At 66.2% G+C, this 57,671-nt stretch carries 43 protein-coding genes and 1 pseudogene (2 of these 44 running past the window's edge); 20 read left to right on the forward strand and 24 right to left on the reverse strand.

Going from position 1 to position 57,671, the window contains the following annotated elements:
• The 5 genes from LU671_RS09670 to LU671_RS09690 all read right to left on the reverse strand — a co-directional run.
• A protein-coding gene (locus LU671_RS09670; RefSeq protein ID WP_203652377.1) for a DUF4174 domain-containing protein crosses the window boundary here: on the reverse strand, positions 1 to 462 show its 5' portion. Its footprint begins 99 nt before the window's first position; the window shows 462 of its 561 coding nt (coding positions 1-462); the start codon lies at positions 460 to 462; its stop codon lies off the left edge, out of view.
• Between the two features lie 205 nt (positions 463 to 667).
• Entirely contained in the window at positions 668 to 5,137 is a 4,470-nt protein-coding gene (locus LU671_RS09675; RefSeq protein ID WP_232855534.1) for an NEL-type E3 ubiquitin ligase domain-containing protein, read from the reverse strand.
• A 94-nt stretch (positions 5,138 to 5,231) separates the two neighbouring features.
• Positions 5,232 to 9,674 carry an NEL-type E3 ubiquitin ligase domain-containing protein gene (locus LU671_RS09680; protein WP_232855535.1) on the reverse strand — a complete coding sequence of 1,481 codons (4,443 nt, stop codon included), beginning with the start codon at positions 9,672 to 9,674 and terminating at the stop codon, positions 5,232 to 5,234.
• A 77-nt stretch (positions 9,675 to 9,751) separates the two neighbouring features.
• A complete protein-coding gene (locus LU671_RS09685; protein ID WP_232855536.1) occupies positions 9,752 to 12,112 on the reverse strand; it encodes a DNA polymerase II in 2,361 nt (786 codons plus the stop codon).
• Positions 12,113 to 12,378: 266 nt separating this feature from the next.
• Positions 12,379 to 13,584, reverse strand: a complete 1,206-nt coding sequence (locus LU671_RS09690) for an MFS transporter (RefSeq protein ID WP_232855537.1) — start codon at positions 13,582 to 13,584, stop codon at positions 12,379 to 12,381.
• A gap of 114 nt (positions 13,585 to 13,698) precedes the next feature.
• On the opposite strand from LU671_RS09690, the gene LU671_RS09695 reads away from it, so the two are divergent.
• Complete coding sequence (locus tag LU671_RS09695; RefSeq protein WP_232855538.1) at positions 13,699 to 14,610, forward strand: LysR family transcriptional regulator; 912 nt, start codon at positions 13,699 to 13,701, stop codon at positions 14,608 to 14,610.
• Here the strand turns inward: LU671_RS09695 and LU671_RS09700 are convergent.
• Positions 14,591 to 15,511: a LysR substrate-binding domain-containing protein gene (locus LU671_RS09700; RefSeq protein ID WP_232855539.1), complete on the reverse strand. Its 921-nt coding sequence runs from the start codon at positions 15,509 to 15,511 to the stop codon at positions 14,591 to 14,593. The two genes, LU671_RS09695 and LU671_RS09700, sit on opposite strands and share 20 nt — an antisense overlap.
• 189 nt (positions 15,512 to 15,700) lie before the next feature.
• Here LU671_RS09700 and LU671_RS09705 point away from each other — a divergent pair, with 189 nt between their 5' ends.
• The 5 genes from LU671_RS09705 (at position 15,701) to LU671_RS09725 (ending at position 19,683) form a co-directional block, all read left to right on the forward strand.
• Entirely contained in the window at positions 15,701 to 16,477 is a 777-nt protein-coding gene (locus tag LU671_RS09705; RefSeq protein WP_203652370.1) for a YqcI/YcgG family protein, read from the forward strand.
• Between the two features lie 2 nt (positions 16,478 to 16,479).
• Positions 16,480 to 17,112 (forward strand): LysE family translocator, encoded by a 633-nt coding sequence (locus tag LU671_RS09710; RefSeq protein ID WP_232855540.1) that lies wholly within the window; start codon positions 16,480 to 16,482, stop codon positions 17,110 to 17,112.
• 26 nt (positions 17,113 to 17,138) lie between these two features.
• Positions 17,139 to 18,239, forward strand: coding sequence for a hypothetical protein (locus tag LU671_RS09715; protein ID WP_232855541.1), 1,101 nt, complete (start codon positions 17,139 to 17,141; stop codon positions 18,237 to 18,239).
• A gap of 92 nt (positions 18,240 to 18,331) precedes the next feature.
• A complete protein-coding gene (locus tag LU671_RS09720) occupies positions 18,332 to 19,057 on the forward strand; it encodes a sel1 repeat family protein (protein WP_203652369.1) in 726 nt (241 codons plus the stop codon).
• Positions 19,058 to 19,185: 128 nt separating this feature from the next.
• Positions 19,186 to 19,683 (forward strand): HvfX family Cu-binding RiPP maturation protein, encoded by a 498-nt coding sequence (locus tag LU671_RS09725; RefSeq protein WP_203652368.1) that lies wholly within the window; start codon positions 19,186 to 19,188, stop codon positions 19,681 to 19,683.
• A 121-nt stretch (positions 19,684 to 19,804) separates the two neighbouring features.
• Here the strand turns inward: LU671_RS09725 and LU671_RS09730 are convergent, their stop codons facing one another.
• From LU671_RS09730 to LU671_RS09740, 3 genes are all read right to left on the reverse strand, one after another.
• Positions 19,805 to 22,960, reverse strand: a complete 3,156-nt coding sequence (locus LU671_RS09730) for an efflux RND transporter permease subunit (protein ID WP_232855542.1) — start codon at positions 22,958 to 22,960, stop codon at positions 19,805 to 19,807.
• A 15-nt stretch (positions 22,961 to 22,975) separates the two neighbouring features.
• Positions 22,976 to 24,172 (reverse strand): efflux RND transporter periplasmic adaptor subunit, encoded by a 1,197-nt coding sequence (locus tag LU671_RS09735; RefSeq protein WP_232855543.1) that lies wholly within the window; start codon positions 24,170 to 24,172, stop codon positions 22,976 to 22,978.
• A 105-nt stretch (positions 24,173 to 24,277) separates the two neighbouring features.
• Complete coding sequence (locus tag LU671_RS09740; RefSeq protein WP_232855544.1) at positions 24,278 to 25,480, reverse strand: TolC family protein; 1,203 nt, start codon at positions 25,478 to 25,480, stop codon at positions 24,278 to 24,280.
• Positions 25,481 to 26,033: 553 nt separating this feature from the next.
• On the opposite strand from LU671_RS09740, the gene LU671_RS09745 reads away from it, so the two are divergent.
• From LU671_RS09745 to LU671_RS09755, 3 genes are all read left to right on the forward strand, one after another.
• Entirely contained in the window at positions 26,034 to 27,254 is a 1,221-nt protein-coding gene (locus LU671_RS09745) for a putative DNA modification/repair radical SAM protein (protein WP_232855545.1), read from the forward strand.
• The gene (locus tag LU671_RS09750; protein WP_203652363.1) at positions 27,251 to 28,093 is read left to right on the forward strand and encodes a TIGR03915 family putative DNA repair protein; all 843 of its coding nucleotides are present in this window, start codon (positions 27,251 to 27,253) and stop codon (positions 28,091 to 28,093) included. The genes LU671_RS09745 and LU671_RS09750 overlap by 4 nt, the downstream gene beginning before the upstream one ends.
• 316 nt (positions 28,094 to 28,409) lie before the next feature.
• Positions 28,410 to 30,575 carry a TonB-dependent siderophore receptor gene (locus tag LU671_RS09755; protein WP_232855546.1) on the forward strand — a complete coding sequence of 722 codons (2,166 nt, stop codon included), beginning with the start codon at positions 28,410 to 28,412 and terminating at the stop codon, positions 30,573 to 30,575.
• 180 nt (positions 30,576 to 30,755) lie between these two features.
• On the opposite strand, the gene LU671_RS09760 is transcribed toward LU671_RS09755, so the two are convergent.
• Genes LU671_RS09760 through LU671_RS09780 form a run of 5 tightly spaced genes read right to left on the reverse strand, consistent with a single transcriptional unit; the run spans position 30,756 to position 35,193 of the window.
• On the reverse strand, positions 30,756 to 31,511 hold the full coding sequence (locus LU671_RS09760) for an ABC transporter permease (protein ID WP_232855547.1): 756 nt from the start codon (positions 31,509 to 31,511) through the stop codon (positions 30,756 to 30,758).
• Positions 31,511 to 32,716, reverse strand: a complete 1,206-nt coding sequence (locus LU671_RS09765) for an ABC transporter substrate-binding protein (protein WP_232855548.1) — start codon at positions 32,714 to 32,716, stop codon at positions 31,511 to 31,513. Before LU671_RS09765 ends, LU671_RS09760 begins: the two co-directional genes overlap by 1 nt.
• Positions 32,703 to 33,524, reverse strand: coding sequence for an ABC transporter ATP-binding protein (locus LU671_RS09770; RefSeq protein WP_232855549.1), 822 nt, complete (start codon positions 33,522 to 33,524; stop codon positions 32,703 to 32,705). Before LU671_RS09770 ends, LU671_RS09765 begins: the two co-directional genes overlap by 14 nt.
• Positions 33,521 to 34,585, reverse strand: a complete 1,065-nt coding sequence (locus tag LU671_RS09775; RefSeq protein WP_232855550.1) for an acyl-CoA dehydrogenase family protein — start codon at positions 34,583 to 34,585, stop codon at positions 33,521 to 33,523. The genes LU671_RS09770 and LU671_RS09775 overlap by 4 nt, the downstream gene beginning before the upstream one ends.
• A gap of 47 nt (positions 34,586 to 34,632) precedes the next feature.
• The gene (locus tag LU671_RS09780) at positions 34,633 to 35,193 is read right to left on the reverse strand and encodes a carboxymuconolactone decarboxylase family protein (protein ID WP_232855551.1); all 561 of its coding nucleotides are present in this window, start codon (positions 35,191 to 35,193) and stop codon (positions 34,633 to 34,635) included.
• A 102-nt stretch (positions 35,194 to 35,295) separates the two neighbouring features.
• Between LU671_RS09780 and LU671_RS09785 the strand changes: the two genes are divergently transcribed.
• A complete protein-coding gene (locus LU671_RS09785; RefSeq protein WP_232855552.1) occupies positions 35,296 to 36,204 on the forward strand; it encodes an AraC family transcriptional regulator in 909 nt (302 codons plus the stop codon).
• Between the two features lie 12 nt (positions 36,205 to 36,216).
• Here LU671_RS09785 and LU671_RS09790 read toward each other — a convergent pair whose 3' ends face one another.
• The 4 genes from LU671_RS09790 to LU671_RS09805 all read right to left on the reverse strand — a co-directional run bounded on the left by LU671_RS09790 (position 36,217) and on the right by LU671_RS09805 (position 40,740).
• A complete protein-coding gene (locus LU671_RS09790) occupies positions 36,217 to 37,095 on the reverse strand; it encodes a DMT family transporter (protein WP_232855553.1) in 879 nt (292 codons plus the stop codon).
• A 277-nt stretch (positions 37,096 to 37,372) separates the two neighbouring features.
• Positions 37,373 to 39,472, reverse strand: coding sequence for a putative bifunctional diguanylate cyclase/phosphodiesterase (locus tag LU671_RS09795; RefSeq protein WP_232855554.1), 2,100 nt, complete (start codon positions 39,470 to 39,472; stop codon positions 37,373 to 37,375).
• 141 nt (positions 39,473 to 39,613) lie between these two features.
• On the reverse strand, positions 39,614 to 40,114 hold the full coding sequence (locus LU671_RS09800; RefSeq protein WP_232855555.1) for a GNAT family N-acetyltransferase: 501 nt from the start codon (positions 40,112 to 40,114) through the stop codon (positions 39,614 to 39,616).
• Between the two features lie 206 nt (positions 40,115 to 40,320).
• Positions 40,321 to 40,740 (reverse strand): RidA family protein, encoded by a 420-nt coding sequence (locus tag LU671_RS09805; RefSeq protein WP_050706097.1) that lies wholly within the window; start codon positions 40,738 to 40,740, stop codon positions 40,321 to 40,323.
• Positions 40,741 to 40,881: 141 nt separating this feature from the next.
• Between LU671_RS09805 and LU671_RS09810 the strand changes: the two genes are divergently transcribed.
• Complete coding sequence (locus LU671_RS09810; protein WP_232855556.1) at positions 40,882 to 41,631, forward strand: SIR2 family NAD-dependent protein deacylase; 750 nt, start codon at positions 40,882 to 40,884, stop codon at positions 41,629 to 41,631.
• Positions 41,632 to 41,709: 78 nt separating this feature from the next.
• On the opposite strand, the gene LU671_RS09815 is transcribed toward LU671_RS09810, so the two are convergent.
• Positions 41,710 to 42,177 (reverse strand): FAD/FMN-containing dehydrogenase, encoded by a 468-nt coding sequence (locus tag LU671_RS09815; RefSeq protein WP_203652354.1) that lies wholly within the window; start codon positions 42,175 to 42,177, stop codon positions 41,710 to 41,712.
• A 60-nt stretch (positions 42,178 to 42,237) separates the two neighbouring features.
• Positions 42,238 to 42,852: a LysE family translocator gene (locus LU671_RS09820; protein ID WP_186733125.1), complete on the reverse strand. Its 615-nt coding sequence runs from the start codon at positions 42,850 to 42,852 to the stop codon at positions 42,238 to 42,240.
• Between the two features lie 112 nt (positions 42,853 to 42,964).
• On the opposite strand from LU671_RS09820, the gene LU671_RS09825 reads away from it, so the two are divergent.
• The 3 genes and pseudogenes from LU671_RS09825 to LU671_RS09835 all read left to right on the forward strand — a co-directional run bounded on the left by LU671_RS09825 (position 42,965) and on the right by LU671_RS09835 (position 46,763).
• Positions 42,965 to 43,417, forward strand: coding sequence for an Lrp/AsnC family transcriptional regulator (locus LU671_RS09825; protein WP_203652353.1), 453 nt, complete (start codon positions 42,965 to 42,967; stop codon positions 43,415 to 43,417).
• Between the two features lie 411 nt (positions 43,418 to 43,828).
• The gene (locus LU671_RS09830; RefSeq protein WP_232855557.1) at positions 43,829 to 45,241 is read left to right on the forward strand and encodes a purine-cytosine permease family protein; all 1,413 of its coding nucleotides are present in this window, start codon (positions 43,829 to 43,831) and stop codon (positions 45,239 to 45,241) included.
• A gap of 170 nt (positions 45,242 to 45,411) precedes the next feature.
• A pseudogene (locus LU671_RS09835) lies at positions 45,412 to 46,763 on the forward strand (SPFH domain-containing protein).
• 208 nt (positions 46,764 to 46,971) lie between these two features.
• Here the strand turns inward: LU671_RS09835 and LU671_RS09840 are convergent.
• Positions 46,972 to 48,201: an acyl-CoA dehydrogenase gene (locus LU671_RS09840; protein ID WP_110738959.1), complete on the reverse strand. Its 1,230-nt coding sequence runs from the start codon at positions 48,199 to 48,201 to the stop codon at positions 46,972 to 46,974.
• A 139-nt stretch (positions 48,202 to 48,340) separates the two neighbouring features.
• Here LU671_RS09840 and LU671_RS09845 point away from each other — a divergent pair, with 139 nt between their 5' ends.
• Positions 48,341 to 49,282 carry a LysR family transcriptional regulator gene (locus LU671_RS09845; protein WP_050706105.1) on the forward strand — a complete coding sequence of 314 codons (942 nt, stop codon included), beginning with the start codon at positions 48,341 to 48,343 and terminating at the stop codon, positions 49,280 to 49,282.
• A gap of 45 nt (positions 49,283 to 49,327) precedes the next feature.
• The gene (locus LU671_RS09850; RefSeq protein ID WP_050706106.1) at positions 49,328 to 49,546 is read left to right on the forward strand and encodes a DUF2970 domain-containing protein; all 219 of its coding nucleotides are present in this window, start codon (positions 49,328 to 49,330) and stop codon (positions 49,544 to 49,546) included.
• 417 nt (positions 49,547 to 49,963) lie between these two features.
• On the opposite strand, the gene LU671_RS09855 is transcribed toward LU671_RS09850, so the two are convergent.
• A complete protein-coding gene (locus LU671_RS09855; RefSeq protein ID WP_232855558.1) occupies positions 49,964 to 51,040 on the reverse strand; it encodes an ABC transporter substrate-binding protein in 1,077 nt (358 codons plus the stop codon).
• 217 nt (positions 51,041 to 51,257) lie between these two features.
• Between LU671_RS09855 and LU671_RS09860 the strand changes: the two genes are divergently transcribed.
• The 3 genes from LU671_RS09860 to LU671_RS09870 all read left to right on the forward strand — a co-directional run bounded on the left by LU671_RS09860 (position 51,258) and on the right by LU671_RS09870 (position 55,122).
• Positions 51,258 to 52,910 carry a nitrite/sulfite reductase gene (locus LU671_RS09860; protein WP_232855559.1) on the forward strand — a complete coding sequence of 551 codons (1,653 nt, stop codon included), beginning with the start codon at positions 51,258 to 51,260 and terminating at the stop codon, positions 52,908 to 52,910.
• Positions 52,894 to 53,388: a DUF934 domain-containing protein gene (locus LU671_RS09865; protein WP_028691443.1), complete on the forward strand. Its 495-nt coding sequence runs from the start codon at positions 52,894 to 52,896 to the stop codon at positions 53,386 to 53,388. The genes LU671_RS09860 and LU671_RS09865 overlap by 17 nt, the downstream gene beginning before the upstream one ends.
• 168 nt (positions 53,389 to 53,556) lie before the next feature.
• Positions 53,557 to 55,122, forward strand: a complete 1,566-nt coding sequence (locus LU671_RS09870; RefSeq protein WP_232855560.1) for a hypothetical protein — start codon at positions 53,557 to 53,559, stop codon at positions 55,120 to 55,122.
• Between the two features lie 64 nt (positions 55,123 to 55,186).
• Here the strand turns inward: LU671_RS09870 and LU671_RS09875 are convergent, their stop codons facing one another.
• Both LU671_RS09875 and LU671_RS09880 read right to left on the reverse strand, forming a co-directional pair.
• Positions 55,187 to 56,047: an AraC family transcriptional regulator gene (locus LU671_RS09875; protein WP_232855561.1), complete on the reverse strand. Its 861-nt coding sequence runs from the start codon at positions 56,045 to 56,047 to the stop codon at positions 55,187 to 55,189.
• 131 nt (positions 56,048 to 56,178) lie between these two features.
• Complete coding sequence (locus tag LU671_RS09880) at positions 56,179 to 57,225, reverse strand: class I SAM-dependent methyltransferase (protein WP_232855562.1); 1,047 nt, start codon at positions 57,223 to 57,225, stop codon at positions 56,179 to 56,181.
• A 195-nt stretch (positions 57,226 to 57,420) separates the two neighbouring features.
• Between LU671_RS09880 and LU671_RS09885 the strand changes: the two genes are divergently transcribed.
• Positions 57,421 to 57,671, forward strand: partial view of a signal peptidase II gene (locus LU671_RS09885; RefSeq protein ID WP_232855563.1) — the 5' portion only. It continues 238 nt past the right edge of the window; the window shows 251 of its 489 coding nt (coding positions 1-251); the start codon lies at positions 57,421 to 57,423; its stop codon lies beyond the right edge, outside the window.

Raw genomic sequence — 57,671 nt, forward strand, 5'->3', positions numbered from 1 at the left:
GGGCTCGGGAGCGATGACCGCCTTCTCGCTGGCCGGCAGTTCGTCGACCGCCTTGAAGATCACCTGCGGGTCGAGCTTCGCGCCGCTGTCGTCGTCCTTGAGCATATGGCGCTCGCCGTCCCTGCCCACCAGGATCACCTTGGTGCCCTTGCTCGCGCCCAGCTTGAGCTCGCGGATCAGGGCCATGGTGGTCTGCTGCTCGAGGTTCTTGTCCTCACGCTTACCCATCATCTGGGCCACGCTGTACAACACCAGGCCACGCTCCTTGAATCCGGCCTGGGTGGCGGGATCTTTCAGCGCCTCTTCCAGGCCGCGTAGGGTCGGGTCGGCCGAACTCGGGGCAATGACCACCAGTGGCCTGGCCTTGCCCAGTTCCTTGGCCAGGGGCGCGTCGCTGTCGGCGGCATACAAGGGGCCTGCTACGGCGAGCAAGGTGGCGAGGGTCAGTAACCGGACGAGCATGGGCATCTCCTTATTCTCTCGATAAAACCAAAGACTGCGGATCAGGGAGAAAGATCCGACGCGGGAGCCTAAACCACCCGGATAGACCGGTGCTTGGGCTAAAGGTAACTTGCCATTACCGGATCCATCCTGACTGGCCGTTGCCTCCCGGAAACCGTCTACGGCTGAGCTGAGCATAGTTCAATGCCCGCGCCCGTGAGGCCCGTCAATGCAGCGGCACCTGCCAGCTAAGCGCGTTCCTGGCCAGCGCCTCGCGGGTCAGCGCCACCAGGGTGTCGTGCTCGCGCCGCAGGAACCGTGCATGCAGGCGGTCAATTGCCTCCTCCGGGGCATCCAGGGCCAGCAGGTCGTCCAGGGTGTCGTGGTCGGCCTGGGGAACCCGCAGGCGTTCGGCAAAGGTCGTTTCCAGGTATTGCCGCCAGAAACGCAGGCCCACCATCCACTCGCTGATCGCATTCTCGGTCTGCGCCGCCCGGATCCAGTTGCGCGCCCAGGCGAGGTCTGCCGGTTTGAGGTTGGCCACGCCACGGTAGAGCATGTTGCTGAGCTCGACCGGCAGGTCCAGCTCGTCGCGCAGGTCGATCCGATAGGCCAGCGCCACCTCCAGTGACTCCACGCCCGCGGTGGGCATGAGTTCGGCGTGGGTCCAGGCCAGTTCGTCGAGTCGCTGCAGGCGCCAGAGCTGGCCGCCCAGGTGCAGCAGGGCCTGTTCGCGCTGGCCCGGCAGCGTGCCCTGCTCGGCCTGCCAGACCTTCAGGCGTACCTCCAGGTCGCTGAAGCGGAACGTCGCGCTGTCTTCGCAGCGGGTCACCGCCGAATTGGCGAACAGTTCCTCGCGCAACGCCGGGCTCTCCTGCATCGCTTGCAGCATGCGCAACAGCCGGGCGCCCAGGTAGCGGGCGCCAAACTCGCTGTGAAAGTCAGCGGAGTCGGTGAGTTCGGCCAGCAGGTTGAAGAATTCCGCGGAATTCACCTCACTCTCCAGCTGAACCCAGGCCGCGGCCATGTCATCGCGCACGTCCCCGTCTACCAGGTCGAGCCAGCGCAACTGATAGGGCACCCGGGTCTGCGAGACAGGGTGCCAGGTGTTCACCGCGTCCGCATTCGCGGCCAGCAGATTGCCGAACAACCTTACCCTGCCCTCGCGCCACAGGGGTGACTGATGCAAGCCCTCGGGCAGTACCTCGATGCCGTTGTCACTGAGGTCCAGGGTATGCAGGCGCGGGGCCTGCAGTGCGCCGTCGGGCAAGGCGGTCGCCTCGGTGCGGCTGAGCAACAAGGCATTCAGGCGCGGCATGCCACGGACGGAAAACGACCTGCGCAGCGGGTTGTGCGACAGGTTCAGGTAGATCAGCGCCCTGCAGTTGGCCAGGATCCGTTCTTGCTCGGCATCCAGGGTGATGCGGTTGCCGGACAGGTCGAGCACTTCAAGCTGCTCGTTGAGCGCTGACGGCAACTGCTGCAGCTTGCAGTGGGTAATCTCCAGTGTGCGCAAGTTGGGGAAGGCCCGCAGGAACGCGTCCGGGACCTCACGCAGCCGCATGGCCCTCAGCGCCAGGCTCGACACATGGGGAAAACTGACCTGGGCAGGTAGGCTCGGCAGTTGCCGCAGGCGGCTGCGGGTCTGAGTCAGCAGGTAGCCTCCGGTCGGCAGCGCACCATTGGCCTGCTCGGGAACCAGGAACCGCCAGCAGTCCATCAACCCGCGCCCCAGGTCGCGTCGCGCCTCCCATTCGCTCGTAGCGAACGCTTTGCGCTTCCAGGTGGTCAGTGTCTCCTGCAGCAGGGCATGCTGCTGTTCCAGTTCACCCAGCGTGGTATCGGCATCCCGGCCGCTCTGCTGCAATTGTTCGAGCCATTGCTGGAGCTGGGTATCGCTGTACGCCGGATACAGATCGCGCAGTCTGGCCGTCAATGCGCGCGGCCGGTTGTTGCTGATGCCCAACCAGCGGCGCCAGCCGCTGAGTGGATAACCGAGGCGACCGTCCTCGAGCCGTTGCGGGGCCATGAACGAAACCGGTGCGCGATCCAGGCCCAGTACGCTCGCGACGGACTGACGTTGCTGCAACGCCTGCCGGGCCAGCGCCGCCTGCAGGGACTCGGCGAACGGCTCAGCAATACCCATCGCCGCCCGCTGACCGGCGTCGTAACCCTGTGCCAGCACCGCGAACAGCTCACCCGGCTGGCCGATGGCCGCGCCGTCGTGGTCGGCAAGCTGGAAGACACCGGTGCGATGCACCAGTTGCAGCTCTCGCCCCGTGCCCGAGGTGCTGAGCAATGGCTCGCTGGCGGCGCCATCGTAAAGCCGCCAGGCCGGTGCGGTGGCCGCGCCAGGCATCTTTTCGAGCAGCGCCAGGACCACCCTGGCCAGATCGAGGTTCTGCGGGGTATCGAAGGTCAACGCCTCCAGCACCCTGGCCAGGCGAATGCGCCGAACCCGGGTGCTGGCCGCCAGGGCCATTGCCACTGGTACCCGGCGCTCATCGAGCAGCCGTTGCCGGTCGCTGTCGCTGGCCTCGCGCAGCAAGGTCTGCGCGGCCGGCCGATGCAGGCTGGCGAAGTCCCGTCGCAAAAGCTGGGTGGACTCGGTATCGACATTCTGCTCATCGTACAGCTGTCGGAACACGATCCGGCGGTCGTGCCACAGTTGCCCGGCCAACGCCTGGTCGCTCATCTCCCCGGCTCCCGGCAGGCCTCTGGCCTTTTCCAGCACCGCCAGGTCAACCACCTGGGCGCCTGCACGCAGTTGAGTTGTCACCTCCCGGATCCGCTCGGCCAGCTCCATGCGCGCCACCGTATCGGTCAACTCCGCCTGCGCTGCCCTGCCATACACGTGCAAACCTCGCAGTTGTCCGGCATCCATCCCATGGATCGCCATGGCCTGGTCTACCTGCGCATCGTCCAGGCGCTCGAACGCACCGCCCAACCGGCGAAACATCCTGTGTCGGTTATCCCACTCGCTCGGCGACTCGCTCCACAGCCGCCAGGCGCCAGCGTCGTTATGGCGCAGCAATGGCCCGTGGCCCTGGTGCGGGCACAACTGCCATTGCTCGTCACTCGCCCGCAGACGCACCGGGTAGTAGTGCCCCTCCATGCGGATCCAGCGCTGGTTGCCCAACTGATAGACTCCCTGCTCGTCCACTTGCGCGGCGGCAGGCGGCGCGTCACTGCGAAAGGGCGTGAGGTCGCCGCTCCACAGTTTCTCGCTGCCATCCTCCAGCCGTGCCGGCAGCAGTTCGTCCACCAGGCTCCAGGCTCGACGCAGCACCACCACCCCGGCCACCGTCGCCCCAACCAGCGCGGTACTCTTGCCTACCGTCAACAGGTGATCCAGGGCGGCATTGGTGTCGCCTTCGCGCCAGTCCTCGACGGCCTGGAAGGTCTCCTTCAACAGATCCCAGGCCATCACCGCCAGCAACGCGATACCGACCTGGGGTATGAACAAACCGGCCAGGCCAAGCAAGGTCCAGCCTTCGGCCGCCAGGCGCTTGTCGTGCTCGGCCTGCAACGCCCGATCAAGCCGGGCCACGGGTGGCGCGATCATCGCGGTGTCGTCCTTGATCTGGGCGATACGGGCGCTGGCCAGATGCTCGAACAATGGGCCTGGGTAGGCATGCATGTGCTCGTCCAGGTCTCGGGTCGCCCAGTCGGCCAGATCACCCAGCCGCTGCTGGACACTTGAGAAGAACACCTGGCAGTCACGCCTGCGCACAAAGCGTGCGAAGAAGCGCTGGTATTCGACCTTGCGCAGGCGCTTGCCCAGCACTCGCCGGGCAAAGTCCTCCAGGTCGTCACGGGCACTCCAGGGGCCGTGGGGGTCGTCTGGGATGTACACCAGCACGCGCTTGCTGGTATCGCGCAACCAGCCCTTGTCGATCACATCCAGCACGACGATCTGCTGCAGCTCGCAACCGAATGCTTTCATCTGTTTGGCGATCACCGGGGCACCGGCAAGCGTGCCCGGTTTCCCATCGTGATAGAGGCCAATGATCAAGGCCAGTTCGGCATCACTCAGCACGCCTTCGACCCTGGCCTTGCAGGCATCGATCAGCAGGTTGGCCTGCTGTGATTGCCTGAGCAGCACCTTGACGTTCTGCCCGGCGACATCCGACCCCAGCACTTCGTCGAGATGGCGTTGATACTGTGCGCCCAGGTCGAGCGTCCGACACAAGCTGGCAAAGCCCTTGGCGTCCACGCCAGACAGGACCTGCCCCGCTTCGTCGACCACCGCACTGTGCCGCGGCTGTCCGTTGGCGCCAGCTTCTTGCGCCGTGAAGTTGCACAGGGCCGCTTCGAGCAAAGGGATCTCGTAGTTACTCGACCCCTGAAGTGGATAGCGGCCGGCAATCAGGCCAGGTTCGTTGGCAAAGTGGAAATACTGTCGGCGAAAAGACAAGTCATCGACGGGCTGGACGACACCATGGCGGTCGCCCAGCGCTTGCTGCAACAGCGGCCTGGCAAACTGGTCGATAGCCTGGATCCGCGTCAGCGCCATGCTCAATCCCTGACGACAGCGCAGGCTGGTCTTGAGCGCCTCGCCCAGCACGGCGAACTGTGCCGGGTTCAGGCCACTCAGCCACGGCGGCAGGCGCCGGGCGATCAGTTGGTCCTGGTAGGCCTGCTCCATGGCCAGCGTATCAATGCTTCCTGCTGACCTTTTGACTGCGCTGTTCATGTCGTTGCTCCGGCTCGCAAAGGTATAGGAGCCTATCCGACGCATCGGCTTGCCTGGCGCTAGCTAATTACCACCTTCACGCATTCCAGTTTGCTCATGAAGCGCCCAGCGATATTGTCCTGGCCCGGCCCATGGCTTCGCGGGTCAACTGCAGCATCACCTCATGCTCCCGTTGCTGGTTGTCGATATGCAGGCGCGCGATCTCCTGGTCCCTGTCGCCAAGTTCCATGAGCCGCTGAAGCTCTTCATGCATACCTGATGGCACCCTGAGCCTGCGGGCGTAGTTGGCCCGCAAGTAGTCCTGCCAGTATGGTTGCCTGGCCAGGTACTGGGCCAGGTTGTTCGCCGATTGCTCGGCGATGACCGCATGCGTGGCATTGTGCAGGTCCCAGGGAGTGAGGTTGGGAATGCCAAAATAGAGCATGTCATCCTGCTGGATCGGCAGGTCGAGCTTGCTGCGCAACGCAATGCGATAGGCCAGCGCGAACTCGATCGACTCGCTGCTCGCGCCCGCCCTGAGCGCATGCTCAGCCGCGAACTGATCCAGCACGTTCATCCGCCAGAGCTGCCCACCCAGGTGCAGCAGCGCCTGTTCCGGCTGACGTGCCAGTTCGCTGTGTCGCGCCCGCCACACCCGTACACGCAGTTCGAGGTCTGTGAAGCGAATCGTTGCGTTGTCCTGGCAATCAGTCACGGCTGCGTTGTCGAACAACTCCCGCTTGAGCACAGGGTCTCGGCTCATGAATTCGAACATGTCCAACAGGCGCACCGCGAAGTTCCTGGCCAATGGCGCCGACTTGAAGTTACCCGATGAAGTCAGCGCGGCCAGCGTATTGAAAAAGTCGGCAGAACCCTGTTCCGTTTCCAGTTGCGTCCACAGGGCAGACATCTCGTCACGCCTTTCGACCGGCACGACATCCAGCCAACGCAGGCGGTAAGGCACGCGACTGGCTTCCAGCCAATGCCATCGACTCAAAGACTCCGGCGCTGCGGCGAACAGGTTGCCACGCAGGTTCACCCTGCCCACCCGCCACAGATTCGACTGGTGAAAATCCTCAGGCAAGTCGTAAAGCGCGTTGTCCCTGAGGTCCAGTGTGTGCAGCTCCGGGCTGTCCATGACGCCGTAGGGAAAGGTGTCCAACTGGCTGGCTTGAAGGTGCAAGGCATTGAGCCTGGGCATGCCGAAGACCGAAAAACTCCTGCCCAGTGGATTGAACGAGAGGTTGAGATACACCAGCGACTGGCAACTGGCCAGGACCAGGGCTTGCCCCTCATCCAGGGCGATCTGGTTGCCCGACAGGTCGAGCACCTCCAGCTGCCCAGTGAGGGTTTCCGGCAGGGGCAGGCGCCTGAGCCGACAGTGGGTGATCTCCAGGCTGCGCAAATTGGGAAATGCCCGCAGAAAGTCATCCGGAATCGACTCCAGGCGCATGTCATGCAGCCCGAGAATCGAGATATGGGGGAAGCTGACGGACGACGGGATGCTCGGCAAGCGCTGCAGCCGACTGCGGACCTGGAACAACATGTAACGTTGCGACTCCGCCAGGCCGCCTTCCAGTTCCGGTACCAACCAGCGCCAGCAGTCGATCAGACCCTTGCGAAAGGCACGCCGGGCCAACAGTTCGAATGTGGGAAATGCACCTCGAACCCACTGGTTCAGGTGGTTGTTCAGTACGGTGTATTGTTGCTCCAACGCGGCCAGGCGCGCCTGTGCGTCCTCTCCTTGAAGCCATCGCCCGATCTGCTCGTCGCTGAACGCCGGATAGAGGTCTCGCAGCCGTGCCTGAAGGGCCCGCGGCGGGCGCTGACCCATGGTCGCCCAGAATCTGCCACCGCTCAACGGATAGCCTACCCTGCCGTCACCAAGCGGCAACGGGGCCAGAAACGCACCGTTTGGCTGATCCGCGCCCAGCCAGGTCGCGATCAGGGTCCGCAGGCTGCCGGCATCCGCCGCCAGTCGTGCGCGCAATGCGGGCGCATGGGGTTCGTCAAGACCCAGCGAGGCCCACTGCTCATTACCGTAGGCTTTGCCCAGGATGTCGAACAGCTCGCCCTCGGTCGCCAAGGGCTCAGCGCCTGCCACACGACAGCTGAACACGCCATTGCGGTGGATCAGATCGAAAGGTGTTCCACGCCCCGCGATGCTCACCAACGGCTGGTCTGCATCGCCATCGTACAGCCGCCAGCCGGGCCTGGTCGCAGCCCCCTGCAATCGGCCGAGCAGATTCAGGACGACCCGTCCGAGGTCCAGTGTCTGCGGCGTATCGAATAGCAGCGCCTCGTACACGCGCGCCATACGGATGCCCATGACCTGGCGCCTGGCCGACTGGGCCATGGACAACGGCACCCGCCGCGTATCCAACAATGCAGCCTGGTCATCGGCACTGGCCGTACGCCAGACTTCATCTGCCGCCAGACGGTGCAGACTGGCGAAACTGCCGCGCAGGATCGAACTGGCTTCGGTATCGGGAAAATCCGAGTCATACCATTGCTGCAGCAGGACACGGCGCTGACGCCATACCACATCGGCCAGGGACTGACCGTCCTGCCCCTTTGCCCCAGGCAGACCGCGTGCGCGCCGAAGCAACGTGGCGTCGGTGACGGCCGCGCCACTGCGCAACTGCTGAGCCAGTTCCCCGATGCGGCTGGCCAGCAGGATGCGGCTGGCCGTATCGGTCACTGCCGCATCCGGGCGCCGGCCATAGACATGCAAGGCCCGCAGGTGATCTTCCTGCAAATCGTGAATGGCCATGACCTGGTCGATCTGCTGTTCATCGAGCGAACTGAACGGCCTGCCCAGCCGGCGAAACATCATGTGCGAACCGCTCCACTCGGCCGGTTGCTCGTGCCAGAGCCGCCAAGCCCCGGCATCGTTGTGACGCAGCTGCGGGCGGTGTCCGCGATAAGGCAATAGTCGCCAAGGCTGGCCAGCACGGTCCTGGCCGACCCGATACCAGTGCCCCTGCATCTCGACCCAGCGGCTCGCTCGATGCCGGTGGATACCCTGCTCGTCGATGACCGCGTCGCTCGGCGGCCCTTCGTCGCGGTAGGGCTGCAGGTCACCGTTCCACAGCTTTTCACTGCCATCGTCCAGCCGCGCCAAGACCAAACGGTCCACTTTGCTCCAGCCGCGGCGAACCACGGTGACGGTTGCGGCAGTCGCCGCCAGCGTCACCACGCCCTTGCCAACGTTCAGCCAGTGTTCGAGGGCGGCATCACGCTCGTCGTTGCGCCAGTCGTCGATGGCTTGAAAGGACTCGCGCAGCAACTCGTAGACCATCAGCGCCGCCACCGCCGCGCCAAGCAATGGCACAAACAGGCCGGCCACGGTCAGCAACATCCAGCCTTCGGAGCGCAGGCGCCTGTCGTGTTCGGCCTGCACCTGACGGTCCAGTTGCGCCACGGGCGGGGCGATCATTGCGGCATCGTCCTTGATCTGTGCAATCCAGGCGTCTGCCAGATGATCAAACAGCGGCAGCCGGTAGCCTGTGGTCTGCTCATCGAGATCCCGGGTCGCCCAGCCCGCCACGTCATCCAGGCGCTCGCTGACCGCCGTAAAGACCCGGTGGCTGTCACGACGGCGCACGAAACGGCTGAAGAAACGACGGTAGTCATCCTTGCGCAGTCGCTGCCCCAGCACGCGACGCGCATACTCCTCAAGATCGTCACTGACGCTCCAGGCGCCCAGTGGGTCGCCCGGCACGTACACCAGCACTCGCTTGCTGGTATTGAAGACCCACCCCTCATCGATGACATCCAGCACAACGACACGCTGCACCGGGCAACCGAAGATCTTCAGTTGCCGGGCATGGACCGGCGCACCCTCCAGACTGCCAAGCTTGTCATCCCGACACAGCCCGATCACCAATTGCAGCTCGGCCTCGCTCAGCCCTCCCTGCGCCTTGGCCTGCAAGGCGTCGGCAAGCATGCTGCTGCGCAGGAACTGCGCCAGCAGTGTCTTGACACTGTATGCGTCGGTGCCTGCAAGCAGAACCGAATCCAGGTGATCCTGATACTGCTGCCCCATGTCTAGCGCTCGACACAGTCTGGCCAGGGTCAACGCGGACAGCCCCGGCTGACGAACGCCTTTGCCATCAACCACGGCATTGCGCCGAGGCTGTTGCCAACACTCGGATTCAGTGAAGTTGTAGAACGCGGACTCCAGCACCGGCATATCGTAGTAGTCGCTGTCCGGAACGAGCACACGACCTGCCAGGTAGCTGACCGTGTTTGCCTCATAGACATACCAGCGCCGAAAGTACATAGCCGCGGGGTCAAGATTGCCGTGAGCTTGGAGCGCCTGTTGCAGCAATGGCTTGCTGAAGACATCGATATGCCTGATCCGGGCAAACGCGGCCGAAAGCTTTTGCTCGCAGTCCAGGAGCCTGCGCAGGGCATCACCGAGCAGCGTGAACTCGGACTCGCTCAACCGCGTGACCCAGGCTGGCAGCCGTTTGGCGATCAGTTGGTCCTGGTAGGCCTGGGCCACGGCCAGGCTATCGACTGCAACCGATGGCTGCTGGTTACTGCTCTGCATGCTGACCTCCATAGTGCGTGGAGGCCCGAGGCTAGGCAAAGCGAGGCGCTAGCAATGATTAGATAGCTACCACCCGCTCAGAACAGCAGCAGTTGCCGATCAGTCAGACGGGTGAAGTCATCGTTGACGAACGGCAGGATGGCATCCGCCACCGGCTGCAGCTGGCGGCTGAGGTAGTGCTGGTAGTCGATCGGCGCCTGCAGGTTCTCCAGCGGCTGCGGGCCGGCGGTGGTGATCAGGTAGCTGATCCAGCCGCCGCGCTGGTACTGCAGGGGCCGCCCGAGACGGCTGTTGTACTCGTCCGCCAACCTTGCTGCGCGCACATGCGGCGGGACGTTTCGCTGGTAGTCGGCCAACGGCCTGCGCAAGCGCTTGCGGTAGATCAGCAGTTCATCCTGCTCACCGGCCAGCGTGCGTTCGACGTAGCCGCGCACGTAGTCCCGGTACGGCTGGCCCCGGAACACCCGGCCATAGAGTTCCTGCTGAAACTGGCGAGCCAGCGGCGACCAGTCGGTGCGCACCGACTCCAGGCCCTTGTAGACCATCTCCTCGCTGCCATCGGCGCGGCGCACCAGACCGGCGTAGCGTTTCTTGCTGCCCTCGTCGGTACCACGGATGGTCGGCATGAGAAAACGCCGGTAGTGGATTTCGTACTGCAGCTCCAGGGCGCTTTCCAGGCCCAGGGTGTCGGCCAGGTGCCGCTGCCACCACTGGTTGACCTCGGCCACCAGTTCGCGGCCAATGCGCGCTGCGGCGTCCTCGTCGTGGGCGTCCTTGAGCCAGACGAAGGTGGAGTCGGTGTCGCCATAGATCACATCAAAGCCCCGCGCCTCGATCAGCGCCCGGGTCTGGCGCATGATCTGGTGCCCGCGCAGGGTGATCGACGAGGCCAGGCGCGGGTCGAAGAAGCGGCAGCCACTGGAGCCGAGCACGCCGTAGAAGGCGTTCATGATGATCTTCAGTGCCTGCGAAAGCGCCGCGTTGCCTGCGCGCTTGGCCGCCTCGCGCCCCTGCCAGACACGCTCGACGATGGCCGGCAGGCAATGCTGGCTGCGCGAGAAACGGCCACCGCGAAAGCCCTCCACCGAGTGCGCGTCATCCGGCTGGCGCAGGCCCTCGACCAGGCCCACCGGGTCGATCAGGAAGGTGCGGATGATCGAGGGGTACAGGCTCTTGTAGTCAAGCACCAGCACCGAGTCGTACAGCCCGGGCCGTGAGTCCATGACGAAACCGCCCGGGCTGGCCTCGCCCTCGCCGCCGACGAGGTTCGGCGCGACATAGCCCAGGCGGTGCATGTACGGGATGTACAGGTGGCAGAACGCGGCCACCGACCCGCCGCTGCGGTCCACGGCCAGGCCGGTGACCGAGGCGCGTTCGAGGAGGAAGTCCAGCATGCGGGTATGGGCGAAGATCCGCGTCACCAGTTCGCAGTCCTTGAGGTTGTAGCGGGCCAGGGCCGGCTTGTCCTCGGCGAAGCGGCGGTTGATCTCGTCCATGCGCTGGTACGGTGTATCGATGGCCTTGCCCTCGCCCAGCAACTGCTGCGCGACGCTCTCCAGGCTGAACGAGGGGAAGCTCCAGGTCGCCGAGCGCAAGGCCTCGATGCCGTCGATCAGCAATCGGCCGGGGGCCTCGGCGAAGAAGTGGCTGCGGCTGCCGTGCTCGCGCAGGTGCATCGGCGCGCCGTCGCGGCCCAGGCACAGCGGCACATTGAGGCGTTGGGCGTGCTCGTGCAGCAGGCGCAGGTCGAACTGCACCAGGTTCCAGCCGATGATCGCATCGGGGTCGTGGCGGGCCAGCCACTGGTTGAGGCAGACAATCAGCTCGGCGCGATCGGCGCAGTAATGCAGGTCGAAGTCCAGCTCGCCCGCCTCGCCGTTGGCCGGGCCAAGCATGTAGACCTGGCGCTGGCCGCAGCCTTCCAGGGCGATGCTGTAGAGCTCGCCGCGTTCGCTGGTCTCGATGTCCAGCGACACCAGGCGCAACGGCGGGCGGTAGTCCGGGTCGGGCTTGAGCTGGGCATCGTGCAGGACGCCCTGGTTGTCGGGGCGGCCATCGAAGCGCACCGGGGCGGTGATGAAGCGCTCCATCAGGTAGCGCTCCGGGGGGCGGATGTCGGCTTCGAACACCTCGACACCGGCGGCGCGCAGGCGCTTTTCCAAGGCGATCAGCTGGCGGTGCTGGCGGCAGTACAGGCCCATCACCGGGCGCAGATCGAAGTCGCGCAGTTGCAGCGGCTTGAGTTCGACGCCCTGTTCGTCGGCCAGCAGCGCCCGGGCGTGGGCAGCCTGGGCCGCGGGAATGAACGCCACCGAGGGCTGCGCGGCCAGGCGCAGGCGCCGTGGGCCCTGGTCGGTGGCCAGCCAGAACTCCACGCAGGTGCCTTCGGGCGTGTCATGCCAGTGGCGGGTCAGGACGAAGCCTTGTTGCAACGGCACTGCGGGGACCTCGGATCGCTGCTTTTCTCATATAGGCGGATTGTACCGTTCCTCCTGGCATAAAGGGGTGTTTGCAGGCCTGGCCCTATCGCGGGGCAAGCCCGCTCCCACGCCCAGCCATGCCCTGCCCCTTGTAGGAGCGGCCTTGTGCCGCGAAAGGGCTGCGTAGCAGCCCCAGGATCTCAGTGTTGATGGAAGATCGCCGGGGCCGCTTCGCGGCCCTTTCGCGGCACAAGGCCGCTCCTACACGCTTGCGTTCCCCCGGGCTAACGTGCGCCCGCGACGAACCCGGTCCGCCGCCCGCTCAACACCAGCAGCCACGCCAGCGCCACCAGCCCCAGCACCACCGCGCCAAACGACCCGACCCCGGCACCGACCAGCAGCAGCCCGCCAATGATCCCGCCCAGGGCGATCGCGCTGTTCCACACCGTCACCAGCATCGACTGCGCCACATCGCCGCCCTCGCCCGCCGCATCGGCGCAGGCGGTCTGCAACAGCGTCGGCGCACCGCCGTAGGTCATCCCCCACAGCGCCACGCTGACATGCACCAGCCACGCAGCGCCCTGCGCCTGCCCCAAGGCCAGGGTCGCCAGGGCGAACCCGGCCAGGCACAGCAACACCAGCCCGCGCAGATGACGGTCGACACCCAGGCCCACCAGCACGATGCCGGCCAGCGAGGCCAGGCCGAAGGTCATCAGCACCTGGCCCACCTCGGCCGCCATGCCCGCCGTCGCCAGCAGCGGCACGATGTAGGTGTAGAGGATGTTGTGGCCGAGGATCCACGCCAGGATCACCAGCAACACCCGCGCCACGCCCGGCGTGCGCAGCACCGCCAGCGCCGCGGGGCGCTTGCCGGCGGCCTGGCCGGGGAAATCCGGCACCGCCCGCACCACCCAGACGGTCAGCAGCAACGCCGCGACCGTGACCACCACGAAGGCTGCGCGCCAACCCAACCAGGCGCCGAGCCAGGTGCCGATAGGCAGGCCCAGCGACAGCGCGATGGGTTGCCCGAGCATCGCCACCGCCATGGCCTTGCCCTGCTGGGCCGGCTCCACCATGCGCCGCGCATGGCCGGCGATCAGGCCCCAGGCCAGGCCGGCGGCGGCGCCCGTGAGAAAGCGCAGGCACAATGTCAGGGTGTTGTCAGAGGACAGTGCGGTGAGGCCGTTGAACAGAATGAAGCCAGCGATGGCCAGCAACAGCGCGCGGCGCCGCCACCAGCCCTGGGTCAGGGTCACCAGTGGAATGGCGGTGAGCAGCGAGCCCAGGGCATAGGCCGTGACCCACTGCCCGGCCATGGCCTGGCTGATCTGCATGCCGTCGGCGATCTGGTCGAGCAGGCCGGCCGGCAAGGTTTCGCTGAGGATGGCGATGAAGCCGGTCAGGGCCAGGGCCAGCAGGCCGCTCAGGGGCAGGCGTGCGGCGCTGGCGGGGGATGCGGCGACGCTCGCCGTCGGGGAAGGTGAATGCATGGTTGTCTCCGGCTTTCGATCAAGGCAGGCATGGTGCGCCGCTGGGGTATTGCGGAAAAAGCCGGGTACAATTCCGATCAGTCAGGACATCGATGTCCGCAATCGGAGTGCAACATGGACAGCCTCAGCGGTTTCATGGTCTTCAACCGGGTCGCCGAAACCCGCAGTTTCGTCGCCGCCGGCCAGTCGCTGGGGATCAGTGCGTCCGCCGTGGGCAAGCGCGTGGCACGGCTGGAGGAACGCCTGGGCGTGCGCCTGTTCCACCGCAGCACGCGGAGCATCACCCTGACCGCCGAGGGCACACTGTTCCTCGAACGCAGCCGGAGAATCCTCGCCGAGATCGAAGCCACCGAGCAGGAACTCTCCCAGGCCAGCGGCGCGCCCCGCGGGCGCCTGCGGGTCAGCCTGCCGCAGGTGACCGGGCTGGTGATGCCGGCGCTGGCCGAGTTCATGGCGCGCTACCCCGAGATCGAACTGGACCTGGACTTCAGCGACCGCATGGTGGATATCGTCGGCGAGGGCTTCGACGTGGTGATGCGCGGTGGCCAGCCGCTGGACTCGCGGCTCAACGCCAAGTTCCTCGGGCACTTCCAGCATCGCCTGGTGGCGTCCCCCGAATACCTGCGCGAGCGCGGCACGCCGCAGCATCCCCGCGAACTGGCCGGGCACAGCTGCCTGCACTACCGCTTCCCCAGCAGCGGCAAGCTGGAAACCTGGCCGCTGCGCCGGGAGCACCCCGAGCAGGACTACACGATCCCCATCTCGATGGTCTGCAACCATGTCGAGACGCGCATCTGTTTTGCCCTCAACCACCGCGGCATCACCTGCCTGCCGGACTTCAGCGTGCGCAAGGAACTGGCGGCCGGCAGCCTGGTGAGCGTGCTCGAAAGTTTCATGGAGCGGCGCGGCAGCTTCTACCTGCTGTGGCCATCTGGGCGGCAGATGCCGCCCAAGCTGCGGGTGTTCATCGACTTCATGCTCGAACGGGTGCTGCCGGCCACCGACCTCAGCCGTACAGGTAGCTGATGTCCTTGTGCGACAACCCCGGCACCTGCGACACCAGGTAGTCGCGCAGCTTGTGCATCTGGTGGGCCTTGGGGCTGGCCTTGAGCCAGGTCATGTAGTAGCCATCGCCAGTGGCCACCGCGTGGGGGAACGGCGTGACCAGGTTGCCCGCGGCCAGGTCGGCGCTGGCCAGCACCAGGTCGACCACCGAGATGCCCAGCCCCTGCTGGGCGGCCGAGATACCTTGGTCGAGGGTATCGAACACCTGGCCCTGGTCGATGCTGATGTCCAGCGCGTCCATGCGCGCCAGCCAGCGCCGCCAGTCACGCCGGTCCGGCGAGGGGTGGAGGAATTCACAGCTGGAGAGCACCGACAGCTCCGGCCGGGCCTGCTCGAGGTAGCTCGGGTGGCACACCGGGATCAGCCATTCATCGAACAGCTTCAGGCTCTCCACGTCTGCCGCAAAGCGCCCGTTGCCGAGCAGGATGGCGCAGTCATAGGGTTCGGAATAGAAGTCCACCGCGTCGATGTCCATCCACACGCTCGACAACTGCACCGAGCAGCTGTTGTCGACCCGCTTGAAGCCGTCCAGGGCCCGAAGCAGCCAGCGCACGGTAAGCGTGGAAGGTGCCTTGAGGCGCACGCCATAGCGGTCCTGGCGCAGCAGCGCGCAGGCGTTTTCGATGATCTTGAAACCGACCTTGAGCTCCTGGGCCAGCAGCCGGCCGTGCTCGGTCAGGCGCAGCTTGGGGCCGCGGCGTTCGAACAGGTCGCAGCCGAACAGGGCTTCGAGGGTCTTGATGTGGTGGCTGACCGCACCCTGGGTCAGGGCCAGCTCCTGGGCCGCGCGGGTAAAGGAGCCGTAACGCGAGGCCACTTCGAAGGCGCGCAAGGCGTGCAAGGCTTGAATCCGTTCCGACATGGCGCCTTCCAGAGCATGAGTGAAGCTAATAGTAGGTCATAGATCCAGGCGTTTTACAACGCGGGAACCATCTCGGAAAATGCCGGTAAATAACAATTAAATATAGCAAACCTGCCGAGTTGTAATGAAAACGATCTATTGAACGAGAAGTCCTACTAAACACTGCATACGGATATGCCTGGGGAAATCATGTTTACGGGTTATGGAAACTGCTACCGCCTGGATGCGCTGGAGCTCGCCGATGAACATGTCCAGAACCGCCACCACTGGACGCACAAGACCATAGAACACTTCAAGGAAACCCTCGCCAACCCCGACTTCCCGTGCCTGTTCGGACGCAAGGCGGTCAACGCGCGCACCTGCCACATCGTCTTCGCCCGTGCCGAACGGCTGGCCGACGATATTGCCCGGGGCCTGGGTGACTACATCCGCACCATCGAGCCGATTCCGCTCAAGCAGCGCATCGGCAACCCGCTGCTGGTGTTCCTCGAGACGGCGCCCGACACAACGCTGCAGGCGCAACAGACACTGGCCTGGGATGTGCTGAACCAGGTCCATGCACGCGACCCGCAGCCCTGGCCCGAAGAGGTCCCGCAGGACCCGCACGACACGCGCTGGTCGTTCTGCTTCGCCGGCATGCCGCTGTTCATCAACATGAGCTTCCCCGCCCACCGCTTGATGAAAAGCCGCAACCTGGGCCGGCACATCGCCTTCGTCATCAACCCGCGGGAAAGCTTCGACGAGGTCGCCAGCGCCAGCACCGAAAGCGGCCAGCGCATCCGCGCACGCATCCGCGAACGGGTGCGCCACTACAACGACGGGGTGATGCCCGACACCCTGGGCTTCTTTGGCCAGGACGACAACTTCGAATGGAAGCAGTACCAACTGCAGGAGCCCGGCTCGCCGAGCCCGGCGCGCTGCCCGTTCCATGCCCATGCAACCGCTGCAACCCTCACCGAGAACTGATCGTGAATACCGCACTGACCGCCACCTACGCCCTCACCGTCCTGCTGCTGATCGCCACGCCCGGCCCGGTGGTGGCCCTGATCGTCAACACCGCCGCCGCCTCGGGCTCGCGCAAGGCCCTGTTCACCGCGGTTGGCACCAACTGGGCGTCACTGGTGCTGATCGGCGCGGCCGCCTGGATCATCCTGACCAGCGCGGCCATCGACAAGGCCTGGCTCAGCGGCATGAGCCTGCTGGGCTGCCTGTTCATCGGCTACATCGCCCTTGGCACCCTGCGCGAGGCGCTGCAAGCACCGGTCGACAGTGCCCCGCAGCCATCGGCCAGCGCGCAGCCGGGTCGTGGCGGCCTGTTGCAGGGCTTCATGGTCGGCATCTCCAACCCCAAGGACATCATCTTCTTCATCGCCTTCTTCCCACAGTTCATCCAGATCACCGAGTCGTTCGGCAAGAGCATGGTGGTGCTGTCGCTGCTGTGGATCGCCATCGATTTCGCCGTGCTCAGCCTGTACATCTTCGCCATCGGCAAGATCGCCTCGCCGCGCAGCAACCGTGTGATCAGCCTGGCCTCGGGGGTCGCCCTGCTGCTGATCGCCGGCGTCGGCCTGGCCTACAACCTCAAGGAGCTGGCCGCCTGAGCCAACCCCCAAAAGAAGGAGCGCCCATGACCCCGATCGACCCCGCCGCCACCGGCAGCATGGGCACGCCCGACCCCCTGGCGCAGGACTACCAGCGCTTCCTGCAGTTGGGCAGCCGCCGCGCGCCGCACACGCTGTACGTGCACGAGCGCGGCTATCGCTCCGGCACCATCAACACCGATGCCCTGGGCATGCGCTACAGCCATTGCGCCGGCAAGCGCTTCTCGGTGGCCGAGCGCGGTGGCGCGGCGCGGGTCAACCTGCTGGTGGGCGGCTCCACCGCCATGGGCATCGGTGCCAGTTCCGACGAGCACACCGTGGCCTCGTACCTGTCGGTGCTGACCGGCGAGATCTGGCTGAGCCTTGCCGGTTGCGGCCTGAACGCCACCCAGGAATTGCTGATGTTCCTCACCCACCAGCACCGTTTCGGCCAGATCGGTCACGTGGTGGTGCTCAGCGGCCTGAACACGCTGGCCCAGGAGGCCCTCGCCGAGGTGTTGTCCGGCGCGCAGGACCCGCACCGGGCGCAGGCCTACCAGGATTTCCTCAACCGCTTCAACGAAGGCGTGCAAACGCCAGGCGAAGCGCGCCGCGAATCATTCTGGCAACGCCTGGGCCAGCTCCTGGCGCCGGCCCGGGAAGCACACTGGCCGCAGGTGGAACCGCTATCGAGTCCGGACAAGCGCCTGATCCGCGCCGCCGATGCCGTGGGCCGCACCCTGCGCCAATGGGACCGCCTGCTGGCAGACGGCCACACCACCCTCACCTTCATCCTGCAGCCGCTGCTGCCCTGGTGCCGCGAGGCATTGCCCAAGGCGGAACAGGCCATGCTCGGCAAGCTTGAGCGTCAGCCGTCGAATTTCGACCGTTTGCTCGGCGACACCTTCGACAGCCAGTTGCACATGGCCTTCTTCCGTCGCATCAAGAGCCAGGCCGACCCGGTCCCCTGCTACGACATGAACAGCATGCTCAGCAGTTCGCCGGTGTTCGCCGAGCACCTGTTCGTCGACCGCCTGCACTTCAATGATTTGGGTAACAACACGCTGGCCAAGGTGATCACCGCCAAGCTGGGGCTGGCCCAGGAAAGACAGGCCCTGCGCAAGGTCGCGCCGATCAAGCTGGTCTGATGGCCGCACGCCGGGCTTTCGGGGAACGCACGCGGATGGATAGAATAGGCCGTCGTCGCTCCTGATTTGCCCGAGGCAACCGCGTAACCGCCATGACCATTCCTGCCGTCCCCTCGCTTCTGGCCCGTCCCCGCGCCTGTCTGGTCGCGTCGTTGCCGTTGCTGCTGGCCGCCACAGGCGCCCAGGCCCTGGACGTGAACATCGACCCCCATGCCGACCTGCTCTATCGCCAGGCGTTGCCGCTGCTCGAGCAGGCTGACAGCCAGGACGACGGCGCCAGCCCGCTGCGCACCGCCGGCGGCGACCCCGAGCTCAGCCGCCAAGGCCAGGCGATGGCTCACACGCTGCCAACGGCGGTGGCCCTGCTGAAGAGGTCGGTGGCCCTCGGCCACCCGGTGGCGCAGTACCGCCTGGCGCTGTACTACACCACCTATCTGCCGGCAGGACAGATCGCCGAAGCCGCCTGCCCGTTGCTGGAGGCCAGCCTCAAGCAAGGCTTCGCCCCGCCCGCGCTGGCCATCGCCCACTGGTGTTCGCCCTACAATGCCAGCCCCGCCTACCGCGAGGCCCTGGAGGCGGTGCCCAGCATGGCCACCCTGTACGCCGCCTACTACCCACAGCCGGCCACCCGCCTGGCGTGCAGCCGCACCCGCCCGCAGGGCCTGCAAATGCAGTGGGGGCGCCAGCGCGACTACCAGGCCGAGATCTACCGGCTGCTCGGTGAGCTCGACCCCCGCCAGCGCCAGGCCTTCCTGCAGAAGGCGGTGGACATCAACGGCTGCGCGGCGGCGCAACAGCGCCTGACCAGCAATCGCTGAGCCTCGCTACACAGCGATACATAACCCCATCGCCCCCGACACACTGCCGATACCCCCGCCCTGCACACTCCCGGCCACAACAGCGCGACGGCACCCCGCCGTTGCCGCCTACACCGGGAAGCCTGCCCATGAAAGCCCTGCCACTGTTTGCTGAATGGAAGCTGTTCAACGCCCTTGATCACACCGGCAACTGGAGCGCCGACCTGCCGCTACGCCTGTTCCTGGCCTGGGAGTTCTTCGAATCGGGCCTGGAGAAGTTCAACGGCGCCAACTGGTTCGCCGACCTGCAAGGCAGTTTTCCGTTCCCGTTCGACCTGCTGCCGGCGGACCTCAACTGGCAGCTGTCGATGTGGGCCGAATTGATCTGCCCGCTGCTCCTGCTGCTGGGGCTCGGTACCCGGCTGGCCTCGGCGGTGCTGATGGTGGTGACGGTGGTGGCGATAGCCGCGGTGCACTGGCCGAGCCAGTGGTCGAGCCTGGCGGAACTGGGGCGGGGGTATGCGATCACCGACCAGGGCTTCGGCAACTTCAAACTGCCGCTGATCTACCTGGTGGCGTTGCTGCCGTTGCTGTTGAAGGGGGCTGGCAGGTTGAGTCTGGATCACTGGCTGCGCAGATACCTGTAGGAGCGGCCTTGTGCCGCGAAAGGGCCGCAAAGCGGCCCCGGCGATTGTTACATAAATGCTGAAATCTGGGGCCGCTGCGCGGCCCTTTCGCGGCACAAGGCCGCTCCTACAGGAGATAGCGTTACATACCTTCTGCCAGGTTGTCCTCATCCCGCCGATGCGCCCACTGATACAACGCCGGCAACACCAGCAAGGTCAGCGCCGTCGACGACAGGATTCCGCCGATCACCACCGTCGCCAGCGGCCGCTGCACCTCGGCGCCGGTGCCCGTGGCCAGGGCCATGGGAATGAACCCCAGCGACGCCACCAGCGCGGTCATCAGCACCGGCCGCAGGCGGGTCAGCGCGCCCTCCTCCACCGCGGCGCGCAGGCCCCGGCCTTCCTCACGCAGGTTGCGAATGAAGGCAATCATCACCAGGCCGTTGAGCACCGCCACGCCCGACAACGCGATAAAGCCCACCCCCGCCGAGATCGACAGCGGGATATCCCGCAGCCACAGCGCCAGCACCCCACCGGTCAGTGCGAAGGGGATGCCGGTGAACACCAGCAGGCCATCCTTGAGGTTGTTGAACATCATCAGCAGCAAGGCCATGACCAGCAGCAGCGAAACCGGCACCACCACCCGCAGGCGCTCGGCCGCTGACTGCAGCTGCTCGAACTGGCCACCCCAGCGGGTCCAGTAGCCCGGCGGTATCTGCACCTGGTCGATCAGCGTCTGCGAGGCCTGTTCGACGAACGAACCGAGGTCACGCCCGCGCACGTTGGCGCTGACCACCACCACGCGCTTGCCATCCTCGCGGCTGACCTGGTTGGGGCCCAGTTGCAGGTTCAGGGTGGCCACTTGCGACAGCGGGATGAAACCAATCTGCGAAGCACCGGCGGCGGCGCTGGCCGGTACCGGGATCAGCAGGCTGGACAAACCGTCGACATCGGTTCGCAGCGCCTCCGACAGGCGCACCACCATGTCGAAACGGCGATCGCCTTCATAGAGGGTGCCGGCAGTGCGACCGCCCACGGCGATGGCGATGGCGTCCTGCACGTCGCCCACATTCAGGCCGTAACGGGCCGCCTTGTCACGGTCGATATCGATGGTCAGCACCGGTAGGCCGGTGGTCTGCTCGACCTTCACCTCGGAGGCGCCCGGCACCTGCTGCAGGCTGGCGGCGATCTGCGCGGCGGTGCGGTTGAGCACCTCCATGTCGTCGCCGAACACCTTCACCGCGACATCGCTGCGCACCCCGGAGATCAGCTCGTTGAAGCGCAGCTGGATCGGCTGCGACAGCTCGTAGTTGCTGCCCGGCACGCTGGCGGCGGCGCGCTGCACCTCGGCGATCAGCTCATCGCGCGGCTTGCCCGGGTCCTGCCATTGCTCACGGGGCTTGAGCATCACGTAGGCATCGGAGATGTTCGGTGGCATCGGGTCGGAGGCGATCTCGGCGGTGCCGGTACGGGCGAACACCCGCTCGACTTCCGGCACCTGGGCGATGATGGTCTTCTCCAGGCGCTGCTGCATGTCCACCGATTGCGACAGGCTGGTGCCCGGCACGCGCAGGGCCTGCAGGGCGAAATCACCCTCGCTGAGGCTGGGGATGAACTCGCTGCCCATGCGGCTGGCCAGCACGCCGGACAACAGCACAAGGGTGGCGGCGCCGGCGAAGGCCAGGTTGCGTCGGCCCAGCACCCAGTCCAGCACCGGGGCATAGCGACGGCGGGCGGTGCGCATGACCACGCCCTCCTCTTCTTTCACCTTGCCGGTGACGAACAGCGCCAGGGCCGCCGGCACGAAGGTCACCGAGAGGATCATCGCCCCCAGCAGTGCCATCACCACGGTGAAGGCCATGGGGTGGAACATCTTGCCCTCGACCCCGGTCAGGGCAAAGATCGGCAGGTACACCACCATGATGATCAACTGCCCGTAGATCAGCGGGCGGCGTGCCTCGCGGGCGGCGGCGAACACTTCGTGGAAGCGCTCGGAGCGGGTCAGCATGCGGCCATGATGCTGTTGGGCGTGGGCCAGGCGGCGGATGGCGTTCTCGACGATCACCACCGCGCCGTCGACGATGATGCCGAAGTCGAGCGCACCCAGGCTCATCAGGTTGGCGCTGACCTTGTTGCTGAACATGCCGGTGAAGGTGAACAGCATCGACAGCGGGATGACCATGGCGGTGATCAGTGCCGCGCGAATGTTGCCCAGGAACAGGAACAATACGGCGATGACCAGGATCGCGCCTTCGATGAGGTTCTTCTTCACCGTGGCGATGGCTTTTTCCACCAGGTTGGTGCGGTCATAGACGGTGATCGCCACCACACCCTTGGGCAGGCTGCGGTTGATCTCCTCGAGCTTGGCCGCCACCGCCTGGGACACCGTGCGGCTGTTCTCGCCGATCAGCATGAACACCGTGCCCAGCACCACCTCGCGGCCATTCTCGGTGGCCGCGCCCGAGCGCAGTTCCTGGCCCAGGCCGACCTGGGCCACATGACTGACGCGAATCGGCGTGCCATCGACGCTGGAGATGACGATGTTGGCGATGTCCTCGGCCGAGGCCACCTGGCCCGGGGCGCGGATCAGCAACTGCTCGCCGTTGCGTTCGATGTAGCCGGCACCGACGTTGGCGTTGTTGCGCTCGAGCGCCGCGACCAGGTCGTTGAGGGTCAGCTTGTAGGCCGCCAGGCGCTTGGGTTCGGGAGCGATCAGGTACTGCTTGGCATGGCCGCCGATGCTGTTCACCTCGGCCACGCCCGGTACGTTGCGCAGCTGCGGCTTGATGATCCAGTCCTGGATCACCCGCAGGTCGGTGGCGGTATAGGGCGTGCCGTCATCCTTTAGCGCGCCCTCCTTGGCCTCGACCGTCCACAGGAAGATCTCGCCAAGGCCGGTGGAGATCGGCCCCATGGCCGCCTCGATACCCTCGGGCAACTGCTCGCGAGCCACCTGCAGGCGCTCGTTGACCAGCTGGCGGGCAAAGAAGATGTCGGTACCGTCATCGAAGATCACCGTCACCTGCGACAGCCCCGAGCGCGACAGCGAACGGGTCTGCTTGAGGCCCGGCAGGCCGGCCATGGCGGTCTCGATGGCGAAGGTGATGCGTTGCTCGGTTTCCAGCGGTGAATAGCCGGGCGCGGCGGTGTTGATCTGCACCTGCACGTTGGTGATGTCGGGCACGGCGTCGATGGGCAGTTTCTGGTAGCTGTGGATGCCCACGGCGGCCATCAGCACCACGGCGAGCATCACCACCAGGCGTTGCTCGATGGCGAACTGGATAAGGCGTTCGAACATGAATGGCGTCCCCGGTCAGTGGCTGTGTTCGGCCGAGCCTTTGCCCAGCTCGGACTTGAGGACGAAGCTGCCGGCGGCGGCGACCACGGTGCCGGCGGCCAGCCCTTCGCGCACTTCCACCTGGCCGGCGTCACGACGCCCGGTCTTCACCGGGCGGGCCTCGAAGCCCTCGTCGGTACGGGCGAACACCACGGTCTGCTCTTCCCAGGTCTGCAGGGCGCTTTCCGGCACCACCACGGCGGCGTCGAAACGCTCGACGGTGACCGCGATGTTGACGAACAGCCCGGGACGCCAGGCGCCATTGGGGTTGGCCAGGGTGGCGCGCACGGTGGCGGCGCGGTTCTGCTCGCCGAGCAGGCTGCCGACGTAGTTGACCTTGCCTTCCACCTGGGCACCGAGGTCCGGCGCGCTGACGCTGACGCCACGGCCGCTGACTACCTTGTCCAGGTCGCGCGGGGCCACGGCGAAGGTGGCCCAGACCCGACTCAGGTCAGACAGCGTGAAGGCATTGCTGGTCTCGTCCACCACCTCGCCCACGGTCAGGTGCTTTTCCACCACCACCGCGTCGAACGGTGCGCGCAACTCGTAACGATTGCCCTTGCCGGCCGGCGCCACGGCGGCGACCTTCTGCCCGGCGTTGGCGGCGGCGATCTCGGCCTCCTGCAGCGCCTGGCGGGCCTGCAGGTAGTCCTGCTCGGCGCTGATGCGCTCCTGCCACAGCTGCTTCTCGCGCTCGAAGGTCAGGCGCGCCAGCTCCAGGCGGCGCTGGGCGGCCTGCTGCTCGCTGCGCAGTTCGGAGATCTGCTGGCTGGCGATCACCGCCAGCACCTGGCCGCGCTTGACCGCCTGGCCCAGCTCGGCCTGCACCGACTCGACCACGCCGGGGACGCGGGGCACCACGTGGGCGGTGCGGTCCTCGTCGAAGCGGATCTCGCCGGGGAAGCTGATGGCGGTACCCAGGCTTTGTGGGCCGGCAGTGGCCAGTTGCACGCCGGCGGCCTGGATCTGCTCGGCGGAGAGGTGCAGCTGGCCCTCTTCGTCGGCATGCTCCTCTGCCTTTCCTTCTTCATGGCCATGGCCTTCCTCGCCATGGTCGTCGTGCTGGGCCTGGCCGCTGCCGGCCTTGCCAAGGGTACCGGTCCAGGCCGCGCCACCGAGGCCGAGAACGGCCAGGGCAGCGGCGAGGATGGCGAGCTTGCGTGGGTTGGTCATTGTTGCTCCTGCTGGAAAAGTCGTTGCAGTTCAGGGCCCATCGCGGGGCAAGCCCGCTCCCACGCATTCCCGTGGGAGCGGGCTTGCCCCGCGATGGGACGAGGCTCAAAGCTCGCCGTAGATCCGCTCCACCTGCGCCCGGGCATCGGTCGCCTGGGCCAGCGCCTCGAGGTACAGCCCGCGCGCCTCGATCAGCGTGCGCTGGGCATCAAGCACATCGAGGAAAGCGAACTTGCCCATCTCGAAGCCGCGGGTGGCGGTGTCCACCGCCTGCTGGGCGGCGGGCAGGATGGTGCGGTCGTAGGCCTGGACCTCGCCCATGGCCGTGCCCCACTGCTCCAGGGCGCTGCGGGTTTCGCTGCGCAGGCGCAGATCCACGGCGTTGCGCAGGTCGCGGGCCTGGTCGGCGCGGCGGGCGGCGGCCAGCACGTTGCCCTGGTTGCGGTCGAACAGCGGCAGCGGCATCGACAGCCCGACCACGTTGACCCGCTCACGGTCCTCGCGGCTGTACTGGCTGCCGAGGCTGACGGTCAGGTTGGGGATGCGCTGGGCCTTCTCGGAGCCGAGGCTGGCATCGCCACGCTCGATCTGCGCCGCGGCCAGGCGCCACTCGGCAGTCTGCTCGACCTTGGCCAGCAGGCGCTCGGTCTGCGGCGCCGGGCCAGGCGAGAGGTTGCTCGCGTCGAGCCGGTCGAAGCGGGCCTCGGCACTGCCGGTCAGGCGCGCCAGGGCCTGGTTGGCCACGCCACGTTCGGTGCGCGCCCGACGCACCGCCGCCTCGGCCTGGGCCAGCTGGACCTGGGCGCGGGTGGCCTCCACCGGCGAGGACTGCCCGGCCCGCACCCGCCCTTCCACCACCCGCAGGCCGCGTTCGGTCAGCGCCTGCGACTGTTGCGCCAGCTCCAGCGCGGTCTGTGCCCGCAAGGCGGCATGGAAGGCCTGGATCACATCGGCGCGCAGGCTGTTGCGCTGGCGCTCGAGCTCCAACCGGGCGATCGCCTGGCCGGCCTCGGCGACTTCGATCCGCGCGCCGCGCTTGCCGCCCAGCTCCAGGGCCTGGCTGAGAGTCACGGTGGTGGTGCTGGTGTCGCGGCGGGTGTCCTCGACTTCCCAGGACAGCTCGGGGTTGGGAATCAGCCCGGCCTGGCGGCGCTCGCCCTCGGCGATGCCGATCTCGCGGCCGATGGCGGCGAAGTCCGGGTTCTGGGCAAAGGCGGCGTCGAGCGCCTGCTCCAGGCTCAGGCCCTGGGCACCGGCAGGGCCGGCCAGCAACAGGCAGAGCAAGGCTATCTTGCGGGGGATGGGCACGGCGGAAGTCCTCGTCGACAAGCGGCGGAATGCTTTGGCGAGGGACTTTAGGCAGCGGTGGTTATCGGGGGGGTGGCGGGAAGATTACAATTTTGTAATCAAGGGGTGCCGAGGGTGGATCGCCTTGAGATGAGGGTCTTTCAGGGTGTTCGACGTTAAAGTTGCAGCGCCTGTCAGATCGAGCGCCGCCCGCGCGGCGCATCGCGGGACAAGCCCGCTCCTACATCTGTTTCGGGCCAGTCAATCCTGTGCCATTACCTGGTCCGCCTTGTTGGTCCGACACGGTTTCAGCGTGTGCACCACTGCCGCTTCATCTGTCTCAAGACAGGCACCAAGGCGGGCAACCATGGCCTGACAGGTTCGGTACGTTGCAACAAATGTAGGAGCGGATTCATCCGCGATGCGCCGCGCGGGCGGCGCTCGATCTGATAGGCGCTACAGGACTCTCGCCAGGCACCTCTGCGCCATCACGCCATCAAAACCACCTGCAAACACTTGCTATCAGCCCAACGCCGAAATACTGTATGCATGAACAGTAAAATCGGATTACCCCATGCAGCTCATCGCCAAGCTCGGCATCCTCGCCGATGCCGCCAAGTACGACGCGTCCTGCGCCAGCAGCGGCGCCCCCAAGCGCAGCTCCCGTGGTCGCGACGGCCTCGGCGCCACCAACGGCATGGGCATCTGCCACAGCTACACCCCCGACGGGCGCTGCGTGTCGCTGCTCAAGGTGCTGCTGACCAACTTCTGCCTGTACGACTGCCAATACTGCGTCAACCGCCGCTCGAGCAACGTGCCGCGGGCGCGCTTCAGCCCCGAGGAAGTGGTGCGCCTGACCTTGGACTTCTACCGGCGCAACTGCATCAGCGGCCTGTTTCTCAGCTCCGGCATCATCCGCTCGGCCGACTACACCATGGAGCAGCTGATCCGGGTGGCGCGCCTGCTGCGCGAGGAGCATGGCTTTCGCGGCTACATCCACCTCAAGACCATTCCCGACGCCGACCCGCTGCTGATCGAGGAAGCCGGGCGCCTGGCCGACCGCCTGAGCGTGAACATCGAGCTGCCCACCGACGCCAGCCTCGAACGCCTGGCCCCGGAAAAACGCGCCAGCACCATCCGCCAGGCCATGGGCGTGATCCACCACGGCCAGCAGGCCGTCGCCGGTGAACCACGGGCACCACGCTTCACCCCCGCCGGGCAAAGCACCCAGGTCATCGTCGGCGCCGACGCCACCGACGACAGCGCCCTGCTGCGCAACGCCGAGTCGCTGTACCAGGGCTACGGCCTCAGGCGCGTCTACTACTCCGCCTTCAGCCCGATCCCCGACAGCCCGTCCAGCGTGCCCCTGGCGGCCCCGCCGCTGCTGCGCGAACACCGCCTGTACCAGGCCGACTTCCTCCTGCGCGGCTACGGCTACAAGGCCGGCGAACTGCTGGGCGAAACCGGCAACCTGGCCCTGGACATCGACCCCAAGCTGGCCTGGGCGCTGGCCAACCGCGAGGTGTTCCCGCTCGACGTCAACCGCGCCGAGCCGGCCCTGCTGGCGCGCATCCCCGGTATCGGTCTGCGCAGCGTGCAGCGCCTGGTGGCCCTGCGCCGTGAGCGGCGTATCCGCTACGACGACCTGATTCAGTTGCGCTGCGTGCTGGACAAGGCCCGCCCGTTCATCGTCACCAGCGACTACCGCCCGGCCCAGGCCGAGCTGCGCAGTGGCCTGCTGCGCGCCCGCCTGCGTGAACCCCAGGCACCGGTGCAGATGGGCCTGTGGGGATGATTGCGCTGGATTGCGGCGACGACTTCGCCACCTGGCGCGACCAGGCGCGGCAACTGCTCGGCCATGGCATCGACCCGGCCACGGTGACCTGGGGCCAGGCACGTATGGACGACCTGCTGGCCGTGCCCACGCCCCTGCCCGTCGGCCCCGGCCCGTTCCGCGCCCGCGTGCCGGCGGCGCTGCTGGCCCAGCTGGAACAGGCCGGTCGCTACCGCGGCGAGCAGCGCTGGAACCTGCTGTACGAAGTACTCTGGCGCGTCGCCCACGGCGATCGCACCGCCATGCTCGCCGGCGACCGCCTGGGCAGCGAGATGCAGCGGCGCATCCGTCAGGTCGGCCGCGAAGCCCATCACCTGCATGCCTTCGTGCGCTTCGTGCCGCTGCCCGAGGCACTGGCCGAACAACTGCAACTGGACCTGGTCGCCTACCACGAACCTGCCCACGACATCCTCGACAGCGCTTGCGGGCATTTCGCCGATCGCCTGGGGCGCCAGCGCTGGTTGATCGCCACGCCCCTCGATGGCGTGCGCTTCGACGGCCAGCACCTGGACTACCAGCGCCAGTGCCCGCAGGCGTGGCAGCAATGGGCGCGCAACGCCGAAGACCCCGGCGCCGAGCTGTGGCTGGCCTACTACCGGCACACCTTCAACCCCGCCCGGCTCAACCCCGGTGCGTTGCGCCAGCACCTGCCCGGGCGCTTCTGGCGCCACCTGCCGGAGGGCCCGCTGATCCCCGAGCTGGTCGGCCAGGCGCGACATGGCAAGCAGCGCGACGGGCAGGCACTGGAGGTCGGGCGTCAGCGTGGCAAACGGATTACGGTGGCTGATCCACTGCCATAACCGTCACCTGCAGGAGATCGCCCAGCCCTTCGTGCTGCGATATCCCACAGGGAACAGGGTTGCCAGCATCACCATCGTGGGAGCGGGCTTGCCCCGCGAAGCGGTGTATGGCACCGGCATAGCCGGTGATCCGGGCGGTGCGGCGTTCCGACAAGCCCGCTCCCACGGGTATGACTCCACAAGAAATAACTCAATCGAATTGAATTTTTGAAAAATTCATCAATTCAGATTCGGATGCATTGTTACGAGCCTGATAATCCGACACACTTATTGCTAATTATTCTCATAAGCACTAGCAATAAGGATAAAGCCCGGCATGTCACCGCACCTCTCCCCTCACCGTTTCACGCCCAGCCGCAACCTGCTGGCCATGGCCATCTGCATGGCGACCCTCACCCCGGCGCTGGCCGAGGAGCAAGCGCCGGCCGTGATCGAGCTGGGCGCCACGGCCATCAACGACAGCAGCCTGGGCAGCACCACCGAGGGGTCGAAGTCGTACACCACCGGCTCCATGTCCACCGCCACCAAGCTGCCGTTGACCATGCGCGAAACGCCCCAGGCGGTGACCGTGATCACCCGCCAGCGCATGGACGACCAGGGCATGACCAGCATCAATGACGTGGCCAGGTACACCCCGGGGCTGTTCCTCAACCAGTCCAACGGCCCGGGCCGGCAGACCTACAAGGCCCGCGGCTTCGACGTCGACAACATCATGTACGACGGCATCCCCAGCGCCTACACCGGCTGGGTGGTCGGCGCCCAGCCCAACCTGGCGATGTTCGACCGGGTCGAGGTGGTGCGCGGCGCCACCGGGTTGGTCACCGGTTCCGGTACGCCTTCGGCGGCCATCAACCTGGTGCGCAAGCGTCCGCTGGCGGAACAGAAGGTCACTCTCACCGGTGCCGCCGGCAGCTGGGACAACTACCGCGGCGAACTCGACGCCTCCAGCCCGCTCAACGACAGTGGCACCCTGCGCGGTCGCGTGGTGGCCTCGTACCGCGACGCCAACGGCTTCCGTGACGGACAGCAGGAAGACCACGGGCTGTTCTACGCGATCACCGAGGCCGACCTGGGCGAGGACACCACCCTGACCCTTGGCCTGTCCCACCAGAAGGACAAGACCAACGTGTTCTGGGGCGCGATCCCCACCGACCTGAACGGCCATCACCAGGACCTGCCCCGTTCGTACAACCCGGCCACCGACTGGGAGGTCAAGGACCAGGAGATCAACACCCTGTTCGCCGAGCTGCGCCAGCGCCTGGCCAATGACTGGAAGCTGCAGGTCAACGCCATCTACAGCGAACAGAACGCGCTGTTCCGCGGCTCCTACCAGTCGCGCTGGGACCTGGCCAAGCCGCTGAGCCGTACGGTCTACCAGTCGGCCCACGACGAGAACCAGCTGGGCCTGGATACCTTCGCCAGCGGCCCGTTCGAGGCCTTCGGCCGCACCCACGAGCTGGTGGTGGGTGCCAGCAAGCGCATCTACGACATGACCGAGCGCAACTACAGCCCCTACGACCTGGACTACCCCATCGACGGCGGCAAACCGGACTTCCTGCACACCAGCAGCAGCCGCTACCTGATCAACCAGGAAGGCGTGTACACCACCACCCGCCTGAGCCTGGCCGACCCGCTCAAGCTGATCCTAGGCGGGCGCCTTGACTGGTACGACTACGACCAGCGCGGCAGCAACGAGGGCGACTACAAGGTGACCCGTAACGTCACCCGCTACGCCGGCCTGATCTACGAGCTGGACGAGCACCACTCGCTGTACACCAGCTACACCGACATCTTCCAGCCCCAGGACAACAAGGACCCCAGCGGCACGCCGGTGCGGCCGATCGAAGGCAAGAACTACGAGGTGGGCATCAAGGGCGAGTACTTCGACGGCGCGCTCAACGCCAGCCTCGCGGTGTTCCGCATTGATCAGGAGAACCGCGCGGTCGAGGTGGACAAGAGCCTGTGCCGGGCCGGTCAGTTCGCCTGCTACGAGGCCTCCGGCGAAGTGCGCAGCCAGGGGATCGACTTCGAGGTGCAGGGCGCGCTGACCGAGCAGTGGCAGATCGGCGCAGGCTATACCTATGCCCGCGTACACACGGTCAAGGACGCCAAGAATCCAGAGAAGGTCAACAAGCCGTTCGAGTCCGACACGCCGCAGCACCAGTTGAAGCTGTTCACCACCTACCACTTCCAGGGCCCGCTGGAGAAACTGCGGGTCGGTGGCGGCGTCACCTGGCAGAGCCGCATGTACAACGACTTCACCGTGGCCGACGGCGGCAGCTACCGCCTCGAGCAGGGCGCCTACGCCGTCACCGACCTGATGGCCGGCTACGCGGTCAACCAGCACCTGGACCTGCAGCTCAATGCCAACAACGTGTTCGACCGCAAGTACTACTCGTCGATCTCCAAGTCGGTGAACTATGGCAGCGACACCTTCGGCGATCCGCGCAACCTGATGCTGACGGCCAAGTACAGCTTCTGAATCCCAGGGCGCAGGGACGCGCCTCCAGGCCTCACGCGCTCCCCCTGTAGGTGCGGCCTTGCCGAGGCGTCGGACCGGCCGGAAAGGGCCGCGTAGCGGCCCCAGGATTTCAGCGTTGATACAAAGATCGCCGGGGCCGCTTTGCGGCCCATTCGCGGCACAAGGCCGCTCCTACAGACATCAGGCATGTACCCAACGCCGATGCAGCCCGCGCGCCAGGGCATCGAGCATGAACCCCAGCACCCCGATCAGCAGCACCATCGCCATCAGCTCCGAGTAAGCCAACCGGTCACGGGTATCGAGGATGAAATAGCCCAACCCGGCGCTGACACCGAGCATCTCGCACGGCACCAGCACGATCCACAGGATGCCGATGGCCAGGCGCACGCCGGTCAGCACATGGCCGATCACCCCGGGGATGATCACCTTGCACAAGGTCTCCCAGCGCGTGGCGCTGAGGCTGCGGCTCAACTGCAGCCAGCGCGGGTCGAGCTGGCGTACCCCGGCAGCGGTGTTCAGCAGGATCGGCCACAGCGCGGCGAAGGCCAGCAGGAAGTAGATCGGCTGGTCGCCCACGCCCATCAGCATAACCACCACCGGCATCCACGACAGCGGCGAGATCATGCGCAGGAACTGGAACGCCGGCGTGGTCGCCGCCTCCAGGTGACGGTAGCTGCCCACCAGCAGACCCAGCGGTACGCCGATCAGCAGCGCCAGCAGCAGGCCGACGAGGATGCGCTTGAGGCTTACCCAGATATGCCCGTAGACCTCGCCCTGCCCCAGCAGCTCTACCAGGCTTTGCAATGTGGCCTGGGGCGAGAAACGCGCCGACAGGCCATCGGCGGCGCCGAACAGGCGCACGCCCGCCCACCACAACAACAGCAGCGCCGCCAGGCCCGCCAGGCCCAGGGCGCCATGCACGACATGCCTGCGCATCAGACCGCGAACTCCTCGCTACGCTGGAAGTTCTCGGCGATGCCGAACGCTGTCGGGCCACCCACGGCGGCGATGGCGTTGCGCACGAAACGCTCGTCCACCAGGTCACGGGCGGTCTGCGCCGGGTCCAGGGCGGCGAGGAAATCGCTCTCGCCGACGATCAGGGTGTTCTTCAGGCGCTTGACCAGTTCCTCGGTGTAGCTGGGGAACGGGTAAGGCTGGAAGTCGATGCGCTTCTCGTCCCATTGCTGGTGCTGGATCGCGCCGCTGGCGATGTAGCCGGCGCGGTCTTCGGCGGAAGGCGCCAGCACCTTGGTCAGCACCGCCGGCTCGTGCGGGGTGTACTTGTTGGGGCCGGCCTTGGACAGCAGGGCTGCGGCCTCGGCGCGGTGTTCGCGGGTCCACTGCTGGGCCTTGACGATGGCGTTGACCACCTTCTGCGACCACTCAGGACGGTTGTTCAGGTCGTGCTCGTGCATGAACACCACGCAGCAGGCATGGTTGCGCCAGACATCCCCGGTGAAGCGCTGCACGCGGCCGACCTTGAGGTTCTCGGCCAGGGCGTTGAACGGCTCGGCAACGATGTAGCCGGCGATGCGCTTGCTGGCCAGGGCCGGTGGCATGTCCGACGGCGGCAGCACCAGCAGGTTGACCTCGTTGTCCGCCAGTTGCGCATCGGCCGGCTTGGACACGGGCTTGAGGCCATTGTCGGTGAGCATCTGTTGCAGCACCACGTTATGGATCGAGTACCAAAACGGAATCGCCACGGTCTTGCCGCCGAGCTGCTTCATCTCGGTGATGTCCGGGGCCACGGTCAGGCCCGAGCCGCCGACGTGGTTCCAGGCCACGACCTTGGCCGGCACCTTGCTGCCGTAGCGCGCCCACACGGTCATTGGCGACAGCAGGTGGATGACGTTGACCTGGCCAGAGATGAATGCCTCGATCACCTGCGCCCAGCTGCGCAGCAACACCGGGCGCTCGGCCTTGATGCCCTCGGCCTCGAACAGGCCGTTGTTGTGCGCCACCAGCAAGGGCGTGGCGTCGGTGATCGGCAGGTAGCCGATGCGCACCGGCGCGTCCGGCTCGGCGGCGGCGCGGGCCTGCAGGCTCGACAGTAGCGGCACGGCGCCGGCGGCGGTGAGCATGGCGCTCAGCTTGAGAAAGTCGCGACGGGACGTCGTGGAACAGCAGTCATCCATGCACATGGACAGCCTCCGAGGGCAAGGGGAATGGAGTGGGTTCGGCTGTGCGGCTTGCCCGCCGAAGGGTTTTCAGTATCTCGATGCGCAGCGCGCCCAGTTCCTCGACCCGCTGCGCGCGGGGCTGCGGCAGATCGATGTGCCACTGGCCGAGGGTGCGCGCCGGGTGGTTGCCCAGTAGCAGCACGCGATCGGACAGCAGCAGGGCTTCGTCGATGTCGTGGGTGATCAACACGGCGGCGGTGTTGTGGGTGGCGATCAGCTGCAGCAGCAGTTGCTGCATGTCGGCCCGGGTCACCTCGTCCAGCGCGCCGAAGGGTTCGTCCAGCAACAACACCTCGGGCTGGCGCGCCAGGCAGCGGGCCAGCGCGGTGCGCTGGGCCATGCCGCCGGACAGCTGCGCCGGGTACTGGCCACGGGCGTGGGCCAGGCCCACCGCGTCGATGGCGTGGTCGATCCGTGCGCGCCGCTCGGCCGCCGGCAGCCTGGGCTGGCGGGCGAAGTCGAGGCCGAAGGCGACGTTCTTCTCAAGGCTCAGCCAAGGCAGCAGGCTGGGGTCCTGGAATGCCACCGCCAGGCGCGGATGCGGCCCCTGCAGCGGCTCGCCGCGCAACTGCACGCTGCCGCCACGGGCCTGCTGCAGGCCGGCCAGCACGCGCAGCAGGCTGGACTTGCCGACCCCGCTGGGGCCGAGGATGCTGACCACCTCCCCCGGCGCCAGCGCCAGGTCGAACTGCTCCAGCACCGCCTGCCAGCCACCCTCGCGCGGGTAGCCCAGGCTGATGTCGCGGGCTTCGAGTAGCACGTCGGTCATGCAGAGGCCGCCTGGCGTTGCAGCTCGGCGCGCAGTTGCACCAGGCTCGGGGTGACGATCGGCACGAACGCCGACTCGCGCCAGCGGCGGGCGAAGCCCTCGCCGTAGGCGGTCAGGTAGGCCTTGCCACCGCTGGCCTGCAACTCCAGCTGCACGGCGTCGGCGGCGCATTCGGCGAGGGTGATGCGCAGTTTGAACAAGGCGGCCGGCTGGCTCTGGAAGCGGCCGTCGAGCAGCCCCTGCTTGAGCTCGGCGACGGTGTTCTCCAGACGCTCGGCGAGCACCTGACGCGCCTCATCGAGGAACGCGCCACGCCCCTGCAGGTGTGCCTGTGCCTCCTCCAGGGCGCGGCGAGCCAGGCCGATGGCCATGCCGCACTGCAGCGCCAGGAACGCCGGACGCACCCTGGGCAGGAACTCGCGGGCGTTGTCGTGCAGCAGCCAGTCGCGGGCCAAGGGTACCTGGTGGAAGGCCAGCGCCGCGGTGTTGCTCGATTGCAGGCCCATCAGTTGCAGGTCGTCGGAGCGTTCCAGGCCCGGCGCGTTCGACGGGATGGCGACCACGAACGGCGCGCCACCGGCGTCATCCTCGATAGCCGCGGCCACCACGAAGCCGCGCTTGCGCAGGTTGGTCACCCAGTGCAGGCGCCCTTCCAGGTTCCAACCGTCGCTCGCGGCGCGGCCACGCACCTGCAAGGCCTCGATGCCGGAAAGGAACTTCATGGCGTTGGACAGGCCGGTGGCCCCGGCCAGTTCGCCCTTCAGCAGGTCGGGCAGCAGCCGTTCGCACAGCGCCCGGTTAGGGCTTTGCAGCAGGTATTCGATGAAGGCGCGCTGGCCCCAGCAGACAAAGGCCGCGGCCAGCGAACGGCTGGCGATGGCGGCGATGGCCTCGACCGCCGCGCTGACGTCGCCACCCGAGCCGCCCAGGGCCGGGGCGACGCCGATGCGCAGCAATTGCGATTCGGCGATATGCGCCAGCACCAGGTGTGGATCGCACTGGCCCTGGTCGATGGCCTCGGCATTGGCATCCAGCCATTGTCGAAATGCATGATCAAGCATGTCCCTACTCCTGTTGAAACGCCGGACGCGCCGGCATCAGGCCTTGATCAGGCCGAAGGCTGCCAGCGATACTTGCCGAGCTCGTCGTTGAGCGGCGTCTGGGCGAACACATTAGCAAAGTTGCACAGGGTTGCGAGGCTCACGCCGAGAATCACTTCCAGGGCGTTGCCTTCGCTGAAACCGGCGTCACGGAATGCCTGATAGGTGGCATCGCCGACGTTGCCGCGGGTGGCGATCACTTCACGGGCGAATTCGGCGAGGGTCTCGTAGCGGGCGTCAGGCAGCTCGCCGCGGGCACGCAGGGCATCGACTACTTCCTGGGGCAGCTTGGCCTTGTTCAGCGCCACGGCGGTGTGGCCGGCGACGCAGAAATCGCAACCGTGCTGGGTGGCGGCGATCAACTGCACCACCTCGCGCTCGGCCAGGGTCAGCTCGGACTTGCCGTTGAGCGCCGAGACGGTAACGTAGGTTTCCAGCGCCGCCGGGGCGTTGGCCAGGATGCCCAGCAGGTTGGGGATGAAGCCGGAGTTCTTCTGCGCGTTCTCGAGGAATGGGCGGGCGCCTTCCGGGGCGGTCTGCAGGCTGTGTAGAGTGATGCGTGCGGACATGGAGTGGTCTCCTTTGATGTAGGTCGCTACAGTCTGTTGGTTATAAGAAGTAGCATCCATATTCATCAGTCGCCTTTCCTTGCTCCAGAGTCCTTGCATTAGATGATTTCTTCCAGCCCCCTCGTCGATTGGTTATTAGAGAGTCTGGAGCTCGACGCCAGCCTGTTCCATGTCGGCCGCTACTGCGGGGGCTGGCACGCCAGCACCCAGGGCATGGGCCGGGCCAGTTTCCACCTGGTGGTGCAGGGCCATTGCTGGCTGCATATCGATGGCCAGGCGCAGCCGCTGCGCCTGGAGAGCGGCGATGCGGTATTCCTTTTGCGGGACCTGGCCTATCGACTTTCCAACGACGAGGATGCCGCCGACGCCTGTGCCCAGCCGCGCCGGAGCATGCAGGCGCTGGACCTCGAAGCGGGCGACGGCGTGGGGCTGGTGTGCGGGTTCTTCCACTTCCAGTCGGGGTTGTCGTCACTGATCGTCGACGGGCTGGCGGACTGGATCCTGCTGCGCGCCAGCGAGCCGGCCGGCAGCGCGGCGCGGGCGCTATTCGGGCTGATCCTCGAGGAATGCCGTCGCCCGCAGCCCTCCCAGGCGCTGCTGGAACGCCTCACCCACCTGCTGTTCCTGTATGTGCTGCGCCAGCAGGTGCACGCCGGCCACTCGCTGGGCGGGCTGGTCGCCCTCGCCCGCCAGCCGGCCTTCGCCGGCTTGCTGGAACGCTTGATCGAGGAGCCGGGGCAGGCCTGGACGCTGGAGAACATGGCGGCCTGCACGGGGCTTTCGCGCTCGGCCTTCTTCAAGCGCTTCAACGAGTTGGCCGGGCAATCGCCCGGGCAGGTACTGCTGGCGCTGCGCATGCGCCATGCCTGCCAGTTGCTCAAGGCGGGCAATACCGTCGAACAGGTGGGCGCGCAGGCGGGGTATCAATCGGTGGCGGCCTTTACCCGGGCGTTCGCCAAGGCGGTCGGCGTGCAACCCGGGGCCTATCGCAAACAGCAGGGTGCTGGCTGAGGAACATGCCCCTCACGCCCTTCGCTGCATCCAGGCCGCCCCCAGCCCGCTGAGGCAGATCACCGCAATGCCGACCAGGCTCGTGCCATCCGGGACCTGGCCGAACACCACCAGCCCCAGCAGCCCGGCGAACACGATCTGGCAATAGCTGAACGGCGCCAGCAATGCCGGTGCGGCATGGCGGAACGCCTGGGTCAGCAACAGGTGCGCGGTCATCCCGCAGCCGCCCAGCGCCAGCATCAGCGGCACATGGGGCCATTGCGGCACCTGCCAGAAGAACGGCACCAGCGCCGTCAGGATCAGGGTGTTGCACAACCCCGCATAGAAGTTGCTGGTGGTTGGAGTGTCGTGGGCGGCCAGCTTGCGCGTCAGCAACTGGTAGAAGCAGAACCCCAGCGCCGAGCCGAAGGGGAACAGGATGGCCGGAGTGAACATCGCCCCGCCCGGGTGCACCACCACCAGCACACCGATGAAGCCCATCACCACCGCCAACCACTGCCCCGGCGTCACCCGCTCCTTGAGCAGCGGCACCGACAGCGCGGTGACCAGCACCGGCGCGAGGAAGTTGACCGCGGTCGCCTCCGCCAACGGCAAGTACTGCAAGCCGGCGGTAAACAGCAGGCTGGTGCTGAGCAGGCTCAGCGCGCGTAGCGTCTGCAACAATGGCCGGCGGGTACGCAGCACCGCGAGGCCCGCCTTGGGCAGGAAGATCCCGGCCATCAGCAGGGTGTGCACCAGGTAACGCACCCAGACCACCATGATGATCGGGTAGATCCCACCGAGGAGTTTCGACAGTGCATCGTGGCTGGCGAACAGGAAGGTGGCCACCACCACCAGGGCGATGCCACGCAGCGGCTGGTTGACTCCGGACAGCGGCGAACTGGAACTCATGAGGCTCTCGGGCGATGGCCCCGGCATGGTGCCGGGGCATGGGCGGATTCTAGAAGAGAACCCGGGGACGCGACAAAGCCTTGTGGTCCAACCGGTACATTTTGTTCGCTGATCGACCACTTTTGCCGAATGCCTTGCGGATTCTGTAGGAGCGGCCTTGTGCCGCGAAAGGGCTGCGCAGCAGCCCCAGGATTCAGCATTGCTGCAAAGATCGCATGGGCCGCTTTGCGGCCCTTTCGCGGCACAAGGCCGCTCCTACAAGGGCGTGCAGAACCCGTCAGGACCGCGGCATCACCTGCGTCAAGCGCTCGCTCGCCGGTGCCGGTCGGCCGTACAGGTAGCCCTGGAAATGCGAGCACCCCTCGGCCAGCAGACGCTCCATCTGCTCGGCCGACTCCACCCCTTCGGCCGTGGTCTTGATCATCAGGCTGTTGGACAGCTCGGTGATGGCGCGGATGATCGACATCGCCTCGCGGCTTTCGCACATGTCGTGGACGAACGACTTGTCGATCTTGATCCGGTCGAAGGGGAACGAGCGCAGGTAGCCGAGCGAGGAATACCCCGTGCCGAAATCGTCGAGGGAAATCGACACACCCAGATCCTTCAATGCCCGCAGGGTGCGCACGTTCTCCTCGCTGTTGCCCAGCAGCACCGACTCGGTGATCTCCAGCTCCAGGCGCGTGGCCGGTAGTCCCGAGTCAGCCAGGGCCAGGGCCACGGTGTGCACCAGGTTGGCGTTCTTGAACTGCACCGCCGACAGGTTGACCGACACCGTCTGCGCGGTGCCCCAGCTGGCCGCCTCCTGGCATGCCAGGTTCAGCGCCCGGGCGCCAATCTCGTGGATCAGCCCGGTCTCCTCGGCGATGGGGATGAAATCCATGGGCATGATCATGCCGCGGCTCGGGTGCTCCCAGCGCAGCAGGGCCTCGTAGCCGGTGACGCTGGCGCTCTGCTGGTCCACCACCGGCTGGTAGTGCAGCTGCAGCTGGCCCAGGTGCAGCGCGGTGCGCAGGTCGGTCTCGACCAGGCGGCGCTGGCGGGCGGCGACATCCAGTTCGACATGGAAGCACTCGTAGCGGTTGCGGCCATTGCGCTTGGCCTCGTACAGGGCCATGTCGGCGTAGCCCAGCAACTGCTCGGCCTGGTCGTGGTCGTCGGGCGCGACCGCCACGCCGATGCTCACCCCCACGCTGAACTGGTGCCCTTCGATATGGAACGGCGGGCAGATCGCCTCGATCAGGCGCTGGGCAGTGTTACGCGCCGCGTCGCCGGTCTCCAGGCCCGACAGCACCACGGCGAACTCGTCGCCACCGAGCCTGGCCAGGGTGTCGTGCTCGCGCAGCTCGCGGCGCAGGCGCTTGCCCAGGGCGCGCAGCAGCTTGTCGCCGAAAGCGTGGCCAAGGGTGTCGTTGATGTTCTTGAAGTTGTCCAGGTCCAGGCACAGGGCGGCGGTCAGCTTGTCGCTGTCCTCGCCGCGCAGCAGCGCCTGCTTGAGACGCTCGTGGAACAGGGTACGGTTAGGCAGCCCGGTCAGCGCGTCGTGGTGGGCCATGTGATGGATCTGGGCATGGGCGGCCAGTTCCTCGGTGGCGTCCTCGGCGACGAACAGCACGTAGTCCCCCTGCCCTTCGCGGTTGTCGCAAAGCGTGGCCCGGCTGCGCAGGGTGCGCGGCCCCGTGGCGGTGTCGACCCGGGTTTCGGCGGCATAGCCCTTGGTACTGCGCGCCCCGCGCGCCAACTGCTGTTCGAGGTAGTCGACGGCCGCTGGCACCAGGCACTGGCCGGGCAGCTGGCCGACCATGCGCGTGCCCTGGCGGCCAAACAGGTGCTCGGCCTGCTGGTTGGCCAGGAGGATCTGCTGACTCTGCAGGTCCTGGACGATGACGCTGGCAGGAATGTTGGCGATCACCGAGTCGAGGAACTGCGACAGGGTGGTCATCTCCTGGCTGTACTGTTCGGCCAGCTCCTTGGCCTTAAGCAGCTCCAGCTCATGTTGGCGGCGCTCGGAGATGTCGCGGGTGATCTTGGCATAGCCGATCAACTGGCCGCTGTGTTCGTCCTTGATCGGTTCGATCACCACGCTGGTCCAGAAGTGCGAACCGTCCTTGCGCTGGCGTAGTCCTTCGGCCTGGAAGCGCCCCTCGTTACGCGCGGTGTCCAGGCTGAGCGCCGGCAGGCCGGCATGGCGGTCCTCGTCGGTATAGAACACCGAGAAGTGCTGGCCGATGATCTCCTCGGCCTGGTAGCCCTTGGCCCGCTGCGCGCCCGGGTTCCAGTTGGCGACGATGCCCTCGGGGGTGAGCTGGTAGATGGCGTAGTCCGCCACACTCTGGATCAACAACCGGTACATCATGTCAGGATTGGCGGCGAGCGGCATGGGAATGACCTGACTCCTTCACAGCAGGAATAGGAAACCTCCGGACCGTACGTCGGAACAGTCCGAAATAACGAAGTGCTGGCATTATGCCGCTCGACGCAGGTCTTTTGTGAAGTGCGTCACAAAAAATCTGCGGGGTGGTCAGTGCCGCCGTCGGGTCACCAGGAAATTGCGCAGTTGCGGCTCGTCATCCAGCGCGATCTCCCGCACCGGACGCGGCAGGTCCGCCAGCACTGCCTGGCAGAACGCCAGGGCCGGGGCATCCTCGCGATAGCAGCGCACCAGCCAGTCGCTGTCGCCTTCGCACAGCGTCTGGCGCGCCACCGCCAGGCCCACGCCCTGGCGGCGGTACTTCTTGAGGATGAACAGGTCGGCCAACTCGCAGGCCTCGATGCCGGGCAGTTCGCTGCGCTCGATAAGCATGAAGCCGGCGATGAAGCCGTCCACCAGGATCAGGTTGGCGCTCCAGCCGGGGGTTTGCCAGTAGCGGGCGAAGTGCGGCTCGTGGATGTAGAAGCGCCCGTCCACCTCGACGTCCTCCTGCTCCCAGTCGGAGGACTCGTAGGCGTAGAACTGGTAGAGGTTGCGCATCAGTTCGACGTGCTCGGGGCCGGTCTGGTGCAGTTCGACAGGGGCGGTCATGGCGCAGGCTCGATCAATTCGCAAATCGCGAGTCTACCAGTCCATCGTGGGCAGGGCTTGCACGCCCCCCTGCAGGAGCGGCCTTGTGCCGCGAAGGGCCGCAAAGCGGCCCCGGCGATTTCTGCTTTAAATTGGAAACCTGGGGCCGCTACGCGCCCCTTCGCGGCACAAGGCCGCTCCTACAGGGATTGTGCCGGGCCGATCGATCACGCCTCGGGCAGCGCCGCCACCGCATCCACTTCCACCAGCATCCCGTCCAGCGCCAGGCGCGGGACCGGAATCAGCGTGCAGGTCGGCGTCATCCTGCCACCCCAGGCGCGCTCGGCCTCGGCCACCCACTGGCTCAGGCGCGCCTCGGAATGATCGACCACCAGCAAGGTGAGCTTGAACACGTGCTCGAGAGTGGCCCCACGGGAGGCCAGGGCAATCTTCAGGTTCACCAGGGCCTGGCGCGCCTGCTCGTCGAATCGCGCCGAGAGATTGCCCTGCAGGTCCTCGCCGCCCTGCCCGGCGATGTACAGCAGGCGGCTGCCGGCACGCACTTCGGCGACATGGGAATAGGCATTGCCACTGGGGTCGTAGAGGCCTTCGGGGTTGCTCAGGGCGAAGGCGGCTGGCTGGGTCATGGTATCGCTCCGTCGATGGAATGAGCGGCCGAGTATCAGACCTCAGGTTAGGTCGAGGTCAAGCCCCCGACTCCCCGGTGCTTGTCGCCTTCCGGCCCCACTGGCACAGTGGCGCCCTCGCACCGTCGTCCTGGAGCCCCCATGCCGTTCGATCCAACCTTGCTCACCCAAGCCCGCCACGTGGTGGTGTTCACCGGTGCCGGGGTATCCGCCGAAAGCGGCATCGCCACCTTCCGCGACAAGCTGACCGGGTTGTGGGAGCGTTTCGACCCGGCGCAACTGGCCAGCGCCGAAGGCTTTCGCGCCGACCCGGCGCTGGTCTGGGGCTGGTACCAGATGCGCCGAGCGGGAATCGCCCAGGCCACGCCCAACCCCGCTCACCAGGCCATCGCGGCGCTGGCGGCGCGGGTACCGAAGCTGACCCTGGTGACGCAGAACGTTGACGACCTGCACGAGCGCGCCGGCAGCCAGGACGTGCTGCATTTGCATGGGCGGCTGGACGCGTTCCGCTGCCTGGACTGCGCACGGCCGGTGGACGCGCCTGTGGCCCTGCCCGAGGACGCCCTGCAAGGCCGGCGCATCGAGCCACCGCGCTGCAGTCGCTGCGCCGGGCCGCTGCGACCTGGTGTGGTGTGGTTCGGCGAGATGTTGCCGGAGCAGACGCTGGAGCGGGCGTTCGACGCCGCGCAGCAATGCGACCTGCTGTTGTCGGTGGGAACGTCCGGCGTGGTGCAGCCGGCGGCCTCGATTCCACGGCTGGCGCTGGCGGCGGGGGCGACGGTGGTGCATGTCAATCCGCAGCCTGAGAGCGAGGGGCATCCGCGAGAGTTCGCACTGGCCGGCAAGGCGGGCGAAGTGCTGCCTGAGTTGATGCGCCAGGCGTTTTCCTGAATCTGCCGCGCTGTCGCTGGTGGCCCTTTCGCGGGGCAAGCCCGCTCCCACGAGGCTCGCCTGCACAGGGCCATCGGTTCAGTGGCCGGCCTGCTCCAGCGCCGCTTTCAGGTCATCGGCAGCGGTATAGGTCTTCTGCCCGACCAGTACGCCCTTGTCCAGCGAGAGCCACAGCACCTTGCCCTCCTCCCCGGCATAACGACTGGCGACCTGGCCTTCCCGGTCCAGCAGCACCCGGTAGCTGTAGTCGCGCATGGCCGGGATGGCGAACAGCTTGCTGATCAGCGCCGGCATGCGCTGGATATCCGCGACGAACACCGCATTGCGCGCCTCCAGGTAGCCCTTGGGCTGCTCGGCCAGGGCCGCCTTCATCAGCTTGGCACCGTCCATGTCGCGGGCGACCAGCAGGATGCGGGTGTCGCTGCCCAGGCTGTAGGGCTGGTCGTACTGGTCAAGCAGGGTCCAGGGTGCGAGGGTTTCCCCGGTCTGCGCAGCGTGAGCCAGGAACGGAAGCAGGCTGAGCAGGAGTGCGGCGGCGTATTTCATGGTTGTCGGTCCGGTTCGTAAGGGCCGTCAGCATAGCCCAAGCCGCCGCCGTTGACAGGTTCAGCGCAATTGCCCGGCAATCAGCCCCACGGCGATCAGGATCATCACGCCGCCGGACAACCGTCCCACCACCCGCGCCGCCGCGGGCCGGGTGCGTAGCACGGCCTTGGCGCCGTAGCCGACCATCAGGTAGATCACCAGCGAGCTGCCCAGGTGCACCAGCCCCAGCAGCAGGATCTGCAACGGCAGCGGCCAGCTCGACTGCGGGTCGGTGAACTGTGGCAGCAACGCCAGGAACAGCAGGAAGACCTTGGGGTTGAGCCCGCTGACGCACAGGCCCTTGAACGCCCAGCGCGACCCCGAATCACGCTCGCCGCCCTCGCCCGCCTCGGGCACCGACGGGCTCAACAGCAGGTTGCCGCCCAGCCACAGCAGGTAGAGGCAGCCGGCCAGGGTGAGCAGGGTCAGCGCCAGCGGATGCCCGGCGAGCAGGCTGCCGACCCCGGCCGCCACCACCAGGGTGACAAGGAAATGCCCGGACAACATACCGGCCACCGCCGGTACCACCCAGCGCCCGCGCATGCCGGCCGAGATGGCATAGGCCCAGTCGGCACCGGGGGTGATCACGAACAGCAGGGAAACGGCCCAGAACGCCGCCAATACACTCATGGTCATTTCGACCCTTCCTTTCACGCAGGTTTCGGTGAAAGAAAGACTACGGATATCGCCCGGGGATTTTCTTTCGTATATTTCCTCTACCAAGCCAATCGATGGAAGATTCTCCCCCATGGATCGAACTGATCGAAAGATCCTTGCCGAGCTGCAAAAAGACGGGCGCCTGTCGGTCACCGAGCTGGCCGAGCGCGTGGGCCTGAGCCTGTCGCCCTGCCACCGCCGCCTCAAGGCGCTGGAGGAATCCGGCGCCATCCTCGGCTACCACGCCCGCCTGGCCCCGGCGGCCCTGGGCCTGAACTTCGCCGCGCTGGTGTTCGTGACCTTGCGCGAAGTGACCCGCCAGCCGGTGGCGGATTTCGAGGCGGCGCTCGCGGACATTCCACAGATCGTCGAGGCCCAGCGCCTGTTCGGCGATCCGGACTACCTGCTGCACGTGGTGACCAGGGACCTGCCGGCGTTCCAGAAACTGTACGACGAACAGCTGACCAGCATTCCCAATGTCAAACGCCTGAGCTCGACGCTGGTGATGAAGGAGGTGATCCAGGATCGGTTGTTGCCGATGTAGGTAGCCTGATCGATAGGTATTGCCTGCACCGGCCCATTCGCGGGTAAACCCACAGGTTCCGCAGGCTATTGATGAACCTGTGGGAGCGGGTTTACCCGCGAATGGGCCGGTCTGGTCAACCTGTACCCGTGCACCAGCAATGCCCATTCTGCACCACCACCGCGCACCCGAAGCCACCCGCAGCCCCGGCAACCCACCTACCTCAGGCGCTCCCGCCACCTGGCACCTTCCTTGCTCCCGTCCCCCGCTTAACCTTTTGCCAGCCTTAGGTTTTTTAAGGTTCATGAGCACAAATTTACTAATTTCTCGATACCCGCCCGCCCCGCATCATCGCTCCAACAAGAACGCGTCGCCCCTTGCCGGCACGCACCCGGGCCTCCCTCGATGCCCCACCTTGCCTTGGAGTCAGTCATGACCAGTGCAGCCAATTCGGCACCCCTCATCGAGAAACACACGATCGGCTACGTGCCGCCGCAAGACCGCCATGGAAAGGTAAGGGATCTGTTCACACTGTGGTTCGGCGGCAACATCGCGCCGCTGCCCATCGTCACCGGCGCCCTCGGCGTGCAGCTGTTCCACCTCAACCTGGTCTGGGGCATCGTCGCGATCCTCGTCGGCCACCTGGTCGGCGGCGTGCTCATGGCCCTGCACTCGGCCCAGGGCCCGCAGATGGGCATCCCGCAGATGATCCAGAGCCGCGCCCAGTTCGGCTCGCTCGGCGCCCTGCTGGTGGTGGTGATCGCCGGGGTCATGTACATCGGCTTCTTCGCCTCCAACATCGTCCTGGCCGGCAAGTCGCTGCACGGCGTGGTCGACAGCGTGCCGGTGCCGGTAGGCATCGTCATCGGCGCCCTGGGCTCGGGCATCATCGGCATCATCGGCTACCGCTTCATCCACGTGCTCAACCGCATCGGCACCTGGGTGCTGGGCATCGGCATAGTGGTCGGCTTCGGCTACATCTTCAGCCATGTGCAGAGCGACGACTTCCTCACCCGCGGCGGCTTCAACCTGGCCGGCTGGCTGGCCACCGTGTCGCTGGCGGCGCTGTGGCAGATCGCCTTCGCCCCCTACGTGTCGGACTATTCGCGCTATCTGCCGGCCGACGTCAAGGTGTCCTCGACCTTCTGGACCACCTACCTGGGCTCGGCCCTGGGCTCGAGCCTGTCGTTCATCTTCGGCGCGGTCGCGGTGCTGGCGATCCCGGCCGGGATGGACACCATGGACGCGGTCAAACTCGCCACCGGCACCCTCGGCCCGCTGATGCTGGTGCTGTTCCTGCTCAGCGTGATCAGCCACAACGCCCTCAACCTGTACGGCGCGGTGCTGTCGATCATCACCCTGGTGCAGACCTTCGCCTACCGCTGGATCCCCACCGCCAAGAGCCGCGCCGTGCTGTCGCTGATCGTCCTGGCCGCCTGCTGCGTGGTGGCGGTGTTCGCCTCGGCGGACTTCATCGGCCACTTCGTCGACATGGTGCTGGTGCTGCTGGTGGTGCTGGTGCCGTGGACGGCGATCAACCTGATCGACTTCTATGTCATCCATAAGGGCGACTACGACATCGACTCGATCTTCAAGGTCGACGGCGGCATCTACGGCCGCTACAACCCCCAGGCGCTGATCGCCTACGCGGTGGGTATCGCGGTACAGATCCCGTTCATGAACACGCCGCTGTACGTCGGGCCGGTGTCCGCGCACATCAACGGTGCCGACCTGTCGTGGCTGGTGGGGCTGGCGATCACCTCGCCGCTGTACTGGTGGCTGGCCAGCCGGGACAGTGAATATCGTCGTCGCCAGGTGAGTGCAAAGCTGGCGGCGGGGGTCTGAATCCGCCGGGCTGATGATCGACAGGAAGACCCGCCGCGGCGGGTCTTCTGCCATTGCCTGGCATGCCCACCGCTCACCCAGAAACGTCCTACATAGCAAGCGGACCCAGCTGACTACTCCAGGCAAAACACCTTGGCGAGCATACGCACTTCCCGCACAAGGAGTGTCCCATGCAAAAATTGCCAGCCCCCGACTTCACGATCCTGCGCAAGAAGCGCAAGCTGATTGCCTCCATCACCCTGCCGGTGCTTGCCCTCGGCGCCATCGCCGCCGTGTTCAACCAAGTGTTCTTCTACAACGAAGCGGGCCAGATGACTCACGTGCGCACGATCTTCGGCGAAGAGAAAGTGGTCGAGGATGTCGGCTACGCGACCAAGTGGTTCGGTCGTAGCACGGTCTGGCGACGCACCATTGGCGTCCAGTCCGCCCTGCGGGTGGACAACCAGGAGGACAACCGCAGCGGACAACCGTCGGTGATCCTGGAAAACCTGCCGATCGTGTTCCTCGGCAACGTCGACGCCAAGGCCGAATTCAGCACCCAGTTCCGCCTGCCCTCGGGCGATGCCTTCCTGAAGATTGCCCAGGAGTACCGCACCCCGACAACTTCCTGCAGCGCGCCCTGCTGCCCGCCGTCAAGGAAACCCTGCAGGCCACCGCTTCGCTGATGAGCGCCGATGACTACTACGCCGGCAACCGCAGCCACTTTGGCGCCGAGTTCGAGAACCAGCTGCGCAACGGCCTGTACCTGACCAGCCGCAAGGAGATTCGCGTGCAGCGCGACAACCTGCCGGCACAGACCGCGATACTCCAGTCGGGCACCGACCAGGGCAGTTTCGGCGACAACTCCGCGACCCGTTTCGTCATCGAGAAGAAGCTCGACAAGGACGGCCAGGAACTGCGCAAGCAACAGCAGTTCCGCCTGTTCGGCGTCGAAGTCGTCGATGCCCGGGTGACGCACATCGACCCCAACCCCCAGTACCAGGAACGCATGGTGAGGGTGCAGCAGGCCCTGGCCGAACTGGCCGTGGCCCGGCAAAACCGGCTCAAGGAAGAAGAAGAGAAGGAGCTGGTCTCCGCCCGCGGCGCCAAGGACGTCGAGGCCAAGCGCCAGGAAAGCCTGCGCCAGCAGATCGAACGCACCACGGAAGCCGAGACCGAGAAACAGCTCACCCTGATCAACGCCGAACGGGAAAAACGCCGGGCCGAGATCGACAAGCAAACCGCCGAGCTGCTCCGAGACAAGGCCAAGGTCAACGCCGAGGCCACCAAGATCACGGCCGACGCGGAAGCCTATGCACGTGAAGCCTCGCTCAAGGCCGACGGCGCCCTGCAGACCAAGCTCGACGCCCTGGTACAGATCAACCGCGCCTGGGCCAACGCAGCAGCCCAGGCGCCGGTGCCCAGCGTGATGATGGGAGGCTCCGACGCGGGGCTTGGTCGTCAAGACGAGATGGGCAAACTGATGAGCGTGCTCGCGACCAAGGCCGCGAAGGATCTGGTGCTGGACCTCAAGACGCCTTGAGCAAACGCCTGGTCGCCGGGCCCCGCATTGGTAGCTGAAACTCTACCAATGCGGGGCGCGATTGTCGGACCGACATGCTGTGCAAAGAGCAGGAAACTAGCAGCACTTCTCTCCTGTCGAGGGCAACAGGACCCAGCTTGGGAAACGCCCTACAGCAAAGCGGGAAACCTCCCCATAGAGAGGTCAGGGAAGGTTTCCTTTCGTTGCATCAATGCCCGCTACGCAACATCTCCTTCGGCACATACTTGCCAATCTCATACTTGCCGATCGCCGCCCGGTGCACTTCATCCGGCCCGTCGGCCAGGCGCAGGGTGCGTTGCATCGCATACATGTACGCCAGCGGGAAATCACCGCTCACCCCCGCCCCGCCATGGATCTGGATGGCCCGGTCGATCACCTTCAGCGCAACGTTGGGCGCCACCACCTTGATCTGGGCGATCTCGCTGCGCGCCACCTTGTTGCCGACGGTGTCCATCATGTAGGCGGCCTTCAGGGTCAGCAGGCGGGCCATGTCGATCTCCATCCGCGAGTCGGCGATCTTGTCGACGTTGCCCCCCAACCGCGCCAAGGGCCGGCCGAAGGCGGTGCGCTCGACCGAGCGCTTGCACATCAGCTCCAGGGCGCGTTCGGCCATACCGATCGAGCGCATGCAGTGGTGAATGCGGCCCGGGCCAAGGCGGCCCTGGGCGATCTCAAAGCCGCGGCCCTCGCCCAAGAGCACGTTTTCATAAGGCACGCGGACGTTCTCGAACAGCACTTCGGCGTGGCCGTGGGGCGCGTCGTCGTAGCCGAACACCGGCAGCGGGCGGACGATCTTCACCCCGGGTGCGTCGGTGGGCACCAGGATCATCGAGTGCTGCTGGTGGCGCTGGCCGTCCGGATTGGACAGGCCCATGAAGATCATCACCTTGCAGCGCGGATCGCAGGCGCCGGAAGTCCACCACTTGCGGCCGTTGATCACCCACTCGTCACCGTCGCGCACGGCGGTGGCGGCCATGTTGGTGGCGTCCGAGGAGGCCACGTCCGGCTCGGTCATGGCGAACGCCGAGCGGATCTCGCCGCGCAGCAGCGGCTCGAGCCACTGGCGCTTCTGCGCCTCGCTGGCGTAGCGCACCAGCACTTCCATGTTGCCGGTGTCCGGCGCCGAGCAGTTGAACGGCTCGGGCCCCAACAGCGAACGACCCATGATCTCGGCCAGTGGCGCGTATTCGAGGTTGGTCAGCCCCGCGCCGTACTCCGACTCCGGCAGGAACAGGTTCCACAGCCCCTCGGCGCGGGCCTTGGCCTTGAGTTCCTCGACGATCGCGGTGGGCTGCCAGCGGTCGCCCTCGGCGACCTGGCGCTCGAACACCGGCTCGGCCGGGTAGACGTATGCATCCATGAATGCGCTGACGCGCTCGCGCAGTGCCTGGACCTTGGGCGAATAGGCGAAATCCATCGGGGCTACCTTCAGTCAATGAAGAACATGGACCTGAGCCTAGAACAGCCACCCTTCATCCACCTAGTCTATTTTCTACGTGTATAAACATTCATAACCAATATATGATCCCCCGATAACTCCAACAAAGAGCGGCGCCATGAACCTCAGCAAGGTCGACCTCAACCTGTTCATCGTCTTCGACGCCATCTACACCGAAGCCAACCTGACCCGCGCCGGGCAGATCGTCGGCATCACCCAGCCGGCGGTGTCCAACGCCCTGTCGCGCCTGCGCGAGACCTTCAATGACCCGCTGTTCGTGCGCACCGCCCAGGGCATGGTGCCCACGCCCATGGCGCAGAACATCATCGGCCCGGTGCGCAACGCACTGTCGCTGCTGCGCACCTCGGTGCAGGAAAGCCGCATCTTCACCCCGCTGCAGGCCAGCAAGACCTTCCGCATCAGCATGACCGACCTCACCGAGGCAGTGATATTGCCGCCGCTGTTCCAGCGCCTGCGTCGGCTGGCCCCGGCACTGGTGATCGAGAGCTTCCTGTGCAAGCGCCGCGAGACCACCAAGGAACTGGCTGCCGGGCGCCTGGACTTCGCCGTCGACGCGCCGCTGAACACCGACCCGCAGGTGCGCCACGTCAAGCTCATGCAGGACCGCTACGTCTGCGCCATGCGCCCCGGCCACCCGCAGGCCGACGGCAAGCTGACCCTGGACAGCTACCTGGCCATGACCCACATCCATATCTCCAGCCGCCGCAACGGCCTGGGCTATGTGGACCTGGCCCTGGGCAAGATGGGCGTGCAGCGGCGTGTCGCGCTGCGCTCGCAGCACTACCTGATGGCCTCGCAGGTGCTGCAGCAGACCGACATGGTCATGACCGTGCCCGAGCGTTTCGCCCGTCGCCACCAACTGCGCCACCAGCCGCTGCCGGTGGAGGTGCCGGCGCTGGAGACCCACCTGTACTGGCACGAAAGCACCGATCAGGACCCGGCCAACCGCTGGATGCGCGAGCAGATCATCGAGCTGTGCGAACGGGTGGTGGCCCAGGATGAGCAGGAACAGGCGGATCCGGCCATGGCATCGGCCTGAGTCGCCTACACTGTCGGTGATTGCCTCTGAATCAGGGAGCCACTCATGGACGATCACCAACACGGCAAGCCACCGACCTTCTGGCAGATGCTGCAGAGCATCCTCGCCGCCGCCTTCGGCGTGCAGAGCGGCAAGAACCGCGCCCGCGACTTCACCTACGGCAAGGCCAGCCATTTCATCGTGATGGGGACGCTGTTCACGCTGATCTTCATCTTCGTGCTGATCGGCCTGGTGCAGCTGGCGATGCACCTGACGGCGCGCTAAAGCCCCTGTAGGAGCGGCCTTGTGCCGCGAAAGGGCCGTGCAACGGCCCCAGGATGTCGGCGTTTTGGGCAAAGATCGCCGGGGCCGCTTCGCAGCCCTTTCGCGGCACAAGGCCGCTCCTACAGGGGTATGCATGAGCCGACCCAAACGCAACCCGCCCGCGGATTTCCCTTCCGCGGGCGGTTCAGGTGTTACTCACGGTCTCGAGCAGTTATCCGCTACTGATGGCTGACCCAGTACACCGCAGTGACCACCACCAGCACGATCAGACACAGGATCGCCCAGGCATCGACACTGCTGTCAGCTTTGCGGACCTTGGTAGAGTTTCCCATTGCATTGCCTCTTGTAGTGGTTATGGGAATGCACTTCACAAGCAGCAGTTAAGTCCAGCAATGCCCTTCCCTCAAGCAGGGTCTTTCAATAGTCGACGGGTGACGTGAGGAAGGGATAACGAAAGTCCGCCGGGCGTCCCTCGGCACTGAATCGCTGGAAATCGATGCCGTGGTTGTCCTGTTCCAGCAGCTTGAGCCAGCGTCGGGCCTTGTCCGGGTCGATCAGCTGCAAGGCCGGCACGCTATGTTCACGCTGACCGTCGCGCCCCACCGCCAGCCCCTGGGCGTCATCATGCAACATGACCATGGCCCAGCCGCCCAGGGTGAAATGCCCGCCCATCAGCACGCTCAGGCGTCCGTCGATCCGCGCCCGCAGGGCCTCGGGCGAGCTGTTGACCGCACTGAACAGGGCATCGCGCCCCGGCACCTTGCCCAGCGCCTCGAACGCCTGCATGGCACCGAACGCCATCTGGTCGTTGGCCGACCACACCAGGCGCGTGTCGGGATAGCGCTCCAGCAGCATCTGCGCCTGCTCGAAGGCGCGCTGGCGGCTCCAGCCGCCGTACACGACCTGGCGCAGGCGCACCTGGGGGAACTCCGCCAACGCCCGGCGCATGCCCTGCACGCGCAGCTGCGAGGCCGGCGTGGTCTTGACCCCGGCGAAGGCCAGCAGCTCAACCGCCTGCGACTCGGCCGGCAGCTGCGCCGCCATCACCTTGAGCATCTGGTAGCCGGCCTCCTCGTCGTTGCTGACCAGGGTACCGAGCACTTCGGGGTATTTGTCCGGCTGCGCCTGGATGCTGTGCGCCTGGCTGTCGGTAAGGCCGTTGTTGACCAGGAACAGCTTGACCCCGGTACCCCGCGACAGGCGGATGATCTCCGGCGCGACATACTGCTCGTTGACCAGCACCAGGTAGTCCGGGCGCTGCGGTCCTTGCAGCACCTCGCGGGCCTGGGTCAGCGCAAGGTCGGCGCGGCGCTCGCTGTACTGCACGCGCAAGGCCATGCCCAGGTCGTTGGCGGCGGCCTGCATGAAGCGCGAGTAATCGACCCAGAACGTCTCGTTGGAATAGCCCGGGTTGAGGAACACCACGGACGCGGCCTGTGCGCTCGCTGCCAGCGGCAGGCTCAGGCACAGGCTCTGGCACAAGGCCTTGAGCATGCTGTTACTTCCCTGCGGAGCAAACCCCGGATTATAGCGCCGCGATGTACCGGCGCGGACAAATGCCAGTCAGTCTCACTTAGTCCAAATGGTTCTTTTCATATGCAAAAACATCACTTTAGCGCATAAACCCACTCTGCTATCGTGCCTCGGCTCCGACCCGGAGTGCGCGGCCGTGCGCGCGATTAGCTGCATGCTAGCCTGAGACAGGACTTATATGTACGTATACGACGAGTACGATCAGCGGATCATCGAGGACCGCGTCAAGCAGTTCCGTGATCAGACCCGCCGCTACCTGGCCGGTGAGCTGAGCGAAGAAGAATTCCGCCCTCTGCGCCTGCAGAACGGCCTGTATATCCAACGTTTCGCGCCGATGCTGCGTGTCGCCGTGCCCTATGGCCAGCTGAACGCCCGCCAGACCCGCATGCTGGCGAAGATCGCCCGCGACTACGACAAGGGCTACGCGCACATCAGCACCCGCCAGAACGTGCAGTACAACTGGCCGGCGCTGGAAGACATCCCGGAGATCCTCGCCGAGCTGGCCACCGTGCAGATGCACGCGATCCAGACCAGCGGCAACTGCCTGCGCAACGTCACCACCGACCAGTTCGCAGGTGTCGCCGCCGACGAGCTGGTGGACCCGCGCCCGTGGTGCGAGATCGTCCGCCAGTGGACCACCTTCCACCCGGAATTCGCCTACCTGCCGCGCAAGTTCAAGATCGCCGTCAACGGCTCCAGCGACGACCGCGCCGCCATCGAAGTGCACGACATCGGCCTGGAGCCGGTGCGCAACGCCGCCGGTGAGCTGGGCTTCCGCGTACTGGTCGGCGGCGGCCTGGGCCGTACCCCGGTGATCGGCTCGTTCATCAACGAGTTCCTGCCCTGGCAGGACCTGCTCAGCTACCTGGACGCCATCCTGCGCGTGTACAACCGTTACGGCCGCCGTGACAACAAGTACAAGGCGCGGATCAAGATCCTGGTCAAGGCCCTCACCCCGGAAGTGTTCGCCGAGAAGGTCGAGGCCGAGATGGCCCACCTGCGCGGCGGCAGCACCACCCTGACCGAGGACGAGGTGCAGCGCGTTGCCCGTCACTTCGTCGACCCCGAGTACCTGGCCCTCGACAATGTCGACTACGCCCCCCTGGACGCCGAGCACCCAGGTTTCGCCCGCTGGCGTTCGCGCAACACCCGCGCGCACAAGAAGCCGGGCTATGTTGCCGTGACCCTGTCGCTCAAGCCCACCGGCGTCGCCCCGGGCGACCTGACCGACAAGCAGCTCGACGCCGTCGCGGACTTCGCCGAACGCTACAGCTTCGGTTACCTGCGTACCTCCCACGAGCAGAACATCATCCTCGCCGACGTCGAGCAGCGCCAGCTGCACACCCTCTGGCTGGAACTGCGCGAGCAAGGCTTCGCCACCCCGAACATCGGCCTGCTGACCGACATCATCTGCTGCCCGGGCGGTGACTTCTGCTCGCTGGCCAACGCCAAGTCGATCCCGATCGCCGAATCCATCCAGCGCCGCTTCGACGACCTGGACTACCTGTTCGATATCGGCGAGCTCGACCTGAACATCTCCGGCTGCATGAACGCCTGCGGCCACCACCACGTCGGCCACATCGGCATCCTTGGCGTGGACAAGAAGGGCGAAGAGTTCTACCAGGTCTCGCTGGGCGGCAATGCCGCCCGCGACGCCAGCCTGGGCAAGATCCTCGGGCCCTCCTTCGCCCAGGACGACATGGCCGACGTGATCGAGAAGCTGATCAATGTGTACGTCGAGCAGCGCACCGAAGACGAGCGCTTCATCGACACCTACCAGCGGATCGGCATCGACCCCTTCAAGGAACGCGTCTATGCAGCGAATCATTAAGAACAACCAGATCGTCGACGAAACCTGGCACCTGCTGCCCAAGGACGTCTCGATCGACGAGCTGACCAACTGCGACGACTACATCGTGCCGCTGCAGCTGTGGCGCGATCATCCGAGCCTGCTCAAGGCCCGCGATGGCGGCCTGGGCATCTGGCTGGACAGCGACGAGGAAGCCGAGGAAATCGGCGAAGACGTCGAGCACTTCCAGGTCATCGCCCTGAACTTCCCGGCCTTTACCGACGGGCGCAACTACTCCAACGCGCGCCTGCTGCGTGACCGCTACAAGTTCAAGGGCGAGCTGCGCGCCATCGGCGACGTGCTGCGCGACCAGCTGTTCTACATGGCCCGCTGCGGCTTCGACGCGTTCGCCATCCGTGCCGACAAGGACCCGGAAGACGCGCTGCAGAGCCTGAAGGACTTTTCGGTGACCTACCAGGGCGCCACCGACGAACCGCTGCCGCTGTTCCGCCGCCGCTGATCGTCGCTTGCCGTACGCTCGGCCCGCCTTCTGGCGGGCCGATTCATTTCTGCGCCTGCAAGACGACCCGTCCGGATAGGCCGGGGAAAAATCCGAACGCTCGCTCAGGTTTTCTGATGGCATGCCGATATCAGGGCATATCCTTTTCACTCCGCAAGGAAAGCGACGATGAGCCCGATCACTTCGGCACTGCGACTGACGCCGATCCAAACGCCACCTGCTCCCGCGCAGAACCTGATCGTTCGCCAACCCGCGAGCGTCGCCAGCGCCCCTGGCACCCAGGTCAGCCTGGGGCAGGACACACGCATTCCCGACAGCGAGACCTACACCTCGCGAGGCACGCTGGACAGCGCGCAGCCCAGCTACACCTGGGAACAGGACGGACTGGACAAGCTGAGCATGTACATGTTCAGCGCGGTCAAGTCGTCCACCACCGCCGCCCGCTTCCAGGGCCTGGGCAGTGCCCTGGTGGAACAACTGGCGGCCAACGGCGGCCAGCGCGTCTCCCAATCAGCCTTGCAGCTCAACGAGACCGACACCACCGCGCTGAGCCTGCAGCAGGCACGCCTGCGCGAGTTCGCCAGCAATACCGTCACCCTCAGCCTCACCACTGCCTCCGGCGCCACGGTAAAACTGGGCTTGTACAACGGTGAACGGGGCCTGGCGGTCGACGCCGAAGTCCAGGGCGGCGAGCTGAACGCCAACGAGCTCAAGGGCCTGGCCGCCCTGGCCGACGGTTTCCAGTCGGCGATCAATGGCCTGACCCGGCAACCGCCGAGCCTGCAGCTCGGCGCGCTGGTCAAGCTCGACCCGAGCCTGTTCAGCGGCCTGCAGATGAACGCCAAGCTGGATTTGCCCAGCGGTGGGCAACAGACCTTCGACCTGCGCCTGGACGGCTCCACCCGCAGCCTGAAACTCGATGGCCCGAGCGGCCAGGTGCAGCTGGACCTCGATAGCCAGGGTGGTGCGCTGCTGGGCGGCAAGGCCCAGCGCCAGGCCGCCCTGGACAACTACCTGACCCAGTTCGACGATGCGCAGAAACGCGGCAAGGGCGATGCACAACTGACCTCGCTGCTCAAGGATGCCTTCAGCCAACTGAACAGCATCGACGACAACAGCCCGCGCCCGGCGGGCCACAACGACGCGGTGAACACCTACAGCCGCGCGCTGCTCAGCGGCCTGGCCGACTTCAAGGCCTCGATCGTGCAACCGTCCAGCCGCCTGAATGCGCGGCGCCTGGACGAGGAAGACCGCTTCGCCTACCAGGTGTCGCAATCGACCTCGACCAGTGGCCAGGGCACCACCATCGCCCGTCAGCAACGCCAGGAGGCCAAGCTGGACGCCGCCTGGCATTCGAGCCTGTCGTCCGCGGCCAAGCTGACCGAAGCGGATCCGTTCGACGAGAAGAACTATCGCTACCACACGCTCAGCGAAACGGCGAGCAGCACCACCGAACTGGCGTTCGTCGACAACGTGCTCAAGGAAGCCAAGGCCACCCAGGAGGCCACCAGCACCAAGCGCGTGCTCACCTACGAGGGTGGCAAGCTCGAGTCGGATGTCAGCACGCCCGAATCGGTGAGCCGCTCGCGCAACCTGCTGAACCTGCTCGACGATCTGTTCAAGACCGATGAGAAGGCCCGGCGCAACGGCAGCCCGTACGACCTCGACGCACAGCTGGCGGCCCATGCCGGGCTGTGGCAGTTGCAAACCGACCCGGCGAAGATCCACGACTGACCGAGACGCCGCGGCACAGACAAGCCCGCCCCCGCAAGGACTGCAGGGGCGGGCTTGTCTGCGCTCAGCGCAACGGCACGCTGATATCCGTCTGCCACTGCTCGAGCGGCGTCTGCGGGTAGATGCTCAGGTAATGGAAAAACAGCGGATGATCGCGCAGCTCTTCGCCACTGGCCGGTAGCCAATCGCGGTAGATCGGGTAGATCGTCTCGCCGATATGATCTGGCGAGCCGACATGCCGCACCACGGCGCAACGCCCACCGGGCAGGCCCGACTCCAGCACGCCCTGGGCGTTGGGCGCCACCGCCTCGTGGATTTCCCCGCAGATGGCGAAGCGGAAGTCCTCCGGTGCCGTGGTATCCGGGTTGTTGAACGGGATGCCGAAACTGCGGCTGCTGGCCACAGGCGATTGCCCGCTGCTCATGCGCCAGTCGATGAAGCGGCGCACGGTCTCGCTGACCTGGCTGGCCGGCCCGCGATGCTCCAGCGCCGCAAGGCGCACGGCGGCGAAATCGACGATTCGTACCTGCATGGTGATGCTCCTGGAAAAATGAGGGATGGCAAACACCGTGTTCCATACCTGCCAGTCGGGCCGGCGGCGGAACGCGCTGGGCGCGTGCCCGAATGCCCGCCGGAACGCCCGGCTGAAGGCTTCCGGGCTTTCAAAGCCCGCCTCCAGCGCGGCCTCCAGCACCGAGTGCCCGGGCTGGCCGACCAGCCGATGCGCCGCACGACGCAAACGCATCAGTTGCACATAGCGGGCCACCGGCACGCCCACGTAAGCGCTGAACTGACGATGGAAATGGAACACCGAAAAGTGCGCCACCACACTCAGGGCCTCCACCGACAGATCGCCCTCCAGGTTGTCCTGGATGTAGGCGAGCACAGTGTCGAAGCGGGTCTTGTAATGGGCATTGACGGACAAGCTCGGTTGCTCCTGGAATCACGGCAGGCCACAGGTTCGCCGATCCGCCCCTGGGCCCGCCTAGCCGTATTTGCTCAAACATCCCTTGGTAGTCGGGCTTGCCCCGCACCGAGAACAGTACCGACGAATCTCTACTTCCTGGCCTCCAGAATCAAGTTGAACGGTGTCTGCGTCGCCCTGCGGAACTGGCGGAACCCAGCCTCTTCGAACACCGCCCGCAGGCGCGCCTCGCCCGCCTGGGCCCCCAGCCCCAGTCCCACTTCCTGGGACAGCGAGTTGGGCGTGCAGATGAAGGTGGACGCCGCATAGAACAGCCTGCCGACCGGGTTGATGTTGGCATCCAGCGTATCCTCGGCGAACGGCTCGACCAGCATCACCGTGCCGTCGTCCTTGAGCGCCCGATAGGCATGCCGCGCCGCCCCCACCGGATCGCCCATGTCATGCAGGCAATCGAAGAAGCACACCAGGTCCAGGTCGCGGCCGGGGTAGTCCTTGGCCGAGGCCTGCTGGAAGCTGACCCGGTCGCCCACCCCCGCATCGCGGGCCCGCTCGCTGGCAGTTTGCACCGACGGTGCATGGTAGTCGTAGCCGATAAAGCGCGAGACCGGGAATGCCTCGGCCATGACGATGGTCGAGGCACCGTGGCCACAACCGACATCGGCCACCTGGGCGCCAGCCTGCAGCTTGGCCACCACCCCTTCCAGTGCCGGTAGCCAGTCGGCCACCAGGAAGGTCCGATAGCCCGGCCTGAAGAAGCGCTCGGTACCGCTGAACATGCATGGATGATGATCGCCCCAGGCGAGCGCGCCGTCGCCGCGCATGGCCGCGACCAGCTTGTCCTTGTCATGGAACAGCGCCGCCAGCACCGAGGCACCACCGGCCATGTAGACCGGGGAGTCCTCCAGGGCCAGTGTCATGGCCTGCTCCTGCGGCAGGGTGAACTGCCCGTCGTGATGCACCAGGTAACCCGCCGCGGCCTGGCCATTGAGCCATTCGCGCACCAGCCTTGGCTGGCAACCGGTGCGTTCGGCCAGCGCCTCGGGGGTGACCGGCAGGCTGTCGGCCATGGCCCGGTACAGCCCGAGTTCATCCCCTAGAATGACATTGGCCAGCGTCGCCGCCGCGCCCATGTCGCCCACCAGCTTGCCCATGAATTCCTGAAGCCGTGCCTCGTCCATGACCTGCCCTCCTCTTGCCAGAAGGCCACCGTCGGCGACGTCCGGTCCGGGAGGCGGTGGTCGGATGGATGATCGGGCCGCGTCTGCAACCGACCCGGACTTTAAGTCTAGACCCGCCTGCGCTATCTTCGCCGCGCTGTCGGCAGCCCCGCCAATACCGGACGGCCGCGCCCGCGCAGCGAAGGAATTGCCTGCATGCCCTCCAGCCGTACCCTCGTCCTGATCCTCGGCGTCGCCTTCATCCTGCTCGACCAGTGGGTGAAACTGATCGCCCTGGTCGCCCTGAACAACCACAGCTATGTATTCGGCAACCAGATCGCCTGGCTCGACCTGGCCCTGAGCCTGAACCCGGGCGCGTTCCTCAGCCTCGGCGCCAGTCTGTCGCCGGGCCTCAAGCAACTGATCTTCGTCGCCGCGGTAGGCGTGGCCTGCTGCTGGGCCGTGAC

The organism is Pseudomonas sp. NMI760_13, assembly GCF_021283245.1.
GTDB classification, from domain to species: Bacteria; Pseudomonadota; Gammaproteobacteria; order Pseudomonadales; family Pseudomonadaceae; genus Aquipseudomonas; species Aquipseudomonas peradeniyensis.

What these genes read in the sequence shown, in the direction of transcription:
- LU671_RS09760 (WP_232855547.1), bottom strand. Translation starts at nt 31,511, where the DNA reads ATGCGCAGGCATGTCGTGCATGGCGCCCTGGGCCTGGCGGGCCTGGCG.
- LU671_RS09830 (WP_232855557.1), top strand. Translation starts at nt 43,829, where the DNA reads ATGACCAGTGCAGCCAATTCGGCACCCCTCATCGAGAAACACACGATC.
- LU671_RS09850 (WP_050706106.1), top strand. Translation starts at nt 49,328, where the DNA reads ATGGACGATCACCAACACGGCAAGCCACCGACCTTCTGGCAGATGCTG.
- LU671_RS09820 (WP_186733125.1), bottom strand. Translation starts at nt 42,852, where the DNA reads ATGACCATGAGTGTATTGGCGGCGTTCTGGGCCGTTTCCCTGCTGTTC.
- LU671_RS09755 (WP_232855546.1), top strand. Translation starts at nt 28,410, where the DNA reads ATGTCACCGCACCTCTCCCCTCACCGTTTCACGCCCAGCCGCAACCTG.
- LU671_RS09880 (WP_232855562.1), bottom strand. Translation starts at nt 57,225, where the DNA reads ATGGACGAGGCACGGCTTCAGGAATTCATGGGCAAGCTGGTGGGCGAC.
- LU671_RS09720 (WP_203652369.1), top strand. Translation starts at nt 18,332, where the DNA reads ATGACCATTCCTGCCGTCCCCTCGCTTCTGGCCCGTCCCCGCGCCTGT.
- LU671_RS09810 (WP_232855556.1), top strand. Translation starts at nt 40,882, where the DNA reads ATGCCGTTCGATCCAACCTTGCTCACCCAAGCCCGCCACGTGGTGGTG.
- LU671_RS09735 (WP_232855543.1), bottom strand. Translation starts at nt 24,172, where the DNA reads ATGACCAACCCACGCAAGCTCGCCATCCTCGCCGCTGCCCTGGCCGTT.
- LU671_RS09815 (WP_203652354.1), bottom strand. Translation starts at nt 42,177, where the DNA reads ATGAAATACGCCGCCGCACTCCTGCTCAGCCTGCTTCCGTTCCTGGCT.
- LU671_RS09745 (WP_232855545.1), top strand. Translation starts at nt 26,034, where the DNA reads ATGCAGCTCATCGCCAAGCTCGGCATCCTCGCCGATGCCGCCAAGTAC.
- LU671_RS09795 (WP_232855554.1), bottom strand. Translation starts at nt 39,472, where the DNA reads ATGCCGCTCGCCGCCAATCCTGACATGATGTACCGGTTGTTGATCCAG.
- LU671_RS09800 (WP_232855555.1), bottom strand. Translation starts at nt 40,114, where the DNA reads ATGACCGCCCCTGTCGAACTGCACCAGACCGGCCCCGAGCACGTCGAA.
- LU671_RS09870 (WP_232855560.1), top strand. Translation starts at nt 53,557, where the DNA reads ATGAGCCCGATCACTTCGGCACTGCGACTGACGCCGATCCAAACGCCA.
- LU671_RS09845 (WP_050706105.1), top strand. Translation starts at nt 48,341, where the DNA reads ATGAACCTCAGCAAGGTCGACCTCAACCTGTTCATCGTCTTCGACGCC.
- LU671_RS09695 (WP_232855538.1), top strand. Translation starts at nt 13,699, where the DNA reads ATGGACAGCCTCAGCGGTTTCATGGTCTTCAACCGGGTCGCCGAAACC.
- LU671_RS09770 (WP_232855549.1), bottom strand. Translation starts at nt 33,524, where the DNA reads ATGACCGACGTGCTACTCGAAGCCCGCGACATCAGCCTGGGCTACCCG.
- LU671_RS09840 (WP_110738959.1), bottom strand. Translation starts at nt 48,201, where the DNA reads ATGGATTTCGCCTATTCGCCCAAGGTCCAGGCACTGCGCGAGCGCGTC.
- LU671_RS09860 (WP_232855559.1), top strand. Translation starts at nt 51,258, where the DNA reads ATGTACGTATACGACGAGTACGATCAGCGGATCATCGAGGACCGCGTC.
- LU671_RS09690 (WP_232855537.1), bottom strand. Translation starts at nt 13,584, where the DNA reads ATGCATTCACCTTCCCCGACGGCGAGCGTCGCCGCATCCCCCGCCAGC.
- LU671_RS09715 (WP_232855541.1), top strand. Translation starts at nt 17,139, where the DNA reads ATGACCCCGATCGACCCCGCCGCCACCGGCAGCATGGGCACGCCCGAC.
- LU671_RS09750 (WP_203652363.1), top strand. Translation starts at nt 27,251, where the DNA reads ATGATTGCGCTGGATTGCGGCGACGACTTCGCCACCTGGCGCGACCAG.
- LU671_RS09680 (WP_232855535.1), bottom strand. Translation starts at nt 9,674, where the DNA reads ATGCAGAGCAGTAACCAGCAGCCATCGGTTGCAGTCGATAGCCTGGCC.
- LU671_RS09765 (WP_232855548.1), bottom strand. Translation starts at nt 32,716, where the DNA reads ATGTGCATGGATGACTGCTGTTCCACGACGTCCCGTCGCGACTTTCTC.
- LU671_RS09825 (WP_203652353.1), top strand. Translation starts at nt 42,965, where the DNA reads ATGGATCGAACTGATCGAAAGATCCTTGCCGAGCTGCAAAAAGACGGG.
- LU671_RS09790 (WP_232855553.1), bottom strand. Translation starts at nt 37,095, where the DNA reads ATGAGTTCCAGTTCGCCGCTGTCCGGAGTCAACCAGCCGCTGCGTGGC.
- LU671_RS09675 (WP_232855534.1), bottom strand. Translation starts at nt 5,137, where the DNA reads ATGAACAGCGCAGTCAAAAGGTCAGCAGGAAGCATTGATACGCTGGCC.
- LU671_RS09805 (WP_050706097.1), bottom strand. Translation starts at nt 40,740, where the DNA reads ATGACCCAGCCAGCCGCCTTCGCCCTGAGCAACCCCGAAGGCCTCTAC.
- LU671_RS09725 (WP_203652368.1), top strand. Translation starts at nt 19,186, where the DNA reads ATGAAAGCCCTGCCACTGTTTGCTGAATGGAAGCTGTTCAACGCCCTT.
- LU671_RS09730 (WP_232855542.1), bottom strand. Translation starts at nt 22,960, where the DNA reads ATGTTCGAACGCCTTATCCAGTTCGCCATCGAGCAACGCCTGGTGGTG.
- LU671_RS09700 (WP_232855539.1), bottom strand. Translation starts at nt 15,511, where the DNA reads ATGTCGGAACGGATTCAAGCCTTGCACGCCTTGCGCGCCTTCGAAGTG.
- LU671_RS09785 (WP_232855552.1), top strand. Translation starts at nt 35,296, where the DNA reads ATGATTTCTTCCAGCCCCCTCGTCGATTGGTTATTAGAGAGTCTGGAG.
- LU671_RS09865 (WP_028691443.1), top strand. Translation starts at nt 52,894, where the DNA reads ATGCAGCGAATCATTAAGAACAACCAGATCGTCGACGAAACCTGGCAC.
- LU671_RS09775 (WP_232855550.1), bottom strand. Translation starts at nt 34,585, where the DNA reads ATGCTTGATCATGCATTTCGACAATGGCTGGATGCCAATGCCGAGGCC.
- LU671_RS09780 (WP_232855551.1), bottom strand. Translation starts at nt 35,193, where the DNA reads ATGTCCGCACGCATCACTCTACACAGCCTGCAGACCGCCCCGGAAGGC.
- LU671_RS09705 (WP_203652370.1), top strand. Translation starts at nt 15,701, where the DNA reads ATGTTTACGGGTTATGGAAACTGCTACCGCCTGGATGCGCTGGAGCTC.
- LU671_RS09855 (WP_232855558.1), bottom strand. Translation starts at nt 51,040, where the DNA reads ATGCTCAAGGCCTTGTGCCAGAGCCTGTGCCTGAGCCTGCCGCTGGCA.